This window comes from Tetragenococcus halophilus subsp. halophilus DSM 20339 (assembly GCF_003841405.1).
Classification (GTDB): domain Bacteria; phylum Bacillota; class Bacilli; order Lactobacillales; family Enterococcaceae; genus Tetragenococcus; species Tetragenococcus halophilus.
The window spans coordinates 403,700-461,370 of record NZ_PXYA01000002.1; the positions used below are offsets into that span (position 1 = coordinate 403,700).

48 protein-coding genes, 1 tRNA gene and 9 pseudogenes (2 of these 58 running past the window's edge) are annotated in these 57,671 nt (G+C 35.9%); 20 read left to right on the plus strand and 38 right to left on the minus strand.

The genetic code is table 11. The features are described from left to right. The 3 genes in view from manA to C7K42_RS07630 are tightly spaced (at most 52 nt apart) and all read right to left on the minus strand, a layout consistent with a single transcriptional unit that may run on beyond the window. A protein-coding gene (manA, locus tag C7K42_RS07620) for a mannose-6-phosphate isomerase, class I (RefSeq protein ID WP_103091897.1) crosses the window boundary here: on the minus strand, positions 1–176 show its 5' portion. Its footprint begins 778 nt before the window's first position; the window shows 176 of its 954 coding nt (coding positions 1–176); the start codon lies at positions 174–176; the stop codon falls past the left edge of the window. A gap of 32 nt (positions 177–208) precedes the next feature. Beyond that, complete coding sequence (locus C7K42_RS07625; protein WP_014123546.1) at positions 209–1,204, minus strand: serine hydrolase domain-containing protein; 996 nt, start codon at positions 1,202–1,204, stop codon at positions 209–211. A 52-nt stretch (positions 1,205–1,256) separates the two neighbouring features. Continuing rightward, complete coding sequence (locus C7K42_RS07630; RefSeq protein ID WP_014123545.1) at positions 1,257–2,075, minus strand: VOC family protein; 819 nt, start codon at positions 2,073–2,075, stop codon at positions 1,257–1,259. 146 nt (positions 2,076–2,221) lie between these two features. Here C7K42_RS07630 and C7K42_RS07635 point away from each other — a divergent pair, with 146 nt between their 5' ends. The 3 genes from C7K42_RS07635 (at position 2,222) to C7K42_RS07645 (ending at position 4,195) form a co-directional block, all read left to right on the plus strand. Then, positions 2,222–2,677 carry an HIT family protein gene (locus C7K42_RS07635; RefSeq protein WP_081497473.1) on the plus strand — a complete coding sequence of 152 codons (456 nt, stop codon included), beginning with the start codon at positions 2,222–2,224 and terminating at the stop codon, positions 2,675–2,677. 1 nt (position 2,678) lies between these two features. Then, entirely contained in the window at positions 2,679–3,071 is a 393-nt protein-coding gene (locus tag C7K42_RS07640) for a YtxH domain-containing protein (RefSeq protein WP_103091896.1), read from the plus strand. A gap of 128 nt (positions 3,072–3,199) precedes the next feature. Continuing rightward, complete coding sequence (locus C7K42_RS07645; protein ID WP_094244036.1) at positions 3,200–4,195, plus strand: peptidylprolyl isomerase; 996 nt, start codon at positions 3,200–3,202, stop codon at positions 4,193–4,195. Between the two features lie 74 nt (positions 4,196–4,269). On the opposite strand, the gene C7K42_RS07650 is transcribed toward C7K42_RS07645, so the two are convergent. The 3 genes from C7K42_RS07650 to C7K42_RS07660 are packed head-to-tail and all read right to left on the minus strand — an operon-like array spanning position 4,270 to position 9,115. Continuing rightward, a complete protein-coding gene (locus tag C7K42_RS07650; protein WP_061840653.1) occupies positions 4,270–5,217 on the minus strand; it encodes a 3'-5' exoribonuclease YhaM family protein in 948 nt (315 codons plus the stop codon). Between the two features lie 51 nt (positions 5,218–5,268). After that, the gene (locus C7K42_RS07655; RefSeq protein ID WP_061840652.1) at positions 5,269–7,929 is read right to left on the minus strand and encodes an ATP-binding protein; all 2,661 of its coding nucleotides are present in this window, start codon (positions 7,927–7,929) and stop codon (positions 5,269–5,271) included. Beyond that, positions 7,910–9,115: a metallophosphoesterase family protein gene (locus tag C7K42_RS07660; protein ID WP_014123539.1), complete on the minus strand. Its 1,206-nt coding sequence runs from the start codon at positions 9,113–9,115 to the stop codon at positions 7,910–7,912. Before C7K42_RS07660 ends, C7K42_RS07655 begins: the two co-directional genes overlap by 20 nt. A 370-nt stretch (positions 9,116–9,485) precedes the next feature. Between C7K42_RS07660 and C7K42_RS07665 the strand changes: the two genes are divergently transcribed. After that, a complete protein-coding gene (locus C7K42_RS07665) occupies positions 9,486–10,049 on the plus strand; it encodes a hypothetical protein (protein ID WP_014123538.1) in 564 nt (187 codons plus the stop codon). A gap of 140 nt (positions 10,050–10,189) precedes the next feature. On the opposite strand, the gene C7K42_RS07670 is transcribed toward C7K42_RS07665, so the two are convergent. The 7 genes and pseudogenes from C7K42_RS07670 to mobA all read right to left on the minus strand — a co-directional run bounded on the left by C7K42_RS07670 (position 10,190) and on the right by mobA (position 17,952). Then, positions 10,190–11,386, minus strand: coding sequence for a molybdopterin molybdotransferase MoeA (locus C7K42_RS07670; protein ID WP_094244037.1), 1,197 nt, complete (start codon positions 11,384–11,386; stop codon positions 10,190–10,192). A gap of 22 nt (positions 11,387–11,408) precedes the next feature. Then, positions 11,409–14,144, minus strand: coding sequence for a formate dehydrogenase subunit alpha (gene fdhF / locus C7K42_RS07675; protein ID WP_371873165.1), 2,736 nt, complete (start codon positions 14,142–14,144; stop codon positions 11,409–11,411). 2 nt (positions 14,145–14,146) lie between these two features. Beyond that, positions 14,147–15,439 (minus strand): annotated as a pseudogene (locus C7K42_RS13395) (complex I 51 kDa subunit family protein). Further along, entirely contained in the window at positions 15,436–15,945 is a 510-nt protein-coding gene (locus tag C7K42_RS07685) for an NADH-quinone oxidoreductase subunit NuoE family protein (protein WP_061840647.1), read from the minus strand. Before C7K42_RS07685 ends, C7K42_RS13395 begins: the two are co-directional and overlap by 4 nt. A 15-nt stretch (positions 15,946–15,960) precedes the next feature. Next, complete coding sequence (locus tag C7K42_RS07690; protein WP_061840646.1) at positions 15,961–16,539, minus strand: hypothetical protein; 579 nt, start codon at positions 16,537–16,539, stop codon at positions 15,961–15,963. After that, on the minus strand, positions 16,540–17,364 hold the full coding sequence (locus C7K42_RS07695; protein WP_061840645.1) for a formate/nitrite transporter family protein: 825 nt from the start codon (positions 17,362–17,364) through the stop codon (positions 16,540–16,542). A gap of 15 nt (positions 17,365–17,379) precedes the next feature. Then, positions 17,380–17,952, minus strand: coding sequence for a molybdenum cofactor guanylyltransferase (gene mobA / locus C7K42_RS07700; protein ID WP_061840644.1), 573 nt, complete (start codon positions 17,950–17,952; stop codon positions 17,380–17,382). Between the two features lie 596 nt (positions 17,953–18,548). Between mobA and C7K42_RS07705 the strand changes: the two genes are divergently transcribed. Further along, positions 18,549–19,910 carry an IS4-like element ISTeha4 family transposase gene (locus C7K42_RS07705; protein WP_123985536.1) on the plus strand — a complete coding sequence of 454 codons (1,362 nt, stop codon included), beginning with the start codon at positions 18,549–18,551 and terminating at the stop codon, positions 19,908–19,910. A gap of 467 nt (positions 19,911–20,377) precedes the next feature. On the opposite strand, the gene C7K42_RS12895 is transcribed toward C7K42_RS07705, so the two are convergent. The 4 genes and pseudogenes from C7K42_RS12895 to C7K42_RS07720 all read right to left on the minus strand — a co-directional run bounded on the left by C7K42_RS12895 (position 20,378) and on the right by C7K42_RS07720 (position 22,398). Next, entirely contained in the window at positions 20,378–20,551 is a 174-nt protein-coding gene (locus C7K42_RS12895; protein WP_159459077.1) for a hypothetical protein, read from the minus strand. A gap of 41 nt (positions 20,552–20,592) precedes the next feature. Further along, entirely contained in the window at positions 20,593–20,793 is a 201-nt protein-coding gene (locus C7K42_RS07710) for a hypothetical protein (protein WP_061841451.1), read from the minus strand. 69 nt (positions 20,794–20,862) lie between these two features. Continuing rightward, positions 20,863–21,647, minus strand: a pseudogene (locus C7K42_RS07715) (ParA family protein). 190 nt (positions 21,648–21,837) lie between these two features. Then, positions 21,838–22,398 (minus strand): recombinase family protein, encoded by a 561-nt coding sequence (locus tag C7K42_RS07720; protein WP_061841452.1) that lies wholly within the window; start codon positions 22,396–22,398, stop codon positions 21,838–21,840. 95 nt (positions 22,399–22,493) lie between these two features. Here C7K42_RS07720 and C7K42_RS07725 point away from each other — a divergent pair. The 4 genes and pseudogenes from C7K42_RS07725 to C7K42_RS07740 form a co-directional block, all read left to right on the plus strand. Continuing rightward, positions 22,494–23,186: pseudogene (locus C7K42_RS07725) on the plus strand (ABC transporter permease); the annotation flags it as partial. Positions 23,187–23,341: 155 nt separating this feature from the next. Beyond that, complete coding sequence (locus tag C7K42_RS07730) at positions 23,342–23,404, plus strand: putative holin-like toxin (protein ID WP_222843308.1); 63 nt, start codon at positions 23,342–23,344, stop codon at positions 23,402–23,404. Between the two features lie 520 nt (positions 23,405–23,924). Continuing rightward, positions 23,925–24,356: pseudogene (locus C7K42_RS07735) on the plus strand (IS5 family transposase); the annotation flags it as partial. Positions 24,357–24,432: 76 nt separating this feature from the next. Further along, a tRNA-His gene (locus tag C7K42_RS07740) sits at positions 24,433–24,507 on the plus strand. A 157-nt stretch (positions 24,508–24,664) separates the two neighbouring features. Here the strand turns inward: C7K42_RS07740 and C7K42_RS13160 are convergent. After that, positions 24,665–25,114, minus strand: a complete 450-nt coding sequence (locus C7K42_RS13160) for a group II intron maturase-specific domain-containing protein (RefSeq protein ID WP_249038026.1) — start codon at positions 25,112–25,114, stop codon at positions 24,665–24,667. A 20-nt stretch (positions 25,115–25,134) separates the two neighbouring features. Continuing rightward, on the minus strand, positions 25,135–25,962 hold the full coding sequence (gene ltrA, locus C7K42_RS13165; protein WP_249038027.1) for a group II intron reverse transcriptase/maturase: 828 nt from the start codon (positions 25,960–25,962) through the stop codon (positions 25,135–25,137). Between the two features lie 609 nt (positions 25,963–26,571). Between ltrA and tnpA the strand changes: the two genes are divergently transcribed. The 3 genes and pseudogenes from tnpA to C7K42_RS07770 all read left to right on the plus strand — a co-directional run bounded on the left by tnpA (position 26,572) and on the right by C7K42_RS07770 (position 29,641). Continuing rightward, positions 26,572–27,027 carry an IS200/IS605 family transposase gene (tnpA, locus tag C7K42_RS07755; protein WP_014124664.1) on the plus strand — a complete coding sequence of 152 codons (456 nt, stop codon included), beginning with the start codon at positions 26,572–26,574 and terminating at the stop codon, positions 27,025–27,027. A 318-nt stretch (positions 27,028–27,345) separates the two neighbouring features. Next, positions 27,346–28,764: an ISLre2 family transposase gene (locus tag C7K42_RS07760; RefSeq protein ID WP_124175415.1), complete on the plus strand. Its 1,419-nt coding sequence runs from the start codon at positions 27,346–27,348 to the stop codon at positions 28,762–28,764. Positions 28,765–28,960: 196 nt separating this feature from the next. Beyond that, positions 28,961–29,641: pseudogene (locus C7K42_RS07770) on the plus strand (IS6-like element ISS1N family transposase). 91 nt (positions 29,642–29,732) lie between these two features. Here C7K42_RS07770 and C7K42_RS07775 read toward each other — a convergent pair. Together C7K42_RS07775 and C7K42_RS07780 are read right to left on the minus strand one after the other, a co-directional pair. Beyond that, positions 29,733–32,390, minus strand: a complete 2,658-nt coding sequence (locus C7K42_RS07775; RefSeq protein ID WP_014123535.1) for an MMPL family transporter — start codon at positions 32,388–32,390, stop codon at positions 29,733–29,735. A gap of 48 nt (positions 32,391–32,438) precedes the next feature. Beyond that, positions 32,439–33,005, minus strand: coding sequence for a TetR/AcrR family transcriptional regulator (locus C7K42_RS07780; RefSeq protein ID WP_014123534.1), 567 nt, complete (start codon positions 33,003–33,005; stop codon positions 32,439–32,441). Between the two features lie 191 nt (positions 33,006–33,196). Here C7K42_RS07780 and C7K42_RS07790 point away from each other — a divergent pair, with 191 nt between their 5' ends. Then, complete coding sequence (locus tag C7K42_RS07790; protein WP_002319817.1) at positions 33,197–33,877, plus strand: IS6-like element ISS1N family transposase; 681 nt, start codon at positions 33,197–33,199, stop codon at positions 33,875–33,877. Positions 33,878–34,117: 240 nt separating this feature from the next. Here C7K42_RS07790 and C7K42_RS07795 read toward each other — a convergent pair. From C7K42_RS07795 to C7K42_RS07810, 5 genes and pseudogenes are all read right to left on the minus strand, one after another. Continuing rightward, positions 34,118–34,250, minus strand: a pseudogene (locus tag C7K42_RS07795) (transposase); the annotation flags it as partial. 247 nt (positions 34,251–34,497) lie between these two features. Further along, a complete protein-coding gene (locus tag C7K42_RS07800; protein ID WP_014123532.1) occupies positions 34,498–35,337 on the minus strand; it encodes an ArgE/DapE family deacylase in 840 nt (279 codons plus the stop codon). Beyond that, the gene (locus C7K42_RS13400) at positions 35,334–35,573 is read right to left on the minus strand and encodes a peptidase M20 family protein (RefSeq protein ID WP_014123531.1); all 240 of its coding nucleotides are present in this window, start codon (positions 35,571–35,573) and stop codon (positions 35,334–35,336) included. The genes C7K42_RS07800 and C7K42_RS13400 overlap by 4 nt, the downstream gene beginning before the upstream one ends. 37 nt (positions 35,574–35,610) lie before the next feature. After that, entirely contained in the window at positions 35,611–36,450 is an 840-nt protein-coding gene (locus C7K42_RS07805) for a DNA-binding domain-containing protein (protein ID WP_061841418.1), read from the minus strand. 14 nt (positions 36,451–36,464) lie between these two features. Then, positions 36,465–37,757 (minus strand): ATP-binding protein, encoded by a 1,293-nt coding sequence (locus C7K42_RS07810; protein ID WP_061841417.1) that lies wholly within the window; start codon positions 37,755–37,757, stop codon positions 36,465–36,467. Positions 37,758–37,899: 142 nt separating this feature from the next. Here C7K42_RS07810 and argF point away from each other — a divergent pair, with 142 nt between their 5' ends. The 4 genes from argF to C7K42_RS07830 all read left to right on the plus strand — a co-directional run bounded on the left by argF (position 37,900) and on the right by C7K42_RS07830 (position 43,059). Then, a complete protein-coding gene (gene argF, locus C7K42_RS07815; RefSeq protein ID WP_014123526.1) occupies positions 37,900–38,898 on the plus strand; it encodes an ornithine carbamoyltransferase in 999 nt (332 codons plus the stop codon). A gap of 17 nt (positions 38,899–38,915) precedes the next feature. Beyond that, positions 38,916–39,848 (plus strand): carbamate kinase, encoded by a 933-nt coding sequence (gene arcC / locus C7K42_RS07820; protein ID WP_014123525.1) that lies wholly within the window; start codon positions 38,916–38,918, stop codon positions 39,846–39,848. A 157-nt stretch (positions 39,849–40,005) separates the two neighbouring features. After that, complete coding sequence (locus C7K42_RS07825) at positions 40,006–41,538, plus strand: YfcC family protein (RefSeq protein ID WP_014123524.1); 1,533 nt, start codon at positions 40,006–40,008, stop codon at positions 41,536–41,538. 378 nt (positions 41,539–41,916) lie between these two features. Continuing rightward, entirely contained in the window at positions 41,917–43,059 is a 1,143-nt protein-coding gene (locus C7K42_RS07830; protein WP_282957120.1) for an IS110 family RNA-guided transposase, read from the plus strand. Here the strand turns inward: C7K42_RS07830 and C7K42_RS07835 are convergent. Continuing rightward, positions 43,043–44,403, minus strand: a pseudogene (locus C7K42_RS07835) (IS4 family transposase). The gene C7K42_RS07830 and the pseudogene C7K42_RS07835 overlap by 17 nt on opposite strands. A 130-nt stretch (positions 44,404–44,533) precedes the next feature. Here C7K42_RS07835 and C7K42_RS13170 point away from each other — a divergent pair. After that, positions 44,534–44,677: pseudogene (locus C7K42_RS13170) on the plus strand (IS110 family RNA-guided transposase); the annotation flags it as partial. Between the two features lie 310 nt (positions 44,678–44,987). Here the strand turns inward: C7K42_RS13170 and C7K42_RS07840 are convergent. From C7K42_RS07840 to C7K42_RS07865, 7 genes and pseudogenes are all read right to left on the minus strand, one after another. Further along, complete coding sequence (locus C7K42_RS07840) at positions 44,988–46,190, minus strand: dihydrolipoamide acetyltransferase family protein (protein WP_014123522.1); 1,203 nt, start codon at positions 46,188–46,190, stop codon at positions 44,988–44,990. Positions 46,191–46,205: 15 nt separating this feature from the next. Beyond that, positions 46,206–47,234: an alpha-ketoacid dehydrogenase subunit beta gene (locus C7K42_RS07845; RefSeq protein WP_014123521.1), complete on the minus strand. Its 1,029-nt coding sequence runs from the start codon at positions 47,232–47,234 to the stop codon at positions 46,206–46,208. Between the two features lie 20 nt (positions 47,235–47,254). After that, positions 47,255–48,223, minus strand: coding sequence for a thiamine pyrophosphate-dependent dehydrogenase E1 component subunit alpha (locus tag C7K42_RS07850; RefSeq protein WP_014123520.1), 969 nt, complete (start codon positions 48,221–48,223; stop codon positions 47,255–47,257). 15 nt (positions 48,224–48,238) lie between these two features. Beyond that, positions 48,239–49,591, minus strand: coding sequence for a dihydrolipoyl dehydrogenase (gene lpdA / locus C7K42_RS07855; RefSeq protein ID WP_103099733.1), 1,353 nt, complete (start codon positions 49,589–49,591; stop codon positions 48,239–48,241). Positions 49,592–49,908: 317 nt separating this feature from the next. Further along, on the minus strand, positions 49,909–51,108 hold the full coding sequence (locus C7K42_RS07860) for a sigma 54-interacting transcriptional regulator (protein ID WP_234976213.1): 1,200 nt from the start codon (positions 51,106–51,108) through the stop codon (positions 49,909–49,911). After that, positions 51,109–51,660: a GAF domain-containing protein gene (locus tag C7K42_RS13175; protein WP_234976212.1), complete on the minus strand. Its 552-nt coding sequence runs from the start codon at positions 51,658–51,660 to the stop codon at positions 51,109–51,111. It abuts the gene before it with no gap. A gap of 188 nt (positions 51,661–51,848) precedes the next feature. Then, positions 51,849–52,032 (minus strand): annotated as a pseudogene (locus C7K42_RS07865) (glycine radical domain-containing protein); the annotation flags it as partial. 215 nt (positions 52,033–52,247) lie between these two features. On the opposite strand from C7K42_RS07865, the gene C7K42_RS13180 reads away from it, so the two are divergent. Next, positions 52,248–52,409 (plus strand): OsmC family protein, encoded by a 162-nt coding sequence (locus C7K42_RS13180; RefSeq protein ID WP_014123516.1) that lies wholly within the window; start codon positions 52,248–52,250, stop codon positions 52,407–52,409. A 285-nt stretch (positions 52,410–52,694) separates the two neighbouring features. Here C7K42_RS13180 and C7K42_RS07875 read toward each other — a convergent pair whose 3' ends face one another. Together C7K42_RS07875 and moaC are read right to left on the minus strand one after the other, a co-directional pair. Beyond that, positions 52,695–54,017 (minus strand): IS1380 family transposase, encoded by a 1,323-nt coding sequence (locus C7K42_RS07875; protein ID WP_014123515.1) that lies wholly within the window; start codon positions 54,015–54,017, stop codon positions 52,695–52,697. A gap of 199 nt (positions 54,018–54,216) precedes the next feature. Beyond that, positions 54,217–54,699: a cyclic pyranopterin monophosphate synthase MoaC gene (moaC, locus tag C7K42_RS07880; RefSeq protein ID WP_103083412.1), complete on the minus strand. Its 483-nt coding sequence runs from the start codon at positions 54,697–54,699 to the stop codon at positions 54,217–54,219. Between the two features lie 175 nt (positions 54,700–54,874). On the opposite strand from moaC, the gene C7K42_RS07885 reads away from it, so the two are divergent. Then, positions 54,875–55,792 carry a HesA/MoeB/ThiF family protein gene (locus tag C7K42_RS07885; protein ID WP_234976233.1) on the plus strand — a complete coding sequence of 306 codons (918 nt, stop codon included), beginning with the start codon at positions 54,875–54,877 and terminating at the stop codon, positions 55,790–55,792. A gap of 93 nt (positions 55,793–55,885) precedes the next feature. Here the strand turns inward: C7K42_RS07885 and C7K42_RS07890 are convergent, their stop codons facing one another. Continuing rightward, positions 55,886–56,227, minus strand: coding sequence for a YlbF/YmcA family competence regulator (locus C7K42_RS07890; RefSeq protein ID WP_014123512.1), 342 nt, complete (start codon positions 56,225–56,227; stop codon positions 55,886–55,888). Positions 56,228–56,293: 66 nt separating this feature from the next. Continuing rightward, on the minus strand, positions 56,294–57,671 hold the 3' portion of the coding sequence (locus tag C7K42_RS07895; RefSeq protein WP_103099865.1) for a PBP1A family penicillin-binding protein. It continues 776 nt past the right edge of the window; 1,378 of the gene's 2,154 nt are visible here — the last part of the coding sequence; its start codon lies off the right edge, out of view — the gene reads right to left on this strand; it ends in the stop codon at positions 56,294–56,296.

Below are 57,671 nucleotides of genomic sequence, written 5' to 3' on the forward strand. Positions count from 1 at the left end.
AGTTTTTGCCCTTTAAATGGACCATTTTGTACCCTGCTAACACCATGGGGATGAGCACTTATAGCCCAATCTTCACCGATTTTTTCACTTGGAAGATCAAAGCCAAACGCTGAGTGTAAAGAATTTCCTCCCCATATTTTTTCTTGAAATACTGGTTCCATAAACAACGGTTCCATAAATACACCTCGTTTAAATTATTTTTATTTTATTATAACATGTTGAATAAATCTTTTTCATTTAAGTAAGTGCTAATTAATTCATCACGGTATTTTACATAAGTTGTTTTACAATCTCTAGGATGAATACGATTGGATAAGAAAATAAAGGCTTGCTTTTTTAAAGGGGCAATAGCTAAAAAAGTACCGGTATATCCAGTATGAAATAAAACGTTATTTTTCAGATCCCATCCTAAACTTCTGTCACCATTTTTTAACGGTGTATGATCCTTTAATAAAGCATTGATTGTTTGTTCACTTAAAAATTCTGTATTATTCAAATAAACTTGTACAAAACGTTCAAGGTCATCTATCGTAGTGAATAGCCCAGCGTTACCTGCATGTTCTTTTAGAACTCGAGCTTTAGGATCATGAACTTCTCCTTTTAAAATTTTTCCAGACTTTAATTGTTCTGTAGCTACAATTTTAGTTCCTTGAATAGGAGAAAAATAACTATTTGTCATCTTTAACGGGCTTAATACTTCTTTTTGAAAGATCGTACTAACATTTTCTTGATAAATCTCCTCCAAAATAAAACCTAATAAAATCATGCCGCTATCAGTATATTTTACTTCTTTTCCTAACTTATCTCCTGCTTGTATAGAAAGATAGGCCTGTTTTAATTCACTTTTTGTTAACTGATCTCGTTGGTTAATCCAACTAGTAATATCAGCAGTGTGGGTCAATAAATGACGTAAGTTCAATCTTCTATCGGGAAATTGTGGTAAATATTTTTGTACGGGATCTTCTAAAAAAATTTCTCCGGCTTCTAATAAACGGAGTATGACGGTGGTAGTACATATAACTTTTGTTAAAGAAGCTACATCAAATAGATGTTCTTGTGTCATTTTTTCTTCTTGAGGTATGATTGCTGCGTTTCCTAGCACCTTCGTTTCTTTCTTTTTTCCCTCAATAAAGCGATAAACAACACCTGGGAAAATACTTTCCTGCCAACCTTCGATAATTTTTTCTTCCGTTTTTGGATACATTGTTTTCCCCTTTTGAGCCTTCCTAGTAAAAAACACGCGCAAAATACGCGTGTTACTTGTCATTTTTAAGAACAAACCACCATTCGATCCCCGCCGGATCGTAAACAGTAAGAATTGTTTTTTTCTTATCAATATAAAAACCTTTTCCTATTTTAGCTAAATGTTTTTGAATACCTTCTAATACATCGCTAGTAACAACAAAACGAATAATTTCAAGACCTAAAACTTCAGCACTGTCGATATCCACTAGCTGACTGTCAGATTTGTGTAAAACAATCTCAAGATCGGACTTTTTAAATGAATGCGTCGTAGAATTATTATTACCTAGGTAAAATCCTAGATTGTTTTGTAAGAAATCTATTTCCTTTTCTGGAACAGTGACATTCAACTGTATTTGTTGCAATAAAGTAGCTTGAGACAGTTTAGACACTTTTTTTGTAGACAAAGCTAAAAGTTGCTCGTCATTTTCTACTTGTTTTTCATCCATATCTGCAATAATTTCTAAGCGATTGCCTTCCGGATCATCCACTAGTATGTACGCTTTATCATCATATGATGTTTGCACGACAGGATATGATGCTTGTTTTAATCGATAGTATACATCACTTAATTCCTCTGCATTAGAAACTGCTATTGTATATTGCTTTAGTTTTTTTTCTTCCCCGAAATGTTCTGCCGCCCGCGGGCTTTCTTCCAACCATAAATATTGCCTTTCGTTTTCTTCTACTCCCATAATTGCTAGAGTATTCTCTTCTTTTTTTAAAGCAAAACCAATCGTATCTTTATAAAATGCAATCATCTTATCTCGATCTTTTACTCTTATAGCTATTGTCATTTGTTTTGCAGCATCTGCTAAAGTAAGAACTGACATCTTTTTATTTCCCCCTTGTTTCTTCTCAAACCATTGTACTGATAAATCCGTTTTCTTTCAACTAATAACATATAAATTGCGTCTTTTTCTGCATTAATAGTAAAAATGGTGAATTTATGTTATCCCATAAAAAAATATGGTACAGTATGAATAAGAGAAAAAGGAGGTTACATCATATGGATGAATGTATTTTTTGTAAAATCAAAGATCAAGAAATCCCTAGTTACAAAGTATATGAGGATGATAAAGTTTACGCATTTTTAGATATGTCACAAGTTACTAAAGGGCATACTTTAGTTATCCCTAAAAAACATGTTGGTGATATTTTCGAGTACGATGAGCAATTGTCAGCCGACTTGTTTACACGGATTCCAAAAATTGCTCGAGCATTACAATCAGCTTTTCCAAAAATGCAAGGAATTAATATTCTCAACAATAATAGAGAAATTGCTTATCAATCGGTTTTCCATTCTCATGTACATCTAATTCCTCGTTACGGAAAAGATGATGATTTTTCGATACATTTCGGTGATCATTCTGAACAACGCAGTAAAGAAGAAATGACGCAAATCGCTCAAACAATCAAAGCGCAGGTGAGCTAATATGATAAAAAATTTTGTAAAAGGGCTATTTTTTGGTGCTTGTGCCGGTAGTTTAGGTGGACTACTGTGGGCTCCTCGAAGTGGTAAAAAGACGCAACAATTATTAAAAGATTATGTAGATGAAGTGAGTGATTCATTGGATGATGCAGCTGACTCAGCAAAAGAATTCCAAGAAAGTGTTAAAAACTTTGGAACAGAAATGAGTCATACCCAAAAAACAATCCAAGAAACCATTCCTTCTGTTATGGATTCTCTACAAAAAGATATTGAAGCTTTTCAATTTCAAGCGGAACCACGGATTGAACGAGCAAATGAGCAAGCAGAAAAGTTACAGACACACATTGCTGATTTTTCTGCTGATATGTCCAGTAACGCCACAGCGGATAAAAATTAAAAGTCGTTTGTGTAGATTATTTGAATTTTATTGGAAAGTTTTAGACAAAGCTTTCCAATCGAAAAAGAACTATGATATAGTAATTCCTGTTAATATTTAATTTATAGATAACAGGAGTGTATACAAACATGAAAAAGAAAAAAATGATTTTATCATTGGCTTGTTTATTGGGTGTATTTGGCTTAGCAGCTTGTTCTGGAGGAGATTCAGACACTGATGATGAGATTGCAACAATGAAGGGCGATAAAATCACTGTAGGCGATTTTTATGATAAAGCAAAGACCGATCAAAATAATCAACAAATTGTATTAGACATGATAATCTCTCAAGTATTTATGGAAAAATACGGCGATGAAGTTTCTGATGATGAGGTAGATCAGCAAATCAAAGATACTTTTGGAGATGAAGACACCTTAGAACAACAATTAGAAGCTTCACAAATGAGTCGCGGAGAGCTAGAAGAAACATATAAACAAAGCTTAGCACTACAAGAAGGATTAAAGGATCATGTCGATTTAACTGATGAAGATCTAAAAGAAGCTTGGGATTCTTATCATCCACAAGTTGAAGCGCAACTAATCGCTGTTAATTCTGAAGATGATGCTAATGACGTCAAAGAGCAAGTGGATGAAGATGATGCTGATTTTGGCGAAATTGCTCAAGAAAATTCTATTGCTCCTTCTAAAGATGACGATGGTAAAGTAAATTTTGATTCCACAACTCCAGCTGAAGAAGTCCCTGACGAAGTAAAAGAAGAAGCTTGGGGCATGGACGACGGAGAAATTACTGATCCAATTGCTGTAGAATCAGAATATGGAAGTGGCTACTATATTCTAAAAATGAACAAAAACCAAGATAAAGGCGACGATATGGATGAGTATAAAGACGAAATTCAAGACGTTGCTACAGATAATAAAATAAACGACCAAGAATTTACGACAAAAGTGATTGGCGAAGAACTACAAGATGCCAATGTAAAAGTAAAAGATGAAGCTTTCAGTGACATTTTAACGCAGTTTACTGATGCAGCTGAAGGTAACCAAGAGGGATCTAACAGTACTGCAGATTCTGCTACAGAAGAATCAACTGAAGCAACTGAAGCTGAAGATTCCAGTAATGAATAACTTAAACTTGTAAAAAATAAGGACCTAGGTACAGACTCAACAGAGTTACTTTACCTAGGTCTTTATTATTATGTCTATTCAGAATTTTTAGGCACATAAAAGCTACGATTATCCATGCCAAAAATACGCTCTGTATAATCCCCTGCTTCTGTTTTAGAAATTGCATTTGTCAGCATCTGCATCGATGCATCAATATTGTCAATTTGATGCAAGATTTCAGCTTCCATTATTCGAGGACGCACTGGAGAACCATAGTCTAATTGACCATGATGAGCTAATACCATATGACGTAATACCACAATATCTTCCGCACTTTCATCGATTTTTAGCGCCAAACAAGCTTTAGTGATTTCTTCATTTACTAAAACTAGATGTCCCACAAGATTTCCTACTACTGTATACTCTGTGGACATAGCACCACTTAGTTCAATCACTTTACCTAAGTCATGTAAAATAATTCCAGCAAAAAGCAATGCTCCATCTAATTGCGGATATTCTTTTACCAAACTTTTACCTAGGTGCAACATCGTTGTCGTATGATAAGCTAGGCCTCCAACAAAAGCATGATGATTTTTCTTTGCTGCAGGGTATTCAAAAAACTCTCTTTTATATTTATTTAACAGAAAACGAACGATACGATTCCAATGAGGATTAGTAATTTCAAAGAGTACTTGATTGATCTCTTCTTCCATAGTCTCTTTTTTTACAGGAGCACGTTCCATAAATAAGTTTGGATCATTAGGTTCTTCAGGGTTTGTTAAACGCAATTTATAAATTCTTACCTGAGGGTTGCCTTGGTAAACTTCTCTTTTTCCAGTTAAGTGAACAACTCGTCCAACTTCAAAGCGTTGTATTTCTTCGCTAGAGGCATCCCAAAATTTTCCATCAATTGAACCTGAAGTATCCTGGAAGGTAAAAGCAATAAAGGTTTTTCCATTTTTAGCAGTACGTACGTCTGCATTTTTGATTAATACAAATCCTTGAAAATCTTCGTCTACAACCAAATCTCGTATTTTTTTCATTGCAATTGCCGAATACTTGTTTTACAAGTATCGCTTTTTCACATCCTTTACTTAAAATTTAATAACAGTTTGTTTTAGTTCTTGGTAATAGCTTACCATTTCTTTATCAGAGGACAAGCAAATTACCTGATAGTTATCACCGAATTCACTAAGTAATTTAGCTAGATTTTCTTTTCTTAGACTATCATAATGTAACCAACCATCATCAATAATAACCGGAGAAATACTACGTTCTTTTTGCATAAAGAGATAAGCAAAACGAATTGACATAATCAACTGATCTTTGGTACCTGTTGATAATTCATAAATCGCAAATGTTGCTTCATCTGAAACAGCATTTATGACCCCTTCTATCGAAGTTACTTTTTTATAACTTCCATTTGTCAATAAAGAAAAATAATATGAAGCTTGTTTCAACAATTGTGGTAATTGTTGTTCCGACAGCTCAGTCGCCAAATCACTCAAAAAAGCAACTAATAAACGATTAGTGCTCCACCTTAAAGCTGTCTCGTGTATCTCAGATAGCATACGACTTTCTTCTTGATAAAGCATATCCAAAGTACCATTTTTTTGTAAATATTCAACTTGCAACTGTAAACGCTGCTTTTCTTCCAGTAAATGGTTAATCGTTTCTTGATTTTCTTCTTGCTTGGTTTGGTTTTTTGTTAAATATTGTGTTAGTTGATCATAATTTATATCTTCAGGAAAAATGGGACGCAAAATAGCAGCCAATTCTTCTTTTCTATTCAATTTTTTTTGCATGTTTTCCCACTGCTTTATCCATAGTGGAATTTCTGTCGGTTGCTCTAAACCGACTGTCTCCAGTAAGCTAGCATTGCTGGTAAATAACTCATCTCGCTCTTCTTTTGTTTGTTTTAATTGCTGTGCCAGTAAAGTGCTCGGTTGTTGCAAGCGTGACATTTTAGTTTCTTGCATCTGAGCGGCAAATTTTTTCACGATATCTTGTTTTTCTTGTAAACTTTTGTCAGCTAAAGGTAACCATTCTGCTAAAAACTGGAACCGAGTTTCTAAATCAATTTTTTGCTCTTTGACCACTGCCAACTGACTTTGCAAAGAAGATTCTTCTAGTACCACTCTTTGATATTCCTCTTGGTCTTTTTGATAACTTTCTAGCAGGGACCGCCAACTCTGTTCAATATTTTCATGACCCAAAGTTGTTTGTAACATCATATCAATTTTTTGGGCTTCTTGTTGTGAATTCTTTAAATCTTCTTCTTCATTTAAAATTTCCTCTGAATAAGCGTCTGATTGCAATAATTTTTCTTGCCAAGTTGGTTTAACATCAGTAAAAGGCTTTTTCTTCTGATAATTTTTCAACAAACTTGCAGCCACACAGGTAAGACCAACAATAAAAGCAAGCAAATTAAAGGGGAACGATAAAAATAAACCTAAGAGAGCAATTATTCCTCCAAAAGTTAAAATTAAGGGAGAATAATTTTTTTTATTTTTCGTAGTACTTATTAAGTCAGGATATTTTTCTTCTAACTGATCAATTTCTTTTTCAACATGCTGTTTTCTTTCTTTTAACCATTGAATCTGTGTTTCTTTTTGTCGTATTTGTTCATGTAGCTTTTCTAGTTTATCAATTGAAGAATCGATCGAAGATGGCAAAGCCTGTGGTGGCTGTTGTTCTGTCCAGCCCCATTTTTGCTTTAATTTAAAAAATACTTGTTCAACGTTTTCTTTTTCTTGGAAAAGCTCCTTTTGTCTATCGAGCAAGCGTATAATAGGAACATCTAACTGTAATAAATCTTGCACCTCTTTTTCATGGTCTAAATAAAAAAAGTAACGATCTGTTTCTTGTCCTTGTTCAAGCTGAGCTAATTCATCTTCTTTTTTTTGAATTTTTTCAGTAAGATTTTGATACTCATGATAAAAGCGTTGCAATTCTTTTTGTTCTTTTTCTGAGACACGACTTTCTTTTACTTTTTCTAACTCTTTCCATTCTTCATATAATGACCAATGTGACTTTTTTTGATTTAAATCTTTTTCTTTAACTTTCAATTTTTTTTGTTCATCAGATAAACTTTGTAACTCTTGATCAAATTGCGAAATTTTTTGATAGGCTTTTTGCACGTTTTCCTCTTCAGCTTCTTGTTGCTGAATTGTCTGCCTTAAGTCTTGCCAATCTTTTAATTGTTGATTTAAAGTCAATTTTTTAGCGCGAGGCTTAAATAATTGTTGATTTTCTTTTTGATACTCCTGTATTTTTCCCATCAATTGTTGACTTCCAGTAATACCTAAGGAAATCAACGATGTTTGCAATTCTTTTTCTTGTAAGCGATCAATTTGTGAGAGTTGTTCTTGTTGAAAGGTAAAGACATCTTGAAAGACGTCTTTATTTAATGGCGACAAAACCTGATTCAAGATTTTTTCATCTTTTTCTTCTCCACCGATAAATAATTTGGCTTTTCCTCGGTTAACTTTACGGTAACGTTCAATTAAAACATCACCATACGGTTCAATACTTACCCAAAGCCGCCCACCATAAGCCGCACCATCTCGTGGCGTATAATCTTTTTTTTTACTACCTTTTTTGGGGAAACCAAACAACATAGCTAAAATAAATTGATAGAGCGTTGATTTACCTACTTCATTACTACCATAAAAAAGTTGGTTACCAGGTAAAAACTCAAATATCTGATTACGATAGTGTCCAAATCCCGCAATTTCAGCTTTCCTTAATTCCATCTAGCTTCCTCCAACTAAATTCACTTTCTAGTTTTTCCTGTATCTGTTTAAAAGTTTCTTCCTGTAATTGTTCCATCGATATTGCTTGTGTGGCTAAAGGATAAGATACAAGTTCGTTGATTGTTTCATTATACTTATCGATTTGTTGATATGTGGCCAACAACTGCTCTAATAACTTTTTATCGGCTGGTAGCACAATTTTTTCAGCTGCTAGTTCTTCGACTACATCTACCTGATAAACTAATTGTTTAAACTGATATTTGTCCAAATAATCATTAACATAATCAAGTAGCTCCAGAATTTCTTTTTCTTGTAGCCAGTTTGTCGGTAAAAGGCCAGTATCCTTTAGACGTAGCTTAACTAGTTTTCTTTCCGATATTTGAAAGGTCTCGATTATTCTATCTAATACAGCTTTTTGCTGGCTAATCCCTGCTAAAGAAATTTCTTTTTGTTCCCACTTCACCGCAGAAACGTCCTCTATTTGCCAATTAACCTGCCCTTGATCTATCATGACATAGTTAACACCGGTCGACTCCTCTTTTTGGGTATGTCCTTGGGGAGTACCTGCATATATAATTGCAGCTTCTTCAGAAAGAATCGTCGGCACATGAATATGCCCTAACGCCCAATAATCATAATTTTTATTTTTCATTTCTTGCAATTGAAAAGGCGCAAAATACTCACTTGACATATCCCCATGATACATGCCTATATGATAATCTGTCTGCTTCATAGGAAATTCATTAACTTTTTTCTGACTGAGCTGTGGACCTAAGTAGCTAAATCCGCTGATAAAATACTGTTCACCTGTATTCGTTTGTCCACTGATCGTTTGAACTTTTTCTTCTTTAAACAAATATACATTCGAAGGAAAGTCAAACCAATAACGTTCTTCTTCGTAATAGTCATGATTTCCAAAAATCATATAAACTGGGATATTTTCTTTATTTAACTGTTCCATTTGTTGAAAAAATTGTTGCTGAGTTTTTAAGGTAGGTCGATTTTGATGAAAAGTATCACCTGCAAAAAGTAAAAAATCAACTTTTTTCTCGATAGCAAGCCTTACAATATTAGCAAGCACTTGTTCGTTTTCCCTAGGTAATTCCTTGGTTTTACTTGCAACTAAGTGAAGTCCCTCAAAAGGACGATCAAAATGTAAATCCGCACAATGGATAAAACGCAACATACTAGCGCCCTCCTTTTTGCCTTTTATTTTAGCATTTTTTTATTTAGAAGTCAGTAAAAGCGAACAAATTTTCGCTTTTTGCCCGCTAAAAATTATACAAGTAGAGAATAGTGAATTTTTGCAAGATATTTATAGACTCTACTTATTTCTAAGAAACCCTAAGAATTTACTTCTATTTAACTGTTTAGTATATTTTATCTTATACACCATAAAAAAGTTCTCAGAAAGTTTCTCAATATTTTAAATGGTTATCTTAATTAAAATTATAGTAAATTAATCGTCGTTTTTTTGCGAAAAGTATGCTAAAATCTACCTAGGCAGACCTTAGGTTATACCTGAGGAAGTAGTGTAATAATGGAGGACTTACAATATGGCAGAGGAAACAGAAAAAACTTTAACGCAATTAGCAAATGAACTAAATGTATCTCGTGATAAAATAATTTATCGCTACAAAAAACTACCAGAAGAAGATTACTTTAAAGAAAATAACACAATCTATCTACGTCATTCAGGGATTCAAAAAATTGTTGATGACCTAAGAGACGATATTAAAGAAAACAAAGAGGAAGAGCAAGAAGAGGAAAATCAAGTTAACCCATCTTTTGATTACCTTGTTGAACAGTTAAGTAAAAAAGATGAACAAATTGATCAATTGCAAAAACTAGTTGATCAACAGCAACAATTAAACGCCGAAGATAAGAATTTAATCAAAGAATTACACCAATATTTATCCCTTGAAGCACCAAAAGAAGAAAATACTAGTGATAAAGAAAAATACGATGAACAATTACAACAAAAAGATGAACAGTTAGCACAATTGCAAAAGCAGTTACAACAAAGTGAAGCAATCCAACAAGAGAAAGAAACACTGGAAACAGAATTGTCTTCTTTGAAACAACAAAAAAATAAAAAATGGTATCAATTTTGGAAATAAAATACACTGTAAGCTAAGTAAATACAGAAAAATATCCGACCTATATTTAAAAAGACTTTCGATTAGTCGTAAGTTTATGACTAATCCTGCCAAAATGCTGGAATGTCTTTCTATCTATAGTTCGGATATTTTTATATAATTTATCGAGGTAAAAGATATATCTTCACAAAATAATTAGGCTCTAGTTTTTTATTTTCCGGCTGTACAACAATACAATCATAAGAACCCGTCATTAAATGTTTTTTCTTAGCTGGTAAAGTGACTTTTCCATTATTTAATTTTGCTCGAATATAACGTGTCAACTTGCTTTTTTCTCGGTAACCACTTGCAATTTCTGCATCATATTCTTTTAATAAAAATTGTTTATTTTGAAAAAAATAAGCAAGTAACGGCCAATAAAAAAGGTGGAAATTTATAAGACTTGCAAAAGGATTCCCTGAAAGAGATAAAATAATTGTATCTTGCCATCTAGAAGCCATCACTGGTGTCCCCGGTTTCATTTTAATAAAATGAAAAATTTCCTCTGCTCCTAACTCTTTAATCCCTTGAGGGAGAAAATCTTTATCACCTATTGATACACCGCCTGTAGTTAAAACAACATCAAAGTTTCCTGCATATTGTTTTAAAATTTGAGAAAAACGTATAGGATCATCCGGACACTTTTCTTGAAACACAATAGTACCGTTGTAACGTTCAATATAAGAAGCTAAAGTATAAACAGTGCTATTATAAAGTTTTCCAGCTGTCAACCTTTCACCAGGAGAAAGCAATTCACTACCCGTAGCGATTAGCCCCACACGTATTTTTTTTAACACGTTTAGCTTTGTAATACCTACAGCTGCCAACGTACCGATATTTTCACTATCTATTATTGTATCCGCTTGTATTATAAGCTCTCCGGCAACTAAATCTTCACCCTCTTTTATATAATTTTCACCAGGTATTACCTCGGTAAATATTGTTATTTGTCTATTGTCATCATTTGTCGTGTTTTCTTGTTTAATCACAGCATTATAACCTGGCGGTATCTTTGCCCCAGTTGTAATACGAACACAAGTATTTCTTACAGCACTTATACTAGTTGTATCATCTCCAGCATACACACTAGCAATCACTGATAGTTTTATTGGTTTTTCTTGCTTTGCTGCCATTGTATCTTCTGCAAATAATGCATAACCGTCCATCGCTGACTTTGAAAAATTGGGTACATTGATAGGAGAAGGAATATCAAAAGCAGCAATACGCCCATAGCTTTTACTTAGGGGAATAACCTCAGTAAGTTTTTGTTTGCGAAAATTTTCTTTCAAACGCATTACTGCTTCTGCAAGTTCTAACACAAAAACCCCTTCTTTCCTAACTTTATCGACTTTCGCTTACTTTATTTTTCAACGGTTCAATTGATACGGCACAAACTTTATACTCTGGGATAATCGCAATATCATCATATACAGCATTCGTAATTTCATTAACATTTCCATCTTGAAAATGAAAAGTCATAAATACTGAGTCCTCTCGAACACGGTCTCCCACTTTAGCAAAAGTTTCAATAGAACCTCTTCTTGAAGAAACTTTTACTTTATCTCCATGATTGATACCTAATTGTGTCGCACTTTCAGCGTTGATCTCAATGTAAGATTTATTAGAGATTTCATTAATCCCTGGTGTTCTGCCAGTCATAGAGCGAGTGTTGTAATGATACAACATTCGTCCAGTAGACATGAGATACGGATATTTATTATCTGGCAACTCTTGTGCGGGTTGATAAGGAATTGCTTTAAACAAACCTTTTCCACGCGCAAATTCTCCTACGTGCATAATTGGTGTGCCAGGATCATCCAAGCTCTTACAAGGCCATTGCAATCCATTTTCTTGCTTCAGTCGTTTGTAATTAACACCAGCAAAGTTAGGGACTAAATAAGCAATTTCATCCATTATTTCACTAGGATGCTCATAATGCATAGGATAACCCATTTTACTTGCAATATCGCAAAAGACCTTATAATCTTCGCGAGCCGCACCTGGTGCATCCACTGCTTTACGAATACGTTGGATCCGACGTTCTGTATTCGTGAATGTTCCATCTTTTTCAGCAAAAGCCGCGCCAGGCAAAACAACGTCAGCGTATTTAGCAGTTTCAGTCATAAATAATTCTTGTACAACTAAAAAGTCTAATTTTTTTAATGCGTCTCGTACATGAGAAACATCCGGGTCTGTAACGACTGGATCTTCACCAAATATATAAAGTCCTTTAACATCTCCTTTTGCAGCTGCCGGTAGTACCTGAGTAGAAGTCATGCCGGTATTTGAACTAAGTGGCGTTTGCCAAGCTTTTTTAAATTTTTGCCTAATTTTTTCATTGGCAACTTTTTGGTAACCTGGAAAGTCAAAAGGAGAACATCCCATATCACAGGCCCCTTGCACATTATTTTGTCCACGTAAGGGATTCACTCCGCAACCAGGTCGTCCAAGTTTACCTACTAGCATGGCCATATTAGACATGCTCATTACGCCTTTGGTACCGGTAGAATGCTCGGTAACACCTAAGCAATATATAATTGGAGCTTTTTTAGCATTCGCATATAGTCTTGCGGCGCGAATTAAATCTTCTTCTTCAATTTCACAAATTTTTGCTACAACGTCCGGGGTATAGTCAGCTACAAGTTCTTTAAGCTCTTCATAACCCTCTGTCCGTTCTTGTATAAATTTCTCATCTTCTAACCCTTCGTTAAGGATAACGTTCATAATACCATTTGCAAAAGCGACATTCGTTCCTGCTTTAACTTGTAGGTGTAGCTCACTATTTTTTACTAAATCAATCTTTCTTGGATCCACAACGATTAATTTTGTTCCATTTTGTACTGCTTGACGAATTTGTAAGCCAATCACAGGGTGCGCCTCAGTAGGGTTTGAACCAACTAACATAATTACATCAACATCAGTTGTAATATCTTCGATCGTATTTGTCATTGCACCGCTTCCCAAAGTATTTGCTAGTCCATGAACAGAGGCTGAATGACATACACGCGCGCAATTATCCACATTATTGGAACCCAAAGCAGTACGCACCATTTTTTCAAAAATAAAATTATCTTCATTGGTTGAACGAGAACAAGAAAAACCAGCTAAACTATCCGGACCGTAATTATTTTTTAAATATTTAAACTTCTTACTAACTAATTCAAGCGCCTCATCCCAACTTGCTTCTTCAAATTTTCCTTCTCGTTTGATCAATGGTGTTTGCAATCGGTCACCAGAAGCAACAAATTTATAGGAAGCAAATTTTCCTTTTACACAAAGCATATTTTTATTGGCTGGTCCATTGGCAGGCTCTGCGCCTACAATAACGTTATTTTTTACTAAAAGGTTCACTTGACAACCAGTTCCACAATGAGGACAAGTCGTTTTCACCTTGGAGGTTTCCCATTTTCTGAAATTCACAGAATCTTTTACAGATAATGCACCTGTTGGACAAACTGAGACACAATTCCCACAAGATTCACAATCAGACAGTTTCCAATCTTCACCAAAGCAAGGCAACATCTTTGTATCAAAGCCACGATTAGAAATACTGATCACGTCTCGTCCTTGACGCAGTTGACAAACGCGGGCACAAGCTCGGCACATAATACATTTTTCTGGATCATAAGTGAAAAAGGGATTTGTATCATCAATTTGATTTGGCGCTTGTCGTTTTCCAGCAAAACTCGTATCAGTTAAACCATATTCCATCGAATAATCCTGCAATTTACAATCGCCATTTTGGGCACAGCTAAAACATTCTAATTTATGATTACTCAAAAGTAAATCTAGGACAAAACGTCTAGAATCAGATACCTTTTTGTTATTTGTATGAATAAACATTCCTTCTTGGGCGTGGGCAGTACAAGCAGTAACTAAACCACCCTTACGACCACCTTCTACTTCAACAACGCACATACGGCAAGACCCATCAGGAGCTAATTCTTTCAAATGACACATAGTTGGGATTTCAACCCCAATTTCTTTTGCCGCATTTAATAAAGTTGTACCTTTCGGGACTGTCACTTCTTGATCATCAATTGAAAGTGTTACTGTTGCAGTGGGGGCTGTTGACATCATTACCACATTACCTCCTGTACTTTTTCTGCCTTTGTATCAATTACTTGCTCAAATTCTTCAGGAAAAGCTTGCATAGCACTAAAAATCGCTGTAGAAGCAGATTGCCCTAAACCACAAGCAGATAACTGTGTCACATGGGTTAACATGGCATGGAAACGTTCTATATCGCCAGGCATTCCCATTCCTTGTTGAAATTTTTCTAACATTTCTAAAATACGTAAGGTACCAATTCGACAGGGTGTACATTTCCCACAGGATTCATGGGCAAAAAATGCAGCGACTTGTGTAAGATAATCAATGATACTAACACTGTCATCCATAACTACAATTGCACCGGAACCAACAGACAGGCCCTCATCCCACATCCCATCATAAGAATATATACAATCTTCTAATTGATCAACACTGCCAATAGGCCCAGATTGCCCTCCGAAATGTATAAATTTTAAGGGACGACCTGTACTGCTACCACCACCGTATTCTTCTGAATATAAAATTTCTTGTAAAGGCGTACCAAGATTCACTTCATAAAGCCCTCGATTTTTCACATGTCCGGTTAGACAGATTAATTTCGTTCCCCCACCGTCTTGTGTTCCTAATGATTTGAAAGCTTCTCCACCATATCGCAAAATATATGGCACACATGCATAAGATTCAACATTATTAACCAAAGTTGGTTTTAAATATAATCCCACATCAGCCAAATGTGGTGGTTTCACACGTGGTCGCCCCGTCTTTCCTTCAATTGAATTTAATAATGCCTAATTTTCACCGCAAACATAAGCACCTGCGCCAGAAATAATTCGTATGTCATAATCAAAACCACTAATTCCCAAGATATTTTTTTCTAACAGCTTCATCTGTCGGGCGTTGTTCAGAGCCTCATTTAACCGATCATGAAGATGACGGTATTCACCACGGATATAAATGTATCCTTGTGGTGAATCAAATAAATAACCAGCAATTGTCATACCTTCAATCAAAGCAAGCGGATCAAAATCTAACAATGCTTTATCTTTAAATGTCCCCGGTTCTCCTTCGTCTGCATTACAGACAATATATTTGGGACTACCTTGTGAATAAAACAAATGCCGCCATTTTTTCCCGAGAGGAAAAGCAGCTCCACCCCTACCTCGTAATAAAGCGATTTCTAACTCTTCTAAAATGTTCTCTTTTTCCATCTTCAATGCTTTTTTTAAACCTTCATAACCAGATAAAGCACAATAATTTTGTACGTCTGTTGGATCATTCATTTTTTCAAAACGTGTTGTTAAAACTTTTTTACTTGTCATTTTTTAATTCCCTCGCTATATAAATCCGGGTACTTACCAGCTTTTAGATCTATAATTAACGTTTGCAGTTTTGGTATCGACAGATTAGCAAATACACGATCCTTAATTTTGATCATAGGATCCTGTGCACAAGCGCCAAAACAAGGTATACCATGATACATAAACAGACCATCATCTGTTGTCTCGTTTTCTTCGGTACCTAATATTTCTTTCAAGGCATTGCGAATAAAGGTTCCACCTGAAAATTGACAAGGTGCACTATTACAAATTTTGATAACATACCTTGCTTGCGGTATTTCTTTTAAAATAGAATAAAAAGTGATCATTTCATATATGCGCGTTTCAGTGATTTTTAATTCCTCTGCTACAAAACGTGCTGTCTGTTGATCAATATAACCATCTGTTGATTCAAATTGCATATCAACTAGCATATTTAATATTTGCTCTGGGTTTTTATTATAATAATCAATAATTTCCATTTTTCTATCTACGGACAATACTGTCATTTTTATCAACCTCTTTTAAAGTTTTTGAGGAACTTTTATTTCCCAAAAACTTCCATTTATTGTATTTTTTATTCCTATCTCTTTGGTCTTCATTGACGAATCAAAAATTTCATCAGAAAATTCATAAACAGCTTGCGCTGTGGGCTTTACTCTCTTTTTTTGATTATCCATCATAATAAATAATCCTGGCCTTATGTATTTTCGTAAAGAATTAGACTCACAAACAATCATTGCATCGGCTGGTATTTGTTTTAAAAAATCCAAAAAGCCTGCTTGCAAATGATCTTCAAAGGCTTTTAATAAATAAACTTTTTCAGCTCCAGCCTTTAACAATTGCATCGTATCTTTTTTTCCCTGTGTATGTTGTTCTTTTACGAGTTCATAACCAGAGGAAATACTTGTACATATACCACAACCAACGGCACCTCTTTGACATACGCCTCGTTTTCCACTAATAGTAATAATTTTTAAGGCAACAATTGTATGCGTCTTTTTTTCATTTTCAATGATTTGTTTTGCAATCGTTGTTTTTCCACTATTTCTTCCAGTTGACCCGATTTGTAACAAATTCGGCACATAAAAACTATCACTCACTTAAATCACCCGTTCTTCTGTTGTTTCTTGTATAGTTTCAGCTACTTCCGACGCCTCTTTAGGGTCATGGTTAGTTAAATAAATAGGAACGGCTAAAAATAAAGCGCCACCAATTTCATTGCCTATAAATACAAAGAAAATATTTTTGAGCATATCAATAAGTGATATATCTGCTCCAGCAAAAAAGGCAGCAGGTAAAATAAATGCATTCGCTACAACGTGTTGAAAGCCACAGACGATAAAGATCATTATGGGAAACCATAATCCAAAAATTTTTCCAACAAAGTCTTTGCTCATAGCTCCTAGCCATACAGCCATGCAAACAAATATATTACATCCCACTCCTGAGACAATCATAACAAGAGGGCTGTCCGCCGTTTTTGCCAAGGCGACTTGCAAAGTCTTTGTTGCAAAATCACCTTCAGTTAGACCCACAATATGACCGAAAAAGTAGGCAACTAATACACCACCGACGATATTTGCTAGTAAAACCAACAACCAATTTTTAAGGACATTTAAGACAGATACTTTTTTTTCTAAAAGACCAAACGTCATTGTCATGCCATTTCCTGTTACCAATTCACCACCTACAAAGGTAATAGCAATTAAACCAATGGGAAACAACATCGCGCCTAGTAAGGTAGAAAAACTTCCCCATTCTTCTGGCGTTGTTCCTGAAACACGGATGAAAGCTAAGTAACCAAGAGCAATAAAACCACCTGCCATAATACCTAATAAGAATAATTTCACAAATGCTAACTGACTTTTAGTTTTGGCTTTTTTAGCAAAAGCAGTCATTGTTTCTTCAATCGAATAACTATTCATATACCTATCCCTTTCTCAGTCATTTTGTCTCCAATAAATTAGCTCTTCAGGATAATTGATATTTACAATATCAATGTTTTTCTTTTTGACTTTTTTTACATCTAAGCAATCAAAAGCCGTTCTTATCTTTCCATTGTCCGTCGCTAATTGTTTTTCGAATTGTGACAAACAGCTACGATGATAAAAAGCAAACAAAGTCTCCAGTTTCTCGCTCGAAAATAATATCACTTGTTCATCTTCAACAGACTCAAGTAAGCATCTGATTTTTGTCACAGTGATACTAGGGATATCACAAGCAACTAAAAATAAATAGGGCGTGTCAATATGTCTTAATGCAGTGACTAGGGCTCCCAAGGGACCTTTTTGCATAAATTCATCTTCTAAAAATACATGGTTAGCAAGCAATTGAGCGGGAAACTTTCGCTTATGATCAGTTACTAACAAGACATTAGGGAAAATCTTTTTTAAAGACATCGCCGTTTCTTCCAACACGTAATGCCCCTTAAAATGAATAAGTGCTTTATCAAACCCCATTCTTTGGCTTTTTCCACCGCACAATATCACTCCTGTGACGTCTTTTGAATTCATCACACACCACCTATAAAACGCTTTCATTAAAATGTTCGACTATGATAAAAAAACTAACCAAAAACCGCTATGCTAAATTTTATTTTTTCTTGCAAAAAAATTTTGTTTATTTAATTATAAAACTTATAAAAGAATAGTCAAGTAAAATCGTGCATTTTTAACACTATAACTTAATCAAAGTTAGGTTAGGCTTTTTGTCCCAGCCTCGGTTTCCTTTATTTACGCCTGTGTCTTTCTTTTAAACATATGGTGATTACTACTGAAAACGCCCCTTATATTCCGTTTGATTGAAAGTCATGATTCGTTATATATTTCAATAATAATTTTTCAGCACAACTATCGCTTCTTTTTTTCTTTAGATAAATTTCTTTTAACACGAAATAACTCACCGGTAGTAAAAAATATGGTGAAATAAAAATTCGTTTTGAAGTCAACCAGTGTTCCAGTAAAAAAGTAATTAACTAAAACTTGAAAGTTCAAAAATACAGTTCATCCCTTGATAAATAAACGTTTTTTGATACAAAAATAGCATGAACCACTCAAATCCTGGTATAATAGAATCAACGAAAAACCACTAACCAAGGAGTGTTCATGCCATGTCAATTATAACACAAACAACGCCAAACTCAGAAAAAATTTCTACCTCTGTGTCTGATTTTTTTCATCAGTTCCATGTAGCTTCTGCGTTGAAAAAATCAAACGCAGTCCATAAAAGGGGTTTTTCGGTTCCTGTTATTTTTTCTTTTTTATTGGCCTCGATCTTTACCAACGGTTCTACCTATCGGTTTTACCAAAAGCAGAAGGAACAATTGTCTTTTTCGGATAAGACCTTTCGCAATGTCTTGAATGATCCGCACATTCATTGGCAAAAATTACTGATCTTAGTGGCTAAATCCGTCATTACTTTCCTACGTCCATTGACGGGTGATGCCCGAAAAACCACATTTATCGTGGACGACTCCATGTATACCCGCTCGAATGCGAAAAAAGTGGAATGTGCCGCTTTACAATACGACCATGCCAAGAAAAAATATTTCAAAGGATTTCGTTATTTACAATTAGGCTGGAGTGATGGCAACAGCTTTGTCCCCGTCGCTTTTTCCTTGCTCTCCGGGAAAAGAAAGCTCCAATCTGATCTTGATATCGGGGACCAACGCACGAATAGGGGGAAACGTAAAGCTCAAGCGCTTCGTAAAGGCACAGAAGTGACACTGGAACTGCTTCGATCGGCTTTGAACCAAGGGATCCATGCGGATTATGTCTTATTCGATACTTGGTTTTCCAGTCCCAAAATGTTCCAACAGATCCGTGACCTGAAATGCCACTGCGTAGCGATGGTCAAACGTAGTCAAAAGATCTACTACCGTTATCAAGGCCAAAAGATGGATGTCAAAGAAATCTTCAAACGAAATAAAAAGCGCCGCGGTCGTTCTCGCTATCTTTTGAGTGTCCAAGTAGAAGCTGTCGTAGAAGGGAAAATCCTTCCCATTAAGTTGGTATATATTCGCAATCGCAATAAACGAAACGACTATTTGGTCTTAGCTTCGACCGATATCGATCTGACCGAAGACGAGATCATTCAGCTCTATGCTAGACGCTGGTCGGTGGAAGTCTACTTCAAGATGTGCAAACAATACTTAAAATTAGCCAAGTACCAAGGGATTTCTTATGACGGGATCTTTGCGCATACGACACTGGTAGCTATCGGTTATATGATCCTAGCGGTGCAAGAACGTGAAAGTAAAGACGACCGAACGCTTGGCGAGTTATTTTATCTTCTCATTGATGAGCTTTCTGAGCTTTCTGTATCGGAAGCCATTCTGCAATTACTCGTTTTATTCCAAGAAGCTTTTGCGGATGAATATGTTTTGGATGAAGCCGTATTAAATAACATTATCGAACAGTTCCTTGAAAAACTACCTTCCTCTATACAAAAACAGCTCAAGCAAGCAGGTTGAAGTTAATTTTGTGCATGAGATCCTTGGTATACCAAGGGATACGTATCGAAAAGTAGGTTTCAAGTTTTAGTTACTAATATAAGACATAAGTCTATAAGTATTGAAATCGTTTTGCTAAACATTCTCCCCAAAAACTTCTGAATATTTGCGTTACTTTCAGTTCTTCATAAAGCTCCCTATGTAATCCCTTTTCGAAAGTTTCTCCTTCATATGCTGTTCCGTTCAGTATTTTCGACTCGTTGAGCAATTAATACTTTACTATCTTCTATTATTATTCCAGTTACAACAGTTGTTATTTTTGCAGCAAAATATTCTTTTCATGCAATTCGGACAAATAACTATAGCATTTTCTACGGTGTCTTTCCCGCCCCCCCTCTCTCGAAAAAGGTATTAAATTTTTTCTTATAAAAAGGGGTGTTGATGACAATTTTCACAAACGCTATTTGCTCATTCTAAAACTTCTACAATTACATCTGTATTGCGATCACACTGACTGGTTTCTTATTTGCTTGTTTTAAGAGCTCTTTTCTATTTTGATTTGAATTATTTTTGGATTTACCAACTTGTTTAAAGACCTCATTTTCATCCTCAGTCATGCCTTGATCTGTTTCTAAAAAGTTATTTTCTCTAAAATAAACCATTGGCTTTCATTCCATTTATTTTTACCTTCATTACAACCGTTTTAAAGATTAAATTCTTTACGTAATAATTTTTCTAAATATCTTGAAGCAGTTATTTCTTCTTCTTCTGCTTTTTTCGTTAGTTCTTCTGCAACTCTTTTCTTTAATGTATAAGATTTTGAAATTCTTGGTTCACGATCTCTTGAAATATTTTTTTTAGGTAAACTTTCTTTTATACTCTCTGCTTTATCTTCAAATGCCATACTCTCTCTCCTTTTTAAGTTATATTACACAATGGCATACCATAATATGCTATTTCATGATATGATATGTCATGATTTTCTTAGCGTAGTAAAAATTTGATTGATTTCCTTGAAAAAATGCTTATGTTTAGATAACGTTTCTTGATCTTTCTTCATAGTACTTAAAGGGGTGTGATCTAATGTCGACTTATTAAATAGCTCTTTTTCAGGAATAAAAGCTAACGTTCTTGGATCTTTTTTCATTGCTTTAATAAACTCACGTGAAGATTTTGTATTATGTTTAATTCTATTACCAAGAAATTTTAGTTCAGCTGTTACAAAGCTTTCTCTAGTATCAACCCGAATAACTTCTTTTTTTAGTTGTCGCAATCTTAATTCTAGATTATTCTTTGAAGTAAATCCGTATTCACTAGGCTCAACTGGGCTAAATACATAGTCTGCAATGGCAATCATATTTTGTGTAATGGTTGAAAAATCGGGGTGACAATCAATTAAAACATAATCAAACTGTTTATAGTATTCGTAATGATCTGCTAACCACATGTACATTATAAGTTCTTTATTAGGTTTCGTTTGAATATCGTTATTAACAATATCTAAACTCATTGATGCTGGTAATAAAGACAAATTATTGTGTATCTCTATGAGTTCAACATTTTTGGCATCATTAGTAAAGATATTTGCAATTGTCCCATGATCTCGATAAACATCGTATGTCTGCGTTAAACTACACTGGTGGTCACTATCAATTAGTAGAACATTATACCCTTTGTCAGATAGCCATTCCCCATAGTTAAAAGTTAGGGTTGTTTTCCTACACCGCCTTTGGTAGCAGAAAAAGTAATAATTTCCATTGTATTCCTCCTTTCAAGCATATTGTATTATAGCATATCATAATATGAAATGATACAATATGCTTTTATATAAAAATACCTTTTCTCGTTTATTTAGCTTCGATTAAAGGCACTATACTATCTTATGCCATCGTATGCTATATCATTTTATTGCTAAATATAACATAATATGCCGTGCTATATTGTGTTATTATACTGATATTTTTTTAAATCGTCTTTGTTGCGTTTTTACACTAATGCCTGTTTTTCGTTCAATCATTTTATAGGTCATTCCTTTTTGTCTTAATTCGTAAGCCAATCGAATTTGTTCGTCAGAATAAGTTTTTGGACGTCCTTCTTTAAAATGAGGATCGTGCTGTTTTGCGTACTTTTTTCCCTCTTGAGTGCGTGAAACAATCATATCCCGCTCGAATTGCGCAAAAGCACTAAAAATAGTGAAAATTAGTTGCCCTGTGGGCGTATTATCAATGATCCCCATATTTAAAATATGAATTTTGACGTTTCGTTCAAAAAGCATTTGTATAATTTCTAAAGCTTCTCGAGTATTTCTAGCAAAACGGTCTAATTTTGTCACGATAAGCATATCATTTTCATTGAACGTCTGAAGAAGTTCATTAAAAACTGGACGTTGCGTCGTCGTCCCCGTGAATTTTTCTCGATAAATTTTTTCTGCACCAGCTTTTTGCAATTCATCTGTTTGATTTTCTAACTTTTGATCTTGTGTGCTTACCCTTGCATAACCAATTTTCATTTCTAAATCTCCTTAACTTTTAATCCTAAGTTATGACTTATTATAATTGCTGTCATTATAGCATATAAAAATAAAGGTCACAACTTAAAAGATGTGACGTCTTACTCATATTTTTCATTTCCCTTATCTTTACTGATCTACTTTCAATATTTCAACTATACAGTGGCAATGAACATTCACTCTATAATTACACTGATTTTATGAATATCGTTATTTGGGATAGTTTTAGTTTAGTCTTACCGGCAATGATTGTTATCTTTAGTAACTATTTAATTAATGTTGAGCATATATCTGGAGCACTAAAGAATAACATTACTTGCGCTGTTCCTGTTAATAAATTGTATGTTAGCAAATTAGCTGTCTTATGCTTAATCAATTTGGCGTTTGCAGCTTTAAACGCGCTCTTAACATACTTGATCTTCCTTTTCTTACCCCATAAAAGTGAACCCGTGTACCATTCTTTGAGCGCAATGATTCAGTTAACTGGTATTAGCTTAGGGGTTTTTATCGCTGTCTTACCAATCTTGATTTTGTTTATTCGGCAATCCTCATCTTATCTCAACGTGGTTATCGCCTTTGTTTATGGCTTTGTTGGCGTCTTTATAGCTGGGCAAAATCTGCAAGACTATTATCCAATTACTGCTTTCTTGAAAATTGTTAATTATAATAACGGTTCGTTAACCTATCACGGAAACACGAGTTACATAACGGTGTTGATAGTCCTGTTGTTTTCGTTAGTAGCTTGGCTATTTATGGCTCAAAAATTAAAGAAATCTGATTATGCATAACATTGTTCTATCCCCATTTACCTGTATAATAGATTAAGCAAGAAGTTTTAAGGGCGGTGGCTGTCTTTTCCCTTGCGAGGTGAGGTCTATGGGAACATGGAATAATCTTCAGGAAGGTTTCACAGTCAATGAGCGTCTTCCAGACACTCTCGTTGATGTTACTGTTTGGCACGTTTTTAATCGCGCTTCTCAGCTATATCGACAAGCACCACAAATAAAAAAGCCGCCCCGATCATAACTTTGGCGAGTTACGGGACGACAGTATCGTTTAGTTAACTAATGCCACCGCCTTTGAAGCGGCTTGCGTAGGAAGTCTTGTTAGCGCAAGGCTTCCTTTTTCATATCCACATTATAGCATGACTTTAATTAACTTTCGACTATTTTAAAGCAAATTTCTGGCAGCCCGTAGCGTGACCGTGCACCGGTAGCAAACTCTCGCGGTACGATCTTCTATGTAGAATATCTTTAAACGCTCATATTTGCATTTTAAGCGCTTTTTGGTTTGACACGGGAATTTAATCCCACTCTTAATTTTCAAGCCAACTGGCCCTACCTTATGTGCCTCTGATTTCTAATCGATTGATAATTATCATCTAATTTTGACAACGCTATTGAACTTTTGGTAGCTGTCCGCAGTTCATGCAGACAAGTAAGGCCACTAGGGTATACCCTAGTGGCCTAATATACTTACTAATAATTACAGTTTATACTTTTTGTTAAGACATCCAAGTACAACGAGCAACAACAAAAGGTTACGACGCTGGTAAAAAAATCTCGGGGATTAAGCGCCACCTGGCAGTTGATATCAATGGTTTTCCGCAGGCCATTCACATGACGCGAGCGAACGTCTCTGATCGAGACGGGGCCAGTGCAATGATCGCTTTACATGCCATGCATTTACGCCAGGTTCAAAATGTCTTAGTCGATGGTGGTTATTCAGGCGTTAATTTTCAGCTCGATGTGGCAAGTAATTTAAACGCAACCGTGCAGGTTGCGAAGCGTAGTGAGTTGCATCGATTCGAAGTCATGCCCCAACGTTGGGTAGTTGAACGTTCCTTTAGTTGGTTAGAGAATTGTCGGCGACTTTGGAAAAGTTGTGAGCGTCAATTAACCACCAGTCTGCAAATGGTTGTTTTGACGTTTTTAGCACTGTTACTCAAGAGATTTTAGACAGCCTCTTAGGAAAACACATCTTGAAATAATACGGATTACTGGTAGAATTATATCTGTACTATATAATGTCACGGCGATATTGGTGAAGCTTGGTTAACACAGCGGTTTGTGGATCCGTCACGCGCGGGTTCGAATCCCGCATATCGCCCTTTTGAAGCTTTGGAGGAGAGCTACTCCAAAGCTTTTTATTAAGTCTTTAGACCGGGTTGAGCTCGCGTAGCGTGCGAAAATCGAGTAGGTGACTAGCCATTAATTGGCTAGTCGACCTCTCACACCACCGTACGTACGGTTCCGTATACGGCGGTTCAATATCTTGCGTAAGCAGACTCTACCAAGGCGCTTAGTGAAACTAAGCCCCATCGGTGGAGTCTTTCGTTTGTAAGTGTCCGATGAACTTCAGACGTTTTGGACAGTCGCCAATATTTCTTTCTAGAGGATCCGATTTTCTTGGCGCCGTTTAAATCTAAACCATAAGACAATAACTTCGTTATTTTCGTTTTGGGAACTTTCCAACGTTTGAGGATCAGCTGCCTGATGCGGTGATGTAACCATGGTTCAATTTCCTTTTGAATAAAACCTCGAATAAATCCCAATCCGAAATAGCCTATCCAGCCACGCGTGACTTGATTGATTTCCTCTATGATCGTTCGAAAATCACCCGCACGCTTACGGCTTGTTCGACGTTTCAATTCGGCTTTGAATTTCTTCTTGGCTTCTTTGGTAGGGATAAAACGACAGGTGCCATTGACTTTCATTATCAGACAGCTCAAGAATTTTAAACGCGTTGGTGCCCCACTTGACTCTTGTCTTGATTAACAATGAGTTTAAGATCTTTTTCAATGAAACGGGTCACACTTTTTAACACTCGTTCGCCCGCACGTTTTGACTTGACATAGATGACGAAGTCATCGGCATAACGAACAAATTGGTGTCCTCTTTTCTCAAGTTCTTTATCCAGTTCATGTAAGTAAATATTACAGAGAAGAGGCGATAAGACCGCCCCTTGAGGTGCACCCGACTTTCTTTCTACGTATTCGCTAGACAGGTTAATCACACCACTCGTCAAGAACTTACGAATAACCTTGAGAATTGCCTTATCTTGAATAAACTGCTCTAAGTGATACATGAGCTTGTCATGATTTAGTGTGTCAAAGCATTGTTTCAAGTCACAATCGACCACCACTTTATAGCCTTCCTCATAATAAGCGACACATTGCTTCAAAGCAGTGTGTGTTCCCTTATTCGGGCGAAATCCGTGGCTTTGTGGAAGAAAGTATGGGTCAATGATGGGCTCAATGACTTGTCGAATCGCTTGTTGAACTACGCGATCACGCGCACATGGGATTCCCAATTGGCGTTTTTCACCATTGGGTTTCGGTATTTCGACTTGTTTGACCGGTTGTGGCTGGTAGGTCCCTTGAAGCAATTTCTGCCTTAGTGGCGCATACAACTTCTCAATGTGGTCTTCTACTTCATCCACAGCCATACCATCGACACCAGCGGCTCCTTTATTACGTCGGACCCTTGTTGCGGCTGTCTTAAGATTTTCTTTTCTTACAACGGACTTCATCAAAGATGAAGACTTACGATACATTTCTTTCATTTCTCCTAGAGGATAACTCGACACATCTACATACGCTTTCAGGTTCCACCTTATCCCTCTGTAGATTGCCAACCTTATGGTTGTTTTCTGTCTTCTTTGCTTCCTCTAACCTCCAATCTATACTTTGTATGAATATTGTTCGGTCCTTCGGTACATTTTCCCTACTATGACCTCAGCTGACTTCTATCTATTCGTTATTACTACGACAGCTGTCGCTAGATAGATATCCTCGGGTAAGGAGTGATAACCTTCCACTCATGCCGCTGCCTCATTTACTGTATGGGGTTCGGGCAGTATTGGACTTTGCTTTGTTTGGCAAGCTCATCCGTCCCAATCCAGCCTTCCTATGAGGTTTCTGTTCGTCAGCGCGAGTGTTTGCCTCCAGCTTCCTTCAGATTCCACTTCGCAGTGGACACCCTTGCTTTTGGCTAACAGTTCCTACTGCCAAGCCTGTAGTGGACTTTCACCACCAAGTTATCGCCCATGCCGAGCGCACCAAAAAACCACCCGCTATGCGGGTGGAAAGGAAAAAGTTATACTAAAAAATCTCTTCACTAGCGTTACAATGTAGTTGTTCAGGCTACATGGTAATGAAAGGAAGAGATTCAGTTGGCTAACAAAGCAAATAGTTTAGCCCATACAAAATGGTTATGCAAATACCATATTGTATTCACCCCCAAGTATAGAAGAAAAATTGTTTATAATCAATACAGAGCAAGTCTACAAGAGATTATCAAAAGATTGTGCAGTTATAAAGGTGTAGAAATCCTAGAAGGACATATGATGCCCGATCATGTTCACTTGCTCGTAAGTATACCACCGAAGATAAGTATTTCTAGCTTTATGGGGTATTTAAAAGGAAAAAGCGCCATGATGATGTTTGATAAACATGCCAATTTGAAGTACAAATTTGGGAATCGTCATTTTTGGGCAGAAGGTTATTATGTGAGCACAGTGGGTCTTAATGAGGCAACCATCAAGAAATATATTCAAGAGCAAGAAAAACATGATATGGCCTTAGATAAACTAAGTGTTCGAGAATATGCAGACCCTTTTAAGGGTTAGAGAGTGATAAAAACACCTCTTGAGAGGTAGCAAAAGCGACAAAACCAGTGTGGCTTGAACAAAGTGAAAGCCAGCGCCTTGAGACGCTGGCTAGTATTGGGGGCTTATAGCCCCAGAGCAAACCACCCTTTTGAAGGGTGGTTATGATGTGCATACGAAAAGGGGGCCAACCGGAATGCTGTGTCAACTCTATCATCATTAGATCTTTAGGTTCTGTCTAAGTGTAAAATTTATTGAGGTATCCTCTAGACGAATAAAAAAGAAACCGTTACTCTATTCATTGGGCTAACAGGCACTAATGAACAAAGGCGGTTTCTTATGGATTCTATTGTAACAGATTTAGTGGAAGTAATGAAGAAGGAAACGAATTTTTTAGCAAGAGAAAGAGCCATGATGATCTTTTTTACACAACTTATAGCGACCATTACCCAACTAGCTTTTCAAACGCTTGATGAAGAAATTTGTGCGCAATGTAAGAAAGAAGGCTTTCGCGTCGATCGTAAAAGCGAAAGAACCATCACCTTCTTGTTTGGTCCCGTGACCTATGTTCGTCGACGAATGAAAAATCAAGCCAATGTCATTCGTTACCCCTTAGATGAATTTCTAGGGATTCGAAAAGGTCTTCGTTATAGTTCGCTCGTCCTGCGAAACGTGGCTCAATTAGGCAGTAACATGGTCTATCGTCATGTTTCTCAAGCGATCGACTGTTTAACTTCTTGGCAGATGAGTCATCAAAATGTGCAACAATTGGTGGTTAAAACGGGAGAATTCATCCAAGCCAGAAGCACGCATGAAAGTCGTTATGACGGTGTGATCACCAAGAAAAAAGTGCCTTATTTATATCTGGAAGGAGACGGCGTAAAGATCAACGGACAGAAGAAACAATCCCTTGAAGTTCACCGTTTTCAAGTGTGTGAAGGCAGCCAGAAAGTCGGCAATCGCTCGGAAATGATTGCCCCGCACTTTGTGAGTCATCTGAATCGACAAAAAGCATACAAAGAAATGATGGCCTATCTTCAAGCCTATTATGATTTACGTCATACCATTGTCATTTCCAATAGTGACGGCGGTTCGGGTTATGAAAAAGCAGTGTTTGATGAACTGGCTTTAGGTTGTTTGCGTCATGAACACTTCCGTGATCGATACCATGTCCATCGGAAAATCAAGGAACGAATGGCTTTTGTTCCCCAACTCCAACATCGAATGATTCGAGCGATTGAACATTATGATTGGCAAGCAGTCCAGCTGGTTTTAGATACTTCGGAAAGCTTGATTGAAGAAAAGGAGGCCGAAGCGTTAGAACATTTACGTTTACTGCATCACTATCTTCAAAGAAGTTGGCCTTATTTAAAATCATTGAAAGCACGAGGAATCAGGGACCCTAAAGCTTGTATTGGCACGATCGAAAGTACCCATCGGAAAATCACCTATCGCATGAAACGCCAAGGTCGTTTGTGGACAACAACCGGCGCCCAAGCCATGATTCGTGTCATTGATAGTTTAAGAAACCAAGAATTGGAAGGTTGGTTGAACCAATACGAAGCCCTTCCGGACGACGTCGTCGCTCAAGAAAAACGTTGGCACGCTATGAAACGTTGGGTACAGAAAAAGCCTCGTTTCCAAGCTCATGAAGGTGCATTTAAAGGACAGATTGGCGAAGGAAAAGCGAAAAGTGCGCCTTTAGGCCAATTCGCCAAAGGACTGAATCAATTAATAATGACCCCGAATGTTCTCTAATAAAAACTTGTTTTTGTTAGAGAGGATGAGGGCAAACCGAATGAAAGTGAGGTTGAAAAATAACTTTGTGTCTGCCCCAAAAGACGGTTTTTTTATTCAACCTCAATAAACTTGACACATACAGGTTCTGTTGCAAAGTTTTCCCAAAAATCTATTTTAGTGTAAAATTGAGAAAAAAGACAGAGAGGACAGAGTAATGAATCATTTTAAAGGCAAACAATTCAAAAAAGACGTCATTATTGTCGCTGTTGGTTACTACCTGCGTTACAATCTAAGCTATCGTGAAGTTCAGGAATTGTTATATGATCGTGGAATAAATGTGTGTCATACTACGATTTATCGTTGAGTGCAAGAGTACAGCAAAGTCCTCTATTATCTTTGGAAGAAGAAAAATAGACAATCCTTCTATTCATGGAAAATGGACGAAACCTATATCAAAATTAAGGGACGTTGGCATTATCTTTATCGTGCAATTGATGCGGACGGCTTAACCTTAGATATCTGGTTACGAAAGAAACGGGATACGCAAGCAGCCTATGCTTTCTTAAAACGACTCCATAAACAGTTTGGTGAGCCGAAAGCAATTGTGACCGATAAAGCACCTTCTCTTGGCTCCGCCTTTAGAAAGTTACAGAGTGTGGGTTTATATACTAAGACAGAGCACCGAACTGTGAAGTATCTTAACAATTTAATAGAACAAGACCATCGACCTATTAAACGACGAAATAAATTTTATCAAAGTCTCCGTACAGCCTCTTCCACGATTAAGGGCATGGAGACCATTCGAGGAATATATAAAAAGAACCGAAGAAATGGAACGCTCTTCGGCTTTTCGGTGTCTACTGAAATCAAGGTATTAATGGGAATAACAGCCTAAGATATTTAGAGTTCAGAGAGGGCGCGTTTGATTTTCAAACTTCGCAACAGAACCAAAAGCCGTAACCCCAAATTGAGTTACGACTTTATGATTAATTTTTTCTTGGATAAGTTAAACGAATTAAACTACTATTCATTGCTGGAATTAAGAAGACTAGTATAACCAGACCACTAATTACCCCAACAGCAACTTGTGTCAAGGTCAGAACTCCTGCTGGAATTAAGGCAGCAAATGTTCCCCCTAGGATAATTGCAGCTGAAATTACCACCGTTCCAATAATTCCTGCTGATTTAACAATTCGATCTCCAGCATCCTCGTTATCAAATTCACGGTACTTCATCATCAAGAAGATACTGTAATCTACTCCAAGGGCAACCAACATTACAAAGGTGAAGAAAGGTACATTCCATCCTAATAGATTTTCCCCAAGGAATGTACTACTAATAAAGCGTGTAATTCCTAGTCCACCTACGTATGCTAGTAGCAATGAAGCAATGATATAGAATGGTTGTAAGATAGAGCGCGTTACTAACATCAATGCAAGTGTAATGCCAACTAACATAATTACTGCACTACGTAAGAAATCTTGATTAGCAATACTTGATTTATCAGAAGTTTCAGAAGTCTGACCGCCAATCGAAACGGAAGCTTTCTTCAATGAGGTTCCCTTGATATTGTTGTTAATCATCGTTTGCAGACTTTCAACTTTTTTAATCGACTTAGCAGTTAATGGATCTGAATCTAAGACCACCGTGATCTTAGCGGCCTTTTTATTTGAAGATAAGTAGACATCTTCTGAATCTTTAAATGTATCACTTTCTAACACTGCTTTAGGCACAAATAATGTGTTAGATGCAGATGAATCTTGAAGTTCTTTCAAGTAATTATTGGATTCAGATAGCCCGTCATTTAGTTTACCAACGCTGCCACCAGCGGTTGCCATTTTTTGTTGTTGTTCCTTAAGTTCATTTCCAAGAGTTTGAGCATCATTACCGATTGCTTGGGTATAAGTGGCAATTGCTTGAAGGCGAGTTTGCATTGAACTTACTGAAGCCATTTCTTGGCTAGCTGCTCCAGAAAGAATCGTCATTTGTGTTTGTGATAATGGTTGACCAGCCGCTGCCATCTTTTGTTGTAAGGCCGTCATCAATTGTTGACCACTTACAGAGCTACCACTAGTTGATTGGATACTCTTCAACTCTTGCCCAATTAAGGTCGCCTTAGCACCGATATCTTCAAGTTGACTAGCATCAAAATCTCCACCAGTTAAACCTTTTTGAAGTTCTTTTAAGCCCGCTTGAGCCTTGCTTGTTTGGGAAGTCAACGTCTTCAATTGATCATTAACATAAAGCTGATCTAACTTATCGCCACCTGGTTGAGTAACTGATGCAACCGTCTTGATTCCATCAATACCTTTAATTTGGTTGGTTAAGTTATCAATAACTCTTAAATCACTTTCATTATCAAGCTTGTGACTGCTCTTGATATAGATGGTAGTAGGTTCCGCTGTTCCTTTGCTAAAGTGCTTTTGCACCGTCTTAAATCCTTGCTTAGCAGAATAATTAGCTGGTAGTTCAACGACTGTATCATAATTAAGTTTATTGTTATAAGTTAACAGCATTGGAATTGCTAAAATTACGATGATGCCTAAAGCAATCAATGGATTTTTAGCTGAGTGTCCTGAAAGCCAATCCCACAACTTACTGTGATTTGATTCTTTTGAATTATGACTAGGCCAGAATACCTTATTCCCGAGTAGTGACATAAAGAAGGGGTTAACGGTCAATAATGCTAGTAGTAAAATAGCAACCCCAATTCCAACCCCCGTTGCCGAACGGTAAATGGAAAACTTAGCCAATGCTAAAGTCAAGAATCCTAATAGAACGGTACTTCCTGAATAAAGAATCGTTTTCCCTGCCACCTTAAGTGAATGCTTCGTGGCAGTTTCTTTATCCATCCCCTCAATCAAATCATTCTTGAATTGGTTATAGAGTAAGATATTGTAATCCGTCCCGATTCCAAACATAACAACGACCATGAAAACTTGGGTAAAGTTTGAAATCGTAAATCCTGCATATTTAGCTAAATTCATCACTGCTGATAAAGCGACGATGAAAGATAGTCCAACAGTTCCTAAAGAAATTAAAGGAACAATTGGGGAACGGAAGACTAGAATTAGCACAATCAAAATGAAGACGATGGCAATAACTTCAGTCTTTTTAAGACCCTCTTCAATGGCTACCGAGAAATCATCATTTAAGATATCACTACCAGTTACGTAAGTTTTCACTCCGCTCGTCTTAACTTCTTTAACCAGCTTTTGATTCATCTTCCGCACTGAATCCCGCTTACCTACATCTAGTTGCACTATCTGGGTTGATTTATCTTTTGAAATTAATTGCTTCTTAGTTGCCTCACTATCGTTAGGAGCAGTAACTCCTTTAATATCATACTTAGATTTATTATCTTTGATTTTATCAATAGTGTCATTAATACGATCTTTTTGCTTATGGGTTAAGGCTTGGTCACCATTATTAAAGACCAAAACGACCTGGCGCGTATTGCTAATTTTGTGGCCCCAATCTTTTTGGATGGTTTTAGCAACTTGGCTTTTAGCCGTATCCGGAATTTTGGTTTGACCTTTTTCAGCTACTAAGCTAGAAATATTAGGTAACATTACGATTCCTAAAATCAAAACGATAATCCAAGTCACAAACTTGGCAATGTTTTGTTTGATATACTTACTCATACTCTTCTCTCCTATCTATAATTAATCAATTCACTCTTCTCTTAATGCTTATTTCCCTAGTAACTCATCAACATATTCCATCGCTTCTCTCTTAGACAATGGATGATTTTCGATGAAAATCCACTTAAGTACCAACAAAATCGTATTACTATAATGCTTTGCTACTAATTCTAGTGGTACTTTCGAAGTTTGATTTTTTAGATCTTGCTTTAAAATCGTAATAGCCTCGTTTTTAAAGTACTCATAAATGCTGCTCACAATCGAACTATTATTAGCATTATGCTTTGCTAATTGAGTTAATAGTTCCCGATGCTGATCCATGGCCTCAAAGATTTGACCCAATATATATTCTTGAAGATTTTCGTCAGCAACGTCATGATACTGCTCAATATTGCTTTCTTCTTTGAATAATAACCAACAATAATTCAATAAATCTTTTTTATCTTCAAAATAGTTATAGAAAGTTGCCCGCGGAAAATTACTAATCTTACAAATTTCATTAATGCTAATATCGTCATACGATTTTTCCGCTAGTAGCTTATACATCGCATCCGAAAATGCTCTTAAAGTTCTTTGCGCTCCTTTGGTTGATTTTTTCGTCAAATCATATTTCATTTATTCCCTCCAAAAATGTTTTTCTCGATAAACTATTCTACCTCCACATATTTATTTTTACAACAGTTTAAATTTAGACATGTGTAAAAATGCGTTTCCATACAAAAAAAGTTACGATGGTTCTGTTGCAAAGTTTTCCCAAAAATCTATTTTAGTGTAAAATTGAGAAAAAAGACAGAGAGGACAGAGTAATGAATCATTTTAAAGGCAAACAATTCAAAAAAGACGTCATTATTGTCGCTGTTGGTTACTACCTGCGTTACAATCTAAGCTATCGTGAAGTTCAGGAATTGTTATATGATCGTGGAATAAATGTGTGTCATACTACGATTTATCGTTGGGTGCAAGAGTACAGCAAAGTCCTCTATTATCTTTGGAAGAAGAAAAATAGACAATCCTTCTATTCATGGAAAATGGACGAAACCTATATCAAAATTAAGGGACGTTGGCATTATCTTTATCGTGCAATTGATGCGGACGGCTTAACCTTAGATATCTGGTTACGAAAGAAACGGGATACGCAAGCAGCCTATGCTTTCTTAAAACGACTCCATAAACAGTTTGGTGAGCCGAAAGCAATTGTGACCGATAAAGCACCTTCTCTTGGCTCCGCCTTTAGAAAGTTACAGAGTGTGGGTTTATATACTAAGACAGAGCACCGAACTGTGAAGTATCTTAACAATTTAATAGAACAAGACCATCGACCTATTAAACGACGAAATAAATTTTATCAAAGTCTCCGTACAGCCTCTTCCACGATTAAGGGCATGGAGACCATTCGAGGAATATATAAAAAGAACCGAAGAAATGGAACGCTCTTCGGCTTTTCGGTGTCTACTGAAATCAAGGTATTAATGGGAATAACAGCTTAAATCATAGATACCGTAAGGGATTTTATTCTTTATTTAAAACTTTGCAACAGAACCAACGCAAGTATGATCCCAATTGACTGCATGTTCCAAATACTCAAAGGTTTGATCCTATTGGTCAGGCAAGGTTTCATAAGACACAATATACGTTGTAAACAAATTAGCTGCAAGGTTCTTGCCATGACTCTGAGAGTGTTCCAATGTTCAACGTGAATCATCTCATCACGGAAAGGACAAACTAGACAATCTTTTGATACTCTCTTGTAGACTTGCTCTGTATGGATTATAAATAATTTTTTCTATACTTGACGGTGAATACAATATGATATTTGCATAACCATTTTGTATGGGCTAAACGATTTGCTTTGTTAGCCAACTGAACCTCTTCCTTTCGTTACCATATAGCCTGAACAACTACATTGTAACGCTAGTGAAAAGATTTTTTAGTATAACTTTTTCCTTCCCATCCGCATAGCGGGTGGTTTTTTGTTTCGCACGCTACGCGAGCTCAACTCGGTCTAAAGACTTAATAAAAGACTTACCACTATGCTTAGTGAAATTAGGCACAGTGGTAGAGCCCACTTATGCAAGGTGACTCAGGCTTAATTGATAAGAAAACGAAGTTATAGTTTTTCGGATAAATCAATGAATAAGTCTTTGTATAAATCTGCAAATTTAACATAAACATCTTTTTTAACGTATTCATTTGTTTGATGAGCCATACTTGTTAGACCGAGTCCATAGAAAATAAAATTGAAGTTATTTGGTTTATCTACAAGTAAGTTTGATGCGTCAGTAACCCCAGGAGAAGATTTTATTTCTGGTTGACTTCCAAAATACTTATTTCCTAATGATTGAGCTAATTTTGTAATCAAAGTATCAGAATCAGTGAACACGCTGTTTAGGGACATCATAATGTCGACGTCAATCTCATGACGTTCACTATTATACTTATTAGCTAACTCATTAAAGATAGCTTTAACTTCTTCATTATCGAATTCGGGAATAGTACGTACGTTTAATTCTGCTTGGGCGTATTCTGGAACGGAATTTACTTGGTTTCCGCCATTAAAAATAGTTGGACTCATAACAAGTTTCCCAAGTGTAGTATTCTCGCGACGATCTTCATTAAAAATTTTATTAGCTTTTGTTAGATATCCCATCAATTGATTAATAGCATTATGTCCTAAATGAGGCATAGAGCTATGGGCTGATTGGCCAGTAGAAGTAATTTTAAAGTTCATGGAGCCCTTATGAGTGTTTACAATGGTATCTTCAGACGGTTCGGCAATGACTAAAGCATCGATATCTTTGGAGTAACCATCCTCAAAAAATTTTTGTGAACCAGCTTCACCGACCTCTTCGCCAGTTGTAGCCATCAAACGAATAGTCCCTTGTTTCAATAAATTATTTTCTTTGATTTCTATCATGGCAATAACTAAAGCAGCTAAACCCGACTTCATATCACTCGTTCCACGTCCATATGTCCTGAAACAGCGATAACAGGATTTCCTGAACCAGTTTCAGCTACTAAGTTGGAGCGATTTGGAGAAACTTCGATAATTTTAGAGTGAATATCATATTTCTCTAGTAGTTTCGTCAAGTATTCAGCAACCTCAGTTTCATTATCGTTTACGCTTTTAATAGCGATAAGATCTTTTAAAATAGTCACTTTTTCATCTTCTGTAAAATTTCTCACGATATCCTCCAATAACTATAATTTAGCAAACTAACAATTAATTATTATCAGTTTCTTGAACTAGACCATCAAGAAAGTGTCTCAAAGATACTCTCCCACCGGCATCTCTATATCCATTAATAAACTGCATTTCATTACGTATATTTTTATATCCATATAAACTATTTGCATACTCCGTAATTATTTCATCTTGCGCGTCATCTAAGTACAGATTAGCTAAGTTAGTTAATCCGTGTTTAATAGCTCTACGGATCCTTTGAAAAATAATTTTTTTCTCTCGAGCATCTATGTTTAATTGTTCACAAATATCAATTTGATTAAAGTACAGGTTTTTACTGGAAATAATTTCATAAATTACCAAAATATCTGTGGTCCCAGCATCTGAATTGATTCCAAGAAGACGTAAAATAGAAAGAACTTTTTGCTTTCTGGAATCATTTGTATTAAAAGAACTGCTATTTTCACTGTTTTCGCCTATCAAAGATTGAATATTAATTAATTTTTGTGACAAGTCTATATTTTGTACTATTTTTTCTACGACTGTTTGAAGTTCAATTACATTAATAGGTTTATTGATAAAAAATTCGACGCCCGCTTCGTAAGCCTCTTGTTTTAGAGAATTGTCAGTTACTTTAGAAATCATAATGAAGTGCAAATAATTTTTTGATATTTTTAAACGGTTCATCAATTCAATTCCTGACATGTTAGGAATTAATAGATCGATTAATACTACGTCAACGTCTAAAAGTAAAATGTCAGTTAATGCTTTTTCAGCTTCTGTAGCCTTTCCTATTACGTAATAATCAGTGTTTTTTTCAAGTATTTTTTGTAACATCACTAAAATAGAAATGTCATCATCTATAATATAAAAATTCATTGTTATTAGCCTCTCTATTCTGATAGTAGTTGTTTATTTAAAATAACTTTAAAATTAGTTTCTTGCTTGAAGGTTGATTGGATTTCTATATCGCCACCAAATTGTTCTTTGATAATCGCTTGAACGCGTGATAGTCCTAATCCCCTATATGTGTCTCCTGTTTTTTTATTGTATTTAGTAGTAAAGCCTGGGTGAAATATCAATTCTTTTATTTCGTCGTCTACCCCGCTCCCATTATCAATAATATTTATGATAATTTCCTTTGATTCTTCTTGACATAAAATGGTGATATTGGCTTCCGGAATATTTTTCACAGCATCGATACTATTAAAAATTAAGCTTGAAAGAACAGAAACCAAATAAAAATACTTAGGTACTAGCATTTCTACATGATTATGTGTACTAATTAGAATATTGCTATGCCTTTCGTGGATTTTCTCTTGAGAATATCTGGTAACAATACGTAGAATTTCACTAAATTTCATTGGCTTTGTACCCTCTGAATCATTGAAGTAATTAGTCAGAATTTGAACAATGTTCTGAGAATCCTTTTTTATGTCATGAATATCCAGAGCAATTTGTAATGCAGTGGTACTGTGCTTATTGCCATTTTCAATTTTTCCTTGCAAATTCTTATTTAGTAAATAAGCTTTCTTCATAATTTTTTCCATTGCATCGATATTTTTTTGCATAAAATAAAGTTCATTTTTAACAGACGCTGCTATCCAAACAAAGTGATAGTATCTGCGCTCGTGACTGTCTTTGCTGAGCATTAAATTGAAATAATGATATAAAAACGAAGTAATGGAACCAAGGAGACTACGGATCAAAGCAATTAAAAATAAGATTTGGAATAGTCGATAGCTGTAATTAGTAAACCCTTCCAATATACCAGTCTCTACGATGTTAGAAAAATAGTCACAAATAATAATTGTCAACAAGAAAAAGCTGTTTGTAGTACTCTCGCTTTGCCAGTATAAAAAGTAATATAAAATGCTGTAAACAAAATAAAATGCAATATCAGCTAAGATAAAAGTTAATATAGCATTTTGATTGTTTTCATTACTGATTGCTAAGAGTAAGCCACGAAAAAAGGGAGAAGCTATGCTGATGGACAACATTAATTTTATGGGATGTAAATCTGTATTGAAATATAAAAACACTGACATAATTAACGGAGCTAAAGAAATAATAAATCCATGAGAAAATAATTGAAAATTAACTTGAGAAGCTAGAGATATGCATAAAGCAGCAGTTATTATCCTTCGTGAGCGAGTTTGTTTGAAATTTTGTGAATTATAAAACATTATATATCATCTCCTATAATACAATTTAATCATAAAAAAATAAAAAAATGTAATATTTTGAACAAAAAAGTTGACGTACTGTGAAGTTTGGTGAAGATAGCTTTTAGAATATAATTGTATTAAAAATTTAGGAGGAATGGAAATGTATAATTTACGGAACAAAAATTTTTTGACACTAAGGGAACTTTCATCAAACGATATGGAATTTTTGTTAGACTTAGCTGAAAATTTGAAAGCAGCAAAGTATACAGGTACAGAACAACAAAAGTTAAAAGGAAAAAATATTGCTTTAATATTTGAAAAAGATTCAACTCGCACACGTTGTTCTTTTGAAGTTGCCGCATATGATCAGGGAGCTCATGTTACATATCTTGGACCAAGTGGTTCTCATATGGGAAAAAAAGAAACAGCTAAAGATACTGCACGTGTGCTAGGTGGCGTATACGATGGTATCGAGTATCGTGGCTTTTCACAACGTACGGCTGAAACTTTAGCTAAATATTCTGGAGTTCCAGTATGGAATGGGCTAACTGATGAGGACCATCCAACACAAGTTCTTGCCGATTTTTTAACAGCCAAAGAAGCTTTAAAAAAGGATTATAACGAAATAAATTTCACTTTCGTAGGTGATGGGCAAGATAATGTTGCGAATGCTTTAATGATTGGAGCCGCTTTAATGGGGATGAACTATCATTTAGTTTCTCCTAAAGAATTATATCCTTCGCAAGACTTAGTAGATAATGCTTTAAAAATTGCTAAGAAAACTGGAGCAACAATTAAAATAACAGATGATATCGAAAAAGGAGTTAAAGATTCTGATGTTATATACGCCGATGTTTGGGTATCTATGGGAGAACCTGATGAAGTATGGGAAGAAAGAATTAAATTACTAAAACCATACCAAGTAAATAAGAAAATGCTAGAAATGACTAATAATCAAAATGTAATCTTTGAACACTGCTTGCCTTCTTTCCATAATAACGAAACAGAAGTTGGTAGGGAAATCGAAGAAAAATTTGGTTTGAGTGAAATGGAAGTTACTGATGAAGTATTTGAAAGTAGCTCTTCGGTTGTATTTAAAGAAGCTGAAAATCGGATGCATACTATCAAGGCAGTTATGGTTGCAACATTAGGTGAGTAAGAGAGGAGATCAAGTCTATGGCTAAAATTGTAATTGCACTCGGGGGAAACGCCTTAGGAAAGTCACCAGAAGAACAATTAAATCTTGTAAAAAACACAGCTAAATCGCTGGCGGGAGCTATTTCCCAAGGCCATAAGATAACCATTAGTCATGGTAATGGACCGCAAGTTGGTGCAATTAATTTAGGAATGAATTACGCGAATGAACATAATCAAGGTCCCGCATTTCCTTTTCCTGAATGCGGGGCTATGAGTCAAGGTTATATAGGCTATCATCTGCAACAAAGTTTACAAAATGAACTAAATAGACAAAATATTACCCAAGATGTAGTCACATTAATCACACAAGTAGAGGTTGAAGCTGACGATCCTGCATTTAAAAATCCAACCAAACCAATTGGGACATTTTATAGTAAAAAACAGGCGGAAAAGATTGAAAAGGAAAAAAATTATATCTTTAAAGAAGATGCAGGAAGAGGATATCGTCAAGTTATTGCTTCACCTATGCCTAAAAATATTATTGAAATCGATAGCGTCAACCGTTTGATTAACAACAATAATGTAGTTATCGCCGGCGGTGGAGGTGGTATTCCGGTCTTAAAATCTGAAGGTGGAAATATAAAAGGTGTATCTGCTGTAATTGATAAAGACCGTTCCAGTGCATTGCTGGCTGACAATATAGTTGCAGATAAGCTAATTATTCTAACTGCTGTTGAATATGTTTATATGAACTATGGGAAATCAGATCAAGAAGCTCTTCAAGAAATAGATAGTAAACAAGCAAAAGATCTTATTCAAGAAAAACAATTCGCAACTGGAAGTATGTTACCCAAAATAGAAGCTTGTTTAGATTTTGTAACGCAAGGTAAAGATAGAGAAGCGATTATTACATCTTTGGAAAATTTAGATGATGCTCTTGCTGGTAAAACTGGAACTATAATAAAAAAATAGTTGGCAGTTAAGTAATATAAAGAGTGGTTTAGTGAACATTTTGGAGGATTAGCTCCGTATGTGAAAATGACTTAATAAGTTTTGCATAAAAGTGTCTTTAAACCACTTTTTAATTATGTGTGTGGTAAAGATTTTTTATAAAAATGAGGTGTTTGAGATGGCAAAAAAAAAATTCAAATTAAAAATGCCCGGTGCCTTTGTTATTTTATTTATATTAACAATAGTTGCTGTAATAGCAACATGGTTTGTTCCAGCAGGTAGTTACTCAAAACTTTCTTATATTCCTTCAAGCACTCAATTAAAAATAGAACAACCAGGTGAGATAGATAAGGTACCCGCTACACAGGAAGCATTAGATAATCTAGGAGTTAAAATTGATATAGAGCAGTTTCGTTCTGGTGGAATTACTGAATCTGTTTCTATTCCAGATACTTATCAAAGACTCGAACAACAACCCGCAAATATAACCGATATTCCTAAAAGTATGGTCCAGGGTACAATAGAAGCTGTAGACATTATGGTATTTATTTTTGTTTTAGGTGGATTAATCGGTGTTATTAGAGCAAGTGGTGCCTTTGAATCAGGATTGTTTTCTTTAACAAAAAAAACAAAAGGGCATGAATTTTTGTTAGTTTCCTTGGTTTCTATTTTAATGATTTTGGGGGGGACTCTCTGCGGAATTGAAGAAGAGGCAGTAGCTTTTTACCCAGTTTTAGTACCTATTTTTATTGCGCTGGGATATGATTCAATCGTTTGTGTTGGTGCAATATTTCTAGCTAGCTCGGTAGGAACGAGTTTCTCAACGATCAACCCCTTCTCAGTAGTTATTGCTTCCAACGCTGCTGGTACTACATTTACTCAAGGACTAGGTTGGCGTACATTTGGTTGCATTGTAGGTGCAATATTTGTAGTTTCTTACCTTTATTGGTATTGTAAAAAGATAAAAAAAGATCCTACTTTCTCATATACTTATGAAGATCATGAATCATTTAATGAACAGTGGGCAATAGAGTCCGATAATAACAATGTAGAAAGTGAATTTACAAAACGAAGAAAACTTATTTTACTATTATTTATCGCTACATTTCCAATTATGATATGGGGAGTTATGTCTAATGGATGGGGATTTCCAACCATGGCAGCTTCTTTTTTGAGCTTTACGATATTTATTATGATTCTAGCCGCAACAGGAAAAAATGGCATTGGTGAAAAAGGAGCGGTAGATTCTTTTACAAAAGGAGCTTCTAGTTTAGTTGGAGTTTCTCTGATCATCGGACTTGCTAGAGGAATTAATTTTGTATTAAATGAAGGAATGATATCTGATACCATACTGTATTTTGCAATAAACTTAGTCAAAAATATGAGCGGTCCGTTATTTATTATTACTATGTTGTTTATCTTTTTCTTTTTGGGATTTGTCGTGCCCTCCTCTTCAGGTCTAGCAGTTCTTGCAATGCCGATTATGGCACCTTTAGCTGATGCGGTTAATATTCCAAGATTTGTGATTGTAACAGCCTATCAATTTGGTCAATATGCTATGCTATTCTTAGCACCAACTGGTCTTGTTATGGCAACATTACAAATGCTTAATATGAAGTATTCACACTGGTTAAGGTTTGTTTGGCCAGTTGTAACATTTCTTTTAATATTTGGTGGAGGTATTTTGATAACTCAAGTACTTGTGTATTAATATACAAGTTCTTTTTCTAATAAAATAGAGTGAACAAATCATAATTAGTATAAATTTTGAAGTAAAAATGTTGAACTATAATGGGCCTAAGCGAATACTAAGGTTCATTATAATAGGCTCTTTGTCAAACATACTAAGATTAGTAGTGTAATATCACGACGGTGGTATTACACTACTATTTTTTATATAGTAGAAGTGAAGTAAAGACCGCCAACACGATAGGGCCATGGAACCCGTATGTCAAACAGGTCTCCTTCACTAACTATGTCCATTTTGTTTGAAGTATGTTGGTTCGTTGAAACCGTGTATAGGAAAGTAAAAAAGCATGGATTAGTGAGGCTTCAAGATTTTTATTGAGGAGGGATTACTTTGTTTATAATGGCTTTAGATGTTAGTAAAGGGAAAAGTTATATGGTGGTTTATAAAAATGAATATTGTATCGAAGAAAGGGAGATCGTCCACACCCCCGAACAATTTGATAAATTATTACCATTTTTAAAAAATAACCAAGTAGAGGTTGTTTTTGAAGCTACAGGTGTATATTCAAAATGTTGGGAACATTTTTTCACAAAAAATAATTTTTCTTATTCTTGTTTAAACCCTTTAGAAGCAAAATTACAAATAGCCACTATGCGTCAAAGAAAAAGCGATAAAAATGACGCCCATCAATTAGCTCAAACTCATCTGACAAATAAACGATCTAAAACGTTTTGTCATTCAAATAACTATAATGAATTACGCATGTATTCTAAACTATATGATGAGGTCCATTCGAACTTGTTAGTACAGCGCAACTATTTACACAGCGAATTACAACTAGTATTTCCAGGGCTAGAAAAAATTTATAGCAGTAATATGACATATTTTGTTTTAAATATTATGGATAAATATACTCACCCGGACACTGTTCAGAAAACTTCTCCAACAAAGATTAAAAATTATATCTTAAAGCAGACAGGAAAAAAACTGTCCGAAAAGCAAGCCAAAGAGAAAGCCTTGTGGCTTAAATTTATTGCTAAAGAAGCTTATTCTGTAGTTGAGGAAGATAGTTTTATGGTTAAAGAAGTGAAATATCGCTTAAAAACCATTCGAAGTTTAAAACAACAAAAAGATCGAATCTCGAATGAACTCATCCACTTTGCAGAGACATGTACAGAATTTAAATATATAGAAAGTATTCCTGGTATTGGCCCTCTCACAGCTGCACTGTTAATTGCAGAACTTGGCGATATTCGTCGCTTTGACACGCATAAACAAATGAATGCTTATGTGGGGATTGATTTACGCACTTATCAATCAGGCACAATACAACATAAAGATAAAATTCAAAAAAGAGGGAATAGTCGAGCAAGGATGATTTTATTTTTTACTATTCAGAATATGATTAAAAAACAAAAGAATATTAGGAACCATTTTATAGACTATTATTATAAACTAAAACTTGAAACCTATTTTTCGATACGTATCCCTTGGTATACTAAGCATCTTATGCACAAAATTAACTTCAACCTGCTTGCTTGAGCTGTTTTTGTATAGAGGAAGGTAGTTTTTCAAGGAACTGTTCGATAATGTTATTTAATACGGCTTCATCCAAAACATATTCATCCGCAAAAGCTTCTTGGAATAAAACGAGTAATTGCAGAATGGCTTCCGATACAGAAAGCTCAGAAAGCTCATCAATGAGAAGATAAAATAACTCGCCAAGCGTTCGGTCGTCTTTACTTTCACGTTCTTGCACCGCTAGGATCATATAACCGATAGCTACCAGTGTCGTATGCGCAAAGATCCCGTCATAAGAAATCCCTTGGTACTTGGCTAATTTTAAGTATTGTTTGCACATCTTGAAGTAGACTTCCACCGACCAGCGTCTAGCATAGAGCTGAATGATCTCGTCTTCGGTCAGATCGATATCGGTCGAAGCTAAGACCAAATAGTCGTTTCGTTTATTGCGATTGCGAATATATACCAACTTAATGGGAAGGATTTTCCCTTCTACGACAGCTTCTACTTGGACACTCAAAAGATAGCGAGAACGACCGCGGCGCTTTTTATTTCGTTTGAAGATTTCTTTGACATCCATCTTTTGGCCTTGATAACGGTAGTAGATCTTTTGACTACGTTTGACCATCGCTACGCAGTGGCATTTCAGGTCACGGATCTGTTGGAACATTTTGGGACTGGAAAACCAAGTATCGAATAAGACATAATCCGCATGGATCCCTTGGTTCAAAGCCGATCGAAGCAGTTCCAGTGTCACTTCTGTGCCTTTACGAAGCGCTTGAGCTTTACGTTTCCCCCTATTCGTGCGTTGGTCCCCGATATCAAGATCAGATTGGAGCTTTCTTTTCCCGGAGAGCAAGGAAAAAGCGACGGGGACAAAGCTGTTGCCATCACTCCAGCCTAATTGTAAATAACGAAATCCTTTGAAATATTTTTTCTTGGCATGGTCGTATTGTAAAGCGGCACATTCCACTTTTTTCGCATTCGAGCGGGTATACATGGAGTCATCCACGATAAATGTGGTTTTTCGGGCATCATCCGTCAATGGACGTAGGAAAGTAATGACGGATTTAGCCACTAAGATCAGTAATTTTTGCCAATGAATGTGCGGATCATTCAAAACGTTGCGAAATGTTTTATCTGAAAATGATAGCTGTTCCTTTTGCTTTTGGTAAAACCGATAGGTAGAACCGTTGGTAAAGATCGAAGCTAATAGGAACGAAAAAATAACAGAAACGGAGAAACCCTTCCTGTGCACGGCATTCGATTTTTTAAGAGCAGAAGCTACATGGAACTGATGAAAAAATCAGACACAGAGGTAGAAATTTTTTCTGAGTTTGGCGTTGTTTGTGTTATAATTGACATGGCATGAACACTCCTTGGTTAGTGGTTTTTCGTTGATTCTATTATACCAGGATTTGAGTGGTTCATGCTATTTTTGTATAAAAAAACGTTTATTTATCAAGGGATGAACTGTATTTTTGAACTTTCAAGTTTTAGTTATAAACTAAAAAAGCCACCTTATGTAAAGAAACATAAAGTAGCTATGATCGCCTGTATGAATAAATTACTCAAAACGATTCATTACCTTATTTCTAATAATGAATATTACGATTATACCAAGTCCCCACGAGGTTAATCGAAACTATTATTTACAATTCATACTATAACCTAAATTTTAAAAATATGAAAGTTTAGGTTTGTTTGTGCAGGAATATCCTAATTCTAAAATTATTAAAAACTACACAATTATTTTAAATCAAAAACCGCTCATCTAAATTTTCTATTATAATATTTCTGAAAAATTTAGAAATTATACTAAAAATTATTCAAACCTTGGTATGCTCATTTTTCTAAAAAGAGAGCAAATTAAAAAAATGAGCCATACTAGGTTTTGAATAAATATAATTAGATTTAGAAAACCATTGAGAACTTTTTCTTTACTAAAATTATAAAATCAACGAATACGGCATTTCCAAATATTCAACCACTCTAGAAAGGAAGTCAGCTGCAGGAGCACCATCAATTACTTGGTGATCAAATGTTAAGCTTAAAGGTAGTTTTTGTTTTTGGACAACTTGACCTTTTTCATCAAGTACTAATTCATTCAACATAGATCCAACGCCTAAGATTCCTGTTTCTGGCGGGTTCAAAATAGGAGTAAAGTATTCTGCGCCGCCTTTTCCTAAGTTAGTGATGGTGAATGTCGAACCGCTATAATTTTCACTCTCTAACGTTCCTTGTTTTGTTTTTTCGATTCGATCATTTAAAGTCTTTCCTAACTCAGTCAGTGTCATTTTATCGGCATTTTTTACCACTGGAACAATCAGTCCTTCATCTAGCGCCACTGCCATACCTAAGTGAACTTCAGCAAATTCTTCTAATTTTCCATCATGATATAAAGCATTCATTTTAGGGGTTTCCTGTAATGCTAAAGTTGTTGCTTTGGATAATAAAGTGGTTATACTCATTTGTCCATCTGTTAATGGTATCCCAGCATTTTCTTTCATTTCTTTCCTAAAAGCCATCAATTGAGTCACGTCAGCCTTTTGTTGAACTGTTACTTGAGCAGTATTTTGTAGACTTGATGTCATGCGTTGAGCAATCGTTTTCCTCATACCAGTTAAACCAGTGCCTACTGATGTCGTTGTCGTAGCTGCTACACTTTCTTCTTGAGGTTCGAACATTTCGACATCACGTCGCGTGATCCGTCCATTGCCACCCGTGCCATTGATTTGAGAATAATCGATACCTTGTTCTTTAGCAACTTTTCTAGCTAACGGAGTAATGAAAATCCGATCGCCCTTTGCTTTTTCCTCTTTCGGTTTTACAGGTTCAGGTTTTTTGTCTGATGGTTCTTCTGGAGTTTCTTCGGTTGTGTCTTTTTTTTCAGTTTTTGAAGAAACCTCTTCACCTGGCTCGCCGATTAAACCAATGGCGTCTTTACAAGGAGCTACTTCACCAGTAGGAACTAATATTTTTATAAGTGTTCCTTCTGCTGGTGCTTCAACATCATGGCTGAGCTTTTCTGAGCTGATTGTACATACCGCTTCTCCTTTCTCAACTTGATCTCCTTCACCTTTCAGCCAAGTATCTACTGTACCTTCTGTCATCGTTAAACCTAATGTCGGCATAATAATTTCTGTTGCCATACTTTTTCGCCTCCTTTATTGTTTTAAATCCTCAATAATTTCGGAAGCTGTATCCATTACACGATCTGCATTAGGAAGATACAGCTGTTCTAAATTCGAGGCAAATGGCACGGGAGTATCTGGTGCGCAGATACATTTAATAGGACCATCGAGGTAGTCAAATGCTTTATTTCCGACAACTGAAGCAATATCAGTCGCTGTATTATTATGTGGGTTGGCTTCGTCAATTATAGCTAAGCGACCTGTTTTCTTAATTGATTCGATCACTGTATCTTGATCCCAAGGTGAAACTGTCACAAGATCAATGACTTCCACAGACACGTTCTCTTTTTCTAATTTTTCGGCTACATCTAAGGCGACATAAAGCATCTTTCCGATTGTAACAATGGTTAGATCCGTACCTTCACGTTTTACTTTAGCTTTGCCAATTTCTACTTTATAATAGTCTTCGGGTACGTCTTCTTTAGTCCCTAAAAGGGTTTTATCTTCTGAAAAGACGACCATATTGTCTTCTTCAATTGCCGAAAGCATTAAACCTTTGGCATCATAGGCATTTGATGGAACAACAACTTTAACTCCCGGGATGGAACCAAATAAACCATAATATGAACCGGAGTGTTGAGCCGCGGCTCCTGCACCAGCCCCGTGAGTCGTGCGAATAGTTAAGGGAACTTTAGCTTTACCGCCAAACATATAACGCATTTTTGAGCCTTGCGTTAAGATGGTATCAAGACAGTAACCAATAAAGTCGTTAAACATTAATTCCACTACAGGACGTAATCCAGTAGCTGCAGCGCCGACAGCCGCTCCCATATAACCGTTCTCAGCAATTGGCGTATCCATCACTCGCTGGCGACCAAATTTCCCCATCAGCCCGCTAGTTACTCCAAAAACACCACCAAAGGCATCTTCATTTTCTTCTAAGTGTTCAACTGTAGCTCCACCAGATTGGTCTTCACCAATCAAAAATACATTTTCATCTTTATCCATTGCTTGCTCTAAAGCTTCATTTATTGCTTTCATCATAGTAATTTGTCTAGCCATATTACTCTCTCCTTTATTAATTATTCAGCAAAAACATCTTCATACAATGAATCTGGTTCAGGAATTGGGCTATTTTCAGCAAAATTAATTGCTGCTTGTATGTCTTCTTCCGATTGTTTATTGATAGTTTCCATATCTTTTTTGCTTAATAATTCTTCTTTAAGGGCGTAGTCTTTAAACTCTTCAACAGAATTACGATCAGCTAATTCTTTCTCTTTTCCTTCATGTGCTTTATACTTTTGTTCGTCTCCTTCAAAGTGCCCATTATCACGATAGGTCAAACATTCAATCAATGTAGGCCCATTCCCTTTACGAGCACGATCAATAGCTTTTCCTGCTGCTTCATATACGGCAACAACATCTTTACCATCGACGGTTTCACCAGGGATGTCATAAGCAACTGCTCGTTCTGAAATTGTCTCAGTACTTGAAGCGTATTGATGCGGCGTCCCTTCACCATACATATTGTTTTCATTAACAAAGACAACCGGTAGTTTCCAAATAGAAGCAAGGTTTAAACCTTCATGAAAACTTCCCTCATTGGATGCTCCGTCACCAAAGAAACATACAGCAACATCTTTAGTTTTCAAATATTGATTACGCAATCCAGCACCAGTTGCTAAAGTTATACCGCCACCAACAATACCATTGGCACCAAGCATTCCCTTATCGATATCAGCGATATGCATGGAACCACCCTTACCTTTACCCAAACCAGTTTTTCGACCTAAGATCTCTGCCATCATCCCATTTAAATCACAGCCTTTAGCAATACAATGTCCGTGACCACGATGTGTACTCGTAATTGAATCATCTTCTGATAAATGGGCACAAACACCAGTCGCAATAGCTTCTTCGCCTGCATACAAATGTACAAAACCTGGAATATTGCCATCTGCGAAAAGTTCTTTAACCGAAGCTTCAAAATGCCGAATATCTTCCATCCTTTGCAATATCCATTTTGCACGTTCTTTATTTATTTTTTTCATATAAAATTCCTCCTCTTATCCGTGAATAGCTTGATCAATGATACTGTTTGCTTCTTCCCCAATAGCTTCAGATAATGTCGGATGAGCAAAAATTATGTCAGCTAATTCATCAACAGTTCCTTCAGATTCCTTGACTGCTAAAATCGTGTGAATCATTTCTGTTGCATGACTGCCAACTACCACTGCGCCTAAAATTTGCTGGTACTTCTGTTCACTAATAATTTTGACAAAACCCTCTGTTTCTGCAGAAGCTAGCGCTTTACCATTTCCGGAAAAGGGAAAGCTTTTGATGGTCACATCATGGTTTTCTTTTGCCTCGTCCTCACCTAAACCAAAACTTGCAACTTCCGGGTCAGTATATAAACAACGTGGGATCATATTTTGATCAACTGGATAGGTTTCTCCTCCACAGAATGCTTCTACTACACGTAATCCTTCCGCACTTGCAGCATGTGCTAATTGAAAACCTCCTATCATATCTCCAATAGCATAAATTCCCTTTTTACTGGTTTGATAGTGCTGGTCTACTTTAACAAAGTGTCCTACTTCATCCAACTCCAAATCTAACTGCTGCGGAACTTCCAAGTTTGCTTGTCTACCAGTAGCGATTAATAACTGATCAAAATACTTTTTTGTTCCATTTGACAACACAACAGCATCTTTTTTCACTTTCTCTATTTTGGCTTGAACAGTTACGTTGATTTTCATTTGCTGTAATTTCTTCTTAATTGTTTGTCTAGCTACGCTATCTTCTGTTAATAAAATATCCGAAGCAACTTCAATTAAATTTACTTTCACACCTAAAGGCTTCATGGCAAATGCTAATTCAACAGCAACTATACCACCACCGATCACTGTTAATTCTTTTGGTAATTCTTCCAGGTTAAAGAACGTGTCAGTTGTTAAATAATCTGCTTTATCAACTTCATTAATTGGGGGGATAAATGGATGACTCCCACAAGCTAAAAGTAGGTTTGTATAGCTAATTTTTTCTCCGTTTACAAACAGTTGTTGCTCTTGATCAAACGAAGCTAGTCCTTCGATATAATCGACTTTATTTTTTTGAAATAACTGTTTGATTCCCCCTTGTAAAGTTTGTATAACTTGATCTTTTCGCTGGACCATTTTAGCAAAATCAAGTGTTTCCTTATTGACCTGTAGACCATATTGATTAGCTTGCTCTGCAGATAAAATCCACTGTGCATGCGTTAAATAACTTTTTGATGGAATACATCCTACGTTCAAACATGCACCGCCGATATCTTTTTCCTCGATCACTGCTGTCTTTTTCCCTTTTTGCGCTGCTTTAATCGCACTTACATAACCACCCGGACCAGAGCCTATGACAACCAAATCATAATTTGCCATTCTTGCTAAACCTCCTTTTGCTAAATTGTTAAAATTTCAATACTCCTTTACCACCTTTCATTTATATAAACGCAACTTTTGTGCCAAGCAAAAAGGGAGTTAAAACAAATTTTCTTTTTCACAAATAAGTGCTAAATTTCTATTAAAAAATTTAAAAAACTATTAAAATAAGGTTTTGTCCAAGTGATTATTTCACAATTTTTTTAATAAAAATAGACGATGATTTAACTGTATTAGAGCTGAAACATATTGTTTCAGCTTGTCTCACATAAAATAACCGCAAACAACGAATAATCCTCATTCGTTTGCGGTCAAAATTACTTCATATTATGTGCTTTCATTTTTCGATAGAGTGTTGCCCGAGAAAAGCCTAGTCGTTTAGCTGTATTTGATATATGAAACTTTTCTTTTTCTAAAGCATTTTCGATCTCTTGTTTCTCGTTATTTGCCTTGGCATCAGTTACCTGTAAGCTTCCACTTTCAATCAATTCACAGATATCTTGTTTGGAAGGTTGTTCTGATGAATAGAAAACGTAAAGCCGTTCTAAAAAGTTATTAAACTCACGTACGTTTCCATACCAAGAATAATTTTTTGCTGCTTGAAAGATCTCTTCTTGCCAGTTAATCCTCCAATTTTTCTGCGTACAAAACTCTTGGATTAACGGACGAAGATCTATCAAACGCTCACGTAACGGTGGAATTGCTAATTGTCCGACAAAGATACGATAAAATAGGTCTTCTCTGAAACGTTGTTCAACAACAGCTTGTTTTAAATCCTGATTGCTTGCAGTAATTAAACGAAAATCGACCTTTTTTGGTAAACCATTGATCCGCGTTACCTGTTGGTCTTCCAACACACGCAACAAAGCGGTCTGCATTTTTTTCGACATATTATCAATCTCATCTAAAAACAGTGAACCTCCGTCAGCTTGTTCAATTTTTCCTGTATGGCCTTTACTATCTGCGCCGGTAAAAGCGCCTGGAGCATAGCCAAAAAGCTGGCTTTCTAGTAAGTTTTCATTCAATGCCCCACAGTTAAGAGCTACAAGTGGACCACTTTTTTTCGAACTATTATGATGAATCGTTTCGGCAATAATTTCTTTTCCGCTACCCGTTTCTCCATAAATATGAATCGGTAGGTCACTGGTAGCAAACATAACTACTTTCTTCAAAAACTTCTGATACTTCTCATTTTGGCTCGAAATTCCAGGATAGTAAAAACTGTTCTGTTCTGATGAGAAATCTTGGAGTAAAAACCGGTAACCCACTAATTCTTTATCTACATAAATTTCTTCTTGTTTATAAGTCGACTGACCATTTAAATAACTTCGGATATCATCACCGATCGGGAACTTATCTGTGTATTTATCAGAAATATAAACAATACGGAAATGTTCATCGCACAAAAGGTCATCTTCTGAATACTTAGCCACGTAACGAAGCAAACTATTCTTGCGCTCTAAATAATGATAGACAATTGTATTGGTTATTTTTTGTGTGACAACTCTTAACGGCAATTAGGCATCTTTTGACGAGCTATTTTGATATGTAGAAATATCAAGTACAGCAATTAGTTGATTTTCTTCATCAAAAATCGGTGAAGCAGCACAACTCCAGCTTCTAGAAGCTACAGAGTAATGCTCATCAAGGGTAAGCCATTCTTGTGATTTAGTTTTTAGTACTAAACCAATCGCATTTGTCCCTACCCCTAACTCTGACCAGCCGCTACCTTCTTGGAAAAAGATACCATTGGCGTAATCTTTTGAACGATAGCTACCCTCACGCCATAATATATTTCCAACTTCATCCGTTAGAACGAACAAAGGTAACTTCAATTCTAAGCAATTTTGCAATTCAGCGACTTCTTTTTTAACTAGTTGAATTAATTCCTGATGTTTTCTTCGTTGCTTTTTTAGCTCTTGTGCTGTCATTACTTTACGCGGTTTATGAAGATAAGGATCTACTTGGTTCATATAACATGTTTGCCAAGAATCAGCAATTTTTTCTGGCAAACTATCTAAAATTTCTTCGTCTCCATTAATAAATCGCTGCCAAATTTCTTGTTGCATATTGGTCACCTCATTATTTCCTTTCAACTTCATTCTAACATTTTTGGCCCAATATAAAAGCGATTTCAAAAAGAATAGTTCATATTTTTTAATTTTTCAGACAAATAGTGTAGGTAGTTAAAATATGACTGTCCCTATTTATCTAATCCTTATTACATTGCATGTTTCGTTCGTTCGATAATATCATATTAAGTAGCTTTTGATTGTACATTGAAGAAGACGGAATATCCAGCCACAAAACAAATAAATTCGATATTTTTCTAGACTTTTTTGCGCATCAAATAATGTTTTCTTAGAAATAGCATTATGTTGAATATGATATCCTTTAAATTTATTGAAAAACGTGCGTAATATCATAATTAATTTTTTCTTTTAGCTAGCGGTTCATTCAGCTAATTTATTTATAAATTAAAAAATTTGGTATTATACTTATAGAAGATAGATAATACGTAAAGGAGGAATAAATGGCTATTGAAACAACGACAACAAAAGTAATATTAAAAAGTGGCGTAAAAGTATCATGTAAATCTAGAAATTTTTAGTTTACTGTAGATGAGCCAAAATCTAGTGGTGGCACGAATGCTGACATGAATCCAGTAGAAACGTTATTAAATTCATTAGGAACTTGTTTAACAACCGTAGCAAAAACTTTTGCTAAATCTAAAAATATTCAGTTAAAATCTTTCAAAGTTGACTTGGAGGGCGAGATTAACTCTGATAGTTATACGGGAAAAAGATCCAAATGCTAAAAAGGGATTCTCAAAGATTAAGACTATCTTTTATATAGAAACTGATAATACTGAAGAAGAAATTAGGGACTTTATTGACTTTGTTAACCTGAATGATTTATAAAAATTTGTGGATAACGCATTCGACTGTTCAACGAGGTGACTTTTATGTTATTTTCCCTTTTTATCGCCGCTTTTGAATAAAGAATAGAAAGGGATGATCGAACGACGCTAAAAAAAGATAAAATTCTTCCTAGAGAATGAAAGCCAAGCTTTTTTTATCAAGAGGAAAAGGGGAAAAGTAAACTAGAGATTCAATCGCTGAATTCGTGTAAGGACTTCCCAAAAAAGCGTGTTGTAAACATTCGTACTTGATAAGTGAATTTGCACTTGACGCGCGTGTTCTGTGACTTTTCCAGCAATATGAAATAGTTGAAAACGGATCGTGTCAATCACCGTCGTCTTTTTCTCTTGCGGAAAAGTCAGCTGTTTCATCAAGTGGATGATATTATAGGCGATAAAACTTAGGGCTAAGCGAACCTTATTCGCTAAAAAGGAAGGACTGTCCGTTTTATCAGCGAAAAATCCGGTCTTCATTTCTTTAATGAAGTTTTCCATATTCCCTCGTTTTTGATAGAGCTGAAAAATGGTTTGGGGCGAAAGATGAGCGAAATCGGTCACCACAAATTGAAATTCGGAAAAAAGTAAAGTTTCGGCTTTTCGAGTAGCCTTGATGGCTACTGTTCGAGATCGGTCCCAAGAATCTGCTTGATAAGCCATCTTAAAATATTGCTGTTCGGACTTTGTGTAGTCCGTACCGTTGGTATATTGGACAAGATGTTGCGCATAATGAATCAACCGTACGTTATTTTTCAATTTAATCACATAATGGGCGCCTCGACACTCACATTGTTTATAAATTTCCGGTTTGGCAAAGCCACTATCCCCGCGTACAAGCATTGTGGGATCACTCGAACGTTGTTGGTAATGCGCCAACATTTCTACGAGATAATCTTCGGCGTGGGTGGAGGTATAAGATTTGCCATGACGATGGCGAACATCTAATGCCAATCCGGTTAAACCTTCAAATGCCACAAATGGATGATACCCATTGAGGCCATAGTGGTAAATATATTCCCCTGCTTCTTGCTTTCCGTAAGTGGGACAACAGGTGGAATCCAGATCAAGCACGAGTTGTTGGCTGTTTTGCTGGTCCATGCCTAAATCGCCAAGTTTTTTCGCCACTTGTAATAGTTGATTAACATTTTCTTCTGTCAAGGTATGAAGCAAAGTAGACATCATAAATTGCGAACTAAGGCGTTCTTGTTTCAATGCTTCCTTAAAAAGGCGATCATATTGTAAGGTATTGGCGTCTCGGTCTCGAGAATAACCAGCGATCAATTGATATAGCCATTGTTTTACGACATCCAGCCATTCATGTTGGGCGAAGGCACGATACTCTGGAATATGAACGTATTGCGCTAACAGGGAATCAAAACGAATTTGATTTAGAAACTCCGAAAGTAAGACGAGCCCCGCGTCATTGGTTAAGGTGCCACCGTCATTGGCGATCAAGATGGCTTTTTGCTTATTGAATGTAAGAGAATTTTGTTGTAAAGTGAAAGACATAAGAACGCACTCCTTATTGTTATGTTTCGTTGACTTTACAATAACACGAAGTGCGTTCTTTTTGTACACCCAGAAGGTGAAGCAACTCAACCTTTAGAAAAAAGCACATGCCAAGGATTGAATGATCCTGGGAAAAATTTATAAATCATTCAGGATCACTATTATAATCCAAAAAAGATTTTTTTTAAACAATATTTTTTTATTGTTTATTAAATACAAAATGACCGCTTTTTCCACCTTCTTTTTCTAACAAATGACAATCTGTAATTTGCATACTACGTTCCATTGCTTTACACATATCATAAATGGTTAGTGCAGCAATTTGACAAGCAGTCAGCGCTTCCATTTCCACGCCAGTTTTTCCTGACATTTTAACCATAGCAGTAATTGTTAGTGTATCTTTTTCATTATCTTCAAAAATAATATTCACTTTTTCTAAAGGTAATAAGTGACACATCGGAATCAGTTCACTAGTCTTTTTAGCTGCCATAATGCCCGCAGTTTGTGCAACTGCTAGCACATCTCCCTTTTTTACTTTACCATCTTTAATTCTTTGTAAGGTTGCCTCTTTCATGATTACTTTTGTTTGAGCGCTAGCTTTTCGCACAGACCTTTCTTTATCGCCGACATCAACCATATTCGCATGACCTTGCGTATTAAAATGGGTTAGTTTATCCATAATTTTTTCTCCTATCTGATATTAATAAGATTGCATTTCTAAAAATATATGCTATGTTAAAAAAAGAAGTTCAATACTTAACAAACGAGGGATTCAAAATGAACCGTTACGATCGCCAAATACGTGTTGACCAAATCGGCTTAGCCGGACAAGAAAAATAAAACAAGCGGTTATTCTAATTGTAGGATGTGGCGCACTAGGTACTTACGCTGCAGAACAGTTGATTCGTACCGGCGTACAACATTTAATTTTAATTGATCCAGACATTGTTGAAGAAACTAACTTACAAAGGCAAACGCTTTTTACAACAAAAGACGCTCAAGCTCAAAAAGCAAAAGTAACTGCTGCAAAAGAAAAACTTCTTCAAATCAATCCTAAAGCAAGAATTGACGTTTATCAAGAACGATTTGATAGTGCCTTATTCCACCAGCATAAAAAAATTCATTTGATTTTAGACTGTACAGACAATTATTTAGCAAGACGATTGATCAATGATTACTGTTTGGCTTTTAATTTGCCTTTTATCTTTGCGTCTGTCGCTAGTACTTCAGGACAAGTGATGCCTCTTTTTCCCAGCGAAGGTCCCTGCTTATCCTGTGTTTTCCCTCAATTACATCAATTAGAAAAAAAGGGATGTGATACTATCGGTGTGATAACGCCAATAGTTCCATTGATTTCAAGCATCCAAATTTCACTTTGTTTACAATACTTAGTAGGAGATTTAAAAAATTTTCATACCCTACATATGGTCGAATCATGGCCCTTAAAAGTTTCTTCTTTTCAAGTAAATAAACAAACAGATTGTTTGATGTGTAATCAAAAACAAAGTCATACCAGTGCCTCAGAATTGACCGAAACTTGTGGGGAAGTGTTTCAAACTACATTTCCTTTTCTTAGTCTTGAAGAGATAGAAGGATTATGTATAGATCAAAAGCTTACTTATCAAAAGAATCCTATTGCAATAAAAATGCAACTAGGTAGTTTTGAAATTACATTTTTTAAAAACGGGCACACACTTTTTTACGGCTTTACTGAAACTGAAGCTAAAGAAACCTTTGGCAAGATCAAAAAATATTTAGCTCAATTGCATCCATAATAACTAACTTTGCTAAATTTATCTAGCCATAACAATTTTTAAACAAGATTATAAAAAAAGGTTTTTGAGGCAATCCCTCAAAAACCTTTTTTACTAACTTTCGTATAATTCTCTCAAAGGCGTCATAATAATGCGATTCAAATCATTGATCGTTGTACTGAAAACTTGTTCTTTTTGCATCAAGTCATTAATTAAAGGCTCTTGTTGAACTTGTTGCGCTAATTCTTGTGCTCTTTGCGCGTCTTCGTCTGTCATATCTTCGCCTTGTGACATCTTTTCTTGTAATTCTTGTTGAAAAGTTTGAAATTCCTTAAATAAACGATAAGCTTCTTCGTTTTTTTTCAATTCAGCAAAAGAACCACTTAAGTCTTGGAACTGTTCCAATTCTCGAATTTCTCTTTCCAGTTGATTCGCAGTATCATAAATATTTGCCATAAAAATTTTCCTCACTTTTTCTTTATTTATTTTATTGTAACATGTTCAACATTGATTGGCTAATTGTTAGTTAAAGCGCTCTTTAAAGCCCTGAATCAGTTCTTTGCCGCCTTCTTTAACACGTTCGCCAAATTCATTCATTCCTTGTCTTGCATCGTCGGTAAACTGGTCAACATTTTGTTTCCAGCCATCTTCACCTTCATCTTCAGAATCTTCTTCTGTTTCAGAAGACTCTTCTACTTTCCCGCCAGTTGCATAAGCATCGGCCACATCAAATTGTGTATTATTGCTATAAGGCAACATATTTTCCGCCTGCGCTTTAAAGATTTGACCTACAACGTCACCACTAGTACCACTAAAGTTGTGCTCTTCATCCGTTTCCTCAAAACCAAGCCAAGTAGAAATTACAGTATCAGGCGTATATCCAACAATCCATTGGTCTTTATTTTGGTCGGGATCATAGTCTGTTTCGGTGGTACCAGTTTTACCTGCGACAGTATATCCATAAGGATTAGCACTGGAGGCTGTACCATTAGAAAATGTTCCTAAAAGCATACTTGTCATTTCGTTAGATGTCTCTTTAGAGATTATTTTTTCTCCCTTAGGCTTTGTATTATCAACGATTACAGCGCCATTAGCATCCACAATTTTTGTGATCAGATGAGGCGTATATAAGGTACCGCCATTAGCAAATGAGCCGTAAGCTCCTGCCATTTGTACCGGTGAAGTGCCATACTCCAAACCTCCTAATGCTAATCCATAATATTTATCTGAATCAGTTAGTTCAAGCCCAAATTCTTTTGTTTTGTTATATCCCTTATTTATTCCAAGTTCATGTAACATCCAGACAGCTGGTAAATTCAAACTACGAGCAACTGCCTCGTACATAGGAACATCCCCTTCATGCTCGCCATTGAAATTTTTGGCATCATAATAATCTTGTGGTTCATCTTTTAATGTGCTATCTGGCATATAGCCCGCTTCAAGAGCTGGCGTATAAACACTCAATGGTTTAATCGTCGAACCAGGAGAACGTTTCATATCTGTAGCAAAATTAAAGCCTCTAAATGTATGCTCCCCACGACGCCCAACCATGGCCTGTATACCGCCAGTATTAGGATCAACAGCCACCGAAGCTGATTGCACCATTGTTCCATCCTCAGCATCAGCTGGAAAGTTGTTACCATTGTCGTATACTTCTTGCATGCCATTTTGAAAATTCGTGTCTAAATCAGTATAAATCTTATAACCACGATTCATTAAGTCATCTGCCTTAATATCATACTTTTCTTCTGCTTCTTCAATGACAGCATCAAAGTAATAAGGATACTGGTAACCTTCATCCTCTTGTTGATAAGTATCATTGACTAAATCGCTTATAGCGACTTGTTCTTCTTGTTGTGCTTCTTCTTTTGATATTTTATTGTTATCCACCATTACTTGT

Coding starts and splice junctions, on each gene's coding strand:
- lpdA (WP_103099733.1), bottom strand. CDS start 49,591: ATGGCAAATTATGATTTGGTTGTCATAGGCTCTGGTCCGGGTGGTTAT.
- C7K42_RS07720 (WP_061841452.1), bottom strand. CDS start 22,398: ATGAAAATTGGTTATGCAAGGGTAAGCACACAAGATCAAAAGTTAGAA.
- C7K42_RS13180 (WP_014123516.1), top strand. CDS start 52,248: ATGAATCCAGTAGAAACGTTATTAAATTCATTAGGAACTTGTTTAACA.
- C7K42_RS07705 (WP_123985536.1), top strand. CDS start 18,549: ATGTCAATTATAACACAAACAACGCCAAACTCAGAAAAAATTTCTACC.
- C7K42_RS07840 (WP_014123522.1), bottom strand. CDS start 46,190: ATGGCAACAGAAATTATTATGCCGACATTAGGTTTAACGATGACAGAA.
- C7K42_RS13175 (WP_234976212.1), bottom strand. CDS start 51,660: ATGCAACAAGAAATTTGGCAGCGATTTATTAATGGAGACGAAGAAATT.
- fdhF (WP_371873165.1), bottom strand. CDS start 14,144: ATGTCAACAGCCCCCACTGCAACAGTAACACTTTCAATTGATGATCAA.
- C7K42_RS07630 (WP_014123545.1), bottom strand. CDS start 2,075: ATGTCAGTTCTTACTTTAGCAGATGCTGCAAAACAAATGACAATAGCT.
- C7K42_RS07625 (WP_014123546.1), bottom strand. CDS start 1,204: ATGTATCCAAAAACGGAAGAAAAAATTATCGAAGGTTGGCAGGAAAGT.
- C7K42_RS07790 (WP_002319817.1), top strand. CDS start 33,197: ATGAATCATTTTAAAGGCAAACAATTCAAAAAAGACGTCATTATTGTC.
- C7K42_RS07830 (WP_282957120.1), top strand. CDS start 41,917: ATGGCTTTAGATGTTAGTAAAGGGAAAAGTTATATGGTGGTTTATAAA.
- C7K42_RS07875 (WP_014123515.1), bottom strand. CDS start 54,017: ATGTCTTTCACTTTACAACAAAATTCTCTTACATTCAATAAGCAAAAA.
- C7K42_RS12895 (WP_159459077.1), bottom strand. CDS start 20,551: ATGGTTTATTTTAGAGAAAATAACTTTTTAGAAACAGATCAAGGCATG.
- C7K42_RS07800 (WP_014123532.1), bottom strand. CDS start 35,337: ATGAAGTCGGGTTTAGCTGCTTTAGTTATTGCCATGATAGAAATCAAA.
- C7K42_RS07710 (WP_061841451.1), bottom strand. CDS start 20,793: ATGGCATTTGAAGATAAAGCAGAGAGTATAAAAGAAAGTTTACCTAAA.
- C7K42_RS07685 (WP_061840647.1), bottom strand. CDS start 15,945: ATGACAGTATTGTCCGTAGATAGAAAAATGGAAATTATTGATTATTAT.
- arcC (WP_014123525.1), top strand. CDS start 38,916: ATGGCTAAAATTGTAATTGCACTCGGGGGAAACGCCTTAGGAAAGTCA.
- C7K42_RS07650 (WP_061840653.1), bottom strand. CDS start 5,217: ATGAAAAAAATACGAGATTTGGTTGTAGACGAAGATTTTCAAGGATTT.
- C7K42_RS07645 (WP_094244036.1), top strand. CDS start 3,200: ATGAAAAAGAAAAAAATGATTTTATCATTGGCTTGTTTATTGGGTGTA.
- C7K42_RS07805 (WP_061841418.1), bottom strand. CDS start 36,450: ATGAATTTTTATATTATAGATGATGACATTTCTATTTTAGTGATGTTA.
- ltrA (WP_249038027.1), bottom strand. CDS start 25,962: ATGAAAGAAATGTATCGTAAGTCTTCATCTTTGATGAAGTCCGTTGTA.
- C7K42_RS07635 (WP_081497473.1), top strand. CDS start 2,222: ATGAATAAGAGAAAAAGGAGGTTACATCATATGGATGAATGTATTTTT.
- C7K42_RS07845 (WP_014123521.1), bottom strand. CDS start 47,234: ATGGCTAGACAAATTACTATGATGAAAGCAATAAATGAAGCTTTAGAG.
- C7K42_RS07695 (WP_061840645.1), bottom strand. CDS start 17,364: ATGAATAGTTATTCGATTGAAGAAACAATGACTGCTTTTGCTAAAAAA.
- mobA (WP_061840644.1), bottom strand. CDS start 17,952: ATGAATTCAAAAGACGTCACAGGAGTGATATTGTGCGGTGGAAAAAGC.
- C7K42_RS07810 (WP_061841417.1), bottom strand. CDS start 37,757: ATGTTTTATAATTCACAAAATTTCAAACAAACTCGCTCACGAAGGATA.
- C7K42_RS07775 (WP_014123535.1), bottom strand. CDS start 32,390: ATGAGTAAGTATATCAAACAAAACATTGCCAAGTTTGTGACTTGGATT.
- C7K42_RS07655 (WP_061840652.1), bottom strand. CDS start 7,929: ATGGAATTAAGGAAAGCTGAAATTGCGGGATTTGGACACTATCGTAAT.
- C7K42_RS07825 (WP_014123524.1), top strand. CDS start 40,006: ATGGCAAAAAAAAAATTCAAATTAAAAATGCCCGGTGCCTTTGTTATT.
- C7K42_RS07850 (WP_014123520.1), bottom strand. CDS start 48,223: ATGAAAAAAATAAATAAAGAACGTGCAAAATGGATATTGCAAAGGATG.
- C7K42_RS07660 (WP_014123539.1), bottom strand. CDS start 9,115: ATGTTGCGTTTTATCCATTGTGCGGATTTACATTTTGATCGTCCTTTT.
- C7K42_RS13160 (WP_249038026.1), bottom strand. CDS start 25,114: ATGAAAGTCAATGGCACCTGTCGTTTTATCCCTACCAAAGAAGCCAAG.
- C7K42_RS07665 (WP_014123538.1), top strand. CDS start 9,486: ATGGCAGAGGAAACAGAAAAAACTTTAACGCAATTAGCAAATGAACTA.
- argF (WP_014123526.1), top strand. CDS start 37,900: ATGTATAATTTACGGAACAAAAATTTTTTGACACTAAGGGAACTTTCA.
- C7K42_RS07780 (WP_014123534.1), bottom strand. CDS start 33,005: ATGAAATATGATTTGACGAAAAAATCAACCAAAGGAGCGCAAAGAACT.
- C7K42_RS07890 (WP_014123512.1), bottom strand. CDS start 56,227: ATGGCAAATATTTATGATACTGCGAATCAACTGGAAAGAGAAATTCGA.
- C7K42_RS07760 (WP_124175415.1), top strand. CDS start 27,346: ATGGATTCTATTGTAACAGATTTAGTGGAAGTAATGAAGAAGGAAACG.
- C7K42_RS07640 (WP_103091896.1), top strand. CDS start 2,679: ATGATAAAAAATTTTGTAAAAGGGCTATTTTTTGGTGCTTGTGCCGGT.